Source organism: Phyllobacterium trifolii, from assembly GCF_014192095.1.
Classification (GTDB): Bacteria; Pseudomonadota; Alphaproteobacteria; order Rhizobiales; family Rhizobiaceae; genus Phyllobacterium; species Phyllobacterium trifolii.
This window is the reverse complement of record NZ_JACHXN010000009.1, coordinates 1-57671: the sequence shown is the minus strand read 5'-3', so window position 1 is coordinate 57671 and position 57671 is coordinate 1. Positions and strand designations below refer to the sequence as shown.

Annotated in this window: 48 protein-coding genes and 3 pseudogenes; 39 read left to right on the top strand and 12 right to left on the bottom strand. The window is 57.3% G+C overall.

What is annotated here, in order from left to right:
- Nucleotides 1-305: 305 nt before the first annotated feature.
- Nucleotides 306-635 carry a c-type cytochrome gene (locus FHS21_RS14930; RefSeq protein WP_246411047.1) on the top strand — a complete coding sequence of 110 codons (330 nt, stop codon included), beginning with the start codon at nucleotides 306-308 and terminating at the stop codon, nucleotides 633-635.
- A gap of 372 nt (nucleotides 636-1007) precedes the next feature.
- The gene (locus tag FHS21_RS14925) at nucleotides 1008-1199 is read left to right on the top strand and encodes a hypothetical protein (RefSeq protein ID WP_183662479.1); all 192 of its coding nucleotides are present in this window, start codon (nucleotides 1008-1010) and stop codon (nucleotides 1197-1199) included.
- Between the two features lie 597 nt (nucleotides 1200-1796).
- Here FHS21_RS14925 and FHS21_RS14920 read toward each other — a convergent pair.
- Both FHS21_RS14920 and FHS21_RS14915 read right to left on the bottom strand, forming a co-directional pair.
- Complete coding sequence (locus tag FHS21_RS14920) at nucleotides 1797-1970, bottom strand: hypothetical protein (RefSeq protein WP_183662477.1); 174 nt, start codon at nucleotides 1968-1970, stop codon at nucleotides 1797-1799.
- Nucleotides 1971-2328: 358 nt separating this feature from the next.
- The gene (locus FHS21_RS14915) at nucleotides 2329-2859 is read right to left on the bottom strand and encodes an Hsp20/alpha crystallin family protein (RefSeq protein ID WP_183662475.1); all 531 of its coding nucleotides are present in this window, start codon (nucleotides 2857-2859) and stop codon (nucleotides 2329-2331) included.
- Between the two features lie 352 nt (nucleotides 2860-3211).
- Here FHS21_RS14915 and FHS21_RS14910 point away from each other — a divergent pair, with 352 nt between their 5' ends.
- The 5 genes and pseudogenes from FHS21_RS14910 to FHS21_RS14890 all read left to right on the top strand — a co-directional run bounded on the left by FHS21_RS14910 (nucleotide 3212) and on the right by FHS21_RS14890 (nucleotide 6736).
- Nucleotides 3212-3643 (top strand): BON domain-containing protein, encoded by a 432-nt coding sequence (locus tag FHS21_RS14910; protein WP_312879879.1) that lies wholly within the window; start codon nucleotides 3212-3214, stop codon nucleotides 3641-3643.
- Between the two features lie 161 nt (nucleotides 3644-3804).
- Nucleotides 3805-3924, top strand: a pseudogene (locus FHS21_RS14905) (polyphosphate kinase 2); the annotation flags it as partial.
- A gap of 44 nt (nucleotides 3925-3968) precedes the next feature.
- Nucleotides 3969-4442 (top strand): histidine kinase, encoded by a 474-nt coding sequence (locus FHS21_RS14900; RefSeq protein WP_183662473.1) that lies wholly within the window; start codon nucleotides 3969-3971, stop codon nucleotides 4440-4442.
- Between the two features lie 98 nt (nucleotides 4443-4540).
- The gene (locus FHS21_RS14895) at nucleotides 4541-4942 is read left to right on the top strand and encodes a hypothetical protein (protein ID WP_246411046.1); all 402 of its coding nucleotides are present in this window, start codon (nucleotides 4541-4543) and stop codon (nucleotides 4940-4942) included.
- Nucleotides 4943-5059: 117 nt separating this feature from the next.
- Nucleotides 5060-6736: a SulP family inorganic anion transporter gene (locus tag FHS21_RS14890; protein ID WP_183662472.1), complete on the top strand. Its 1677-nt coding sequence runs from the start codon at nucleotides 5060-5062 to the stop codon at nucleotides 6734-6736.
- An 89-nt stretch (nucleotides 6737-6825) separates the two neighbouring features.
- Here the strand turns inward: FHS21_RS14890 and cax are convergent, their stop codons facing one another.
- Nucleotides 6826-7917, bottom strand: coding sequence for a calcium/proton exchanger (gene cax, locus FHS21_RS14885; protein ID WP_183662470.1), 1092 nt, complete (start codon nucleotides 7915-7917; stop codon nucleotides 6826-6828).
- Nucleotides 7918-7960: 43 nt separating this feature from the next.
- The gene (locus FHS21_RS31535; RefSeq protein WP_376772120.1) at nucleotides 7961-8092 is read right to left on the bottom strand and encodes a hypothetical protein; all 132 of its coding nucleotides are present in this window, start codon (nucleotides 8090-8092) and stop codon (nucleotides 7961-7963) included.
- A gap of 478 nt (nucleotides 8093-8570) precedes the next feature.
- On the opposite strand from FHS21_RS31535, the gene FHS21_RS30425 reads away from it, so the two are divergent.
- Nucleotides 8571-8798 (top strand): hypothetical protein, encoded by a 228-nt coding sequence (locus FHS21_RS30425; RefSeq protein ID WP_210283537.1) that lies wholly within the window; start codon nucleotides 8571-8573, stop codon nucleotides 8796-8798.
- A gap of 73 nt (nucleotides 8799-8871) precedes the next feature.
- Here FHS21_RS30425 and FHS21_RS14870 read toward each other — a convergent pair whose 3' ends face one another.
- On the bottom strand, nucleotides 8872-9399 hold the full coding sequence (locus FHS21_RS14870) for an invasion associated locus B family protein (RefSeq protein ID WP_183662469.1): 528 nt from the start codon (nucleotides 9397-9399) through the stop codon (nucleotides 8872-8874).
- 1066 nt (nucleotides 9400-10465) lie between these two features.
- Between FHS21_RS14870 and FHS21_RS14865 the strand changes: the two genes are divergently transcribed.
- The 7 genes from FHS21_RS14865 to FHS21_RS14835 all read left to right on the top strand — a co-directional run bounded on the left by FHS21_RS14865 (nucleotide 10466) and on the right by FHS21_RS14835 (nucleotide 18922).
- On the top strand, nucleotides 10466-12895 hold the full coding sequence (locus FHS21_RS14865) for an arylsulfatase (protein ID WP_183662468.1): 2430 nt from the start codon (nucleotides 10466-10468) through the stop codon (nucleotides 12893-12895).
- A gap of 86 nt (nucleotides 12896-12981) precedes the next feature.
- On the top strand, nucleotides 12982-13164 hold the full coding sequence (locus tag FHS21_RS14860) for a hypothetical protein (RefSeq protein WP_183662467.1): 183 nt from the start codon (nucleotides 12982-12984) through the stop codon (nucleotides 13162-13164).
- Complete coding sequence (locus FHS21_RS14855) at nucleotides 13161-13520, top strand: hypothetical protein (RefSeq protein ID WP_183662466.1); 360 nt, start codon at nucleotides 13161-13163, stop codon at nucleotides 13518-13520. Before FHS21_RS14860 ends, FHS21_RS14855 begins: the two co-directional genes overlap by 4 nt.
- 471 nt (nucleotides 13521-13991) lie before the next feature.
- Entirely contained in the window at nucleotides 13992-16529 is a 2538-nt protein-coding gene (locus FHS21_RS14850) for an arylsulfatase (RefSeq protein WP_183662730.1), read from the top strand.
- A gap of 228 nt (nucleotides 16530-16757) precedes the next feature.
- Nucleotides 16758-17687 carry a formylglycine-generating enzyme family protein gene (locus FHS21_RS14845; RefSeq protein ID WP_246411045.1) on the top strand — a complete coding sequence of 310 codons (930 nt, stop codon included), beginning with the start codon at nucleotides 16758-16760 and terminating at the stop codon, nucleotides 17685-17687.
- A gap of 62 nt (nucleotides 17688-17749) precedes the next feature.
- Nucleotides 17750-17986 carry a hypothetical protein gene (locus FHS21_RS14840; protein ID WP_183662796.1) on the top strand — a complete coding sequence of 79 codons (237 nt, stop codon included), beginning with the start codon at nucleotides 17750-17752 and terminating at the stop codon, nucleotides 17984-17986.
- Nucleotides 17987-18133: 147 nt separating this feature from the next.
- Entirely contained in the window at nucleotides 18134-18922 is a 789-nt protein-coding gene (locus FHS21_RS14835) for a DUF481 domain-containing protein (RefSeq protein WP_183662465.1), read from the top strand.
- A 192-nt stretch (nucleotides 18923-19114) separates the two neighbouring features.
- Here FHS21_RS14835 and FHS21_RS14830 read toward each other — a convergent pair whose 3' ends face one another.
- Nucleotides 19115-19396: a hypothetical protein gene (locus FHS21_RS14830; RefSeq protein WP_183662464.1), complete on the bottom strand. Its 282-nt coding sequence runs from the start codon at nucleotides 19394-19396 to the stop codon at nucleotides 19115-19117.
- Nucleotides 19397-19560: 164 nt separating this feature from the next.
- Between FHS21_RS14830 and FHS21_RS14825 the strand changes: the two genes are divergently transcribed.
- From FHS21_RS14825 to FHS21_RS14805, 6 genes are all read left to right on the top strand, one after another.
- Nucleotides 19561-21390, top strand: a complete 1830-nt coding sequence (locus FHS21_RS14825) for an adenylate cyclase (protein ID WP_183662462.1) — start codon at nucleotides 19561-19563, stop codon at nucleotides 21388-21390.
- A 304-nt stretch (nucleotides 21391-21694) separates the two neighbouring features.
- Complete coding sequence (locus tag FHS21_RS14820; protein ID WP_183662460.1) at nucleotides 21695-22504, top strand: DUF2092 domain-containing protein; 810 nt, start codon at nucleotides 21695-21697, stop codon at nucleotides 22502-22504.
- Nucleotides 22501-22704 (top strand): hypothetical protein, encoded by a 204-nt coding sequence (locus FHS21_RS14815; protein WP_183662458.1) that lies wholly within the window; start codon nucleotides 22501-22503, stop codon nucleotides 22702-22704. Before FHS21_RS14820 ends, FHS21_RS14815 begins: the two co-directional genes overlap by 4 nt.
- Before the next feature lie 165 nt (nucleotides 22705-22869).
- Nucleotides 22870-24462, top strand: coding sequence for an arylsulfatase (locus FHS21_RS14810; protein WP_376772119.1), 1593 nt, complete (start codon nucleotides 22870-22872; stop codon nucleotides 24460-24462).
- A 139-nt stretch (nucleotides 24463-24601) separates the two neighbouring features.
- Entirely contained in the window at nucleotides 24602-24727 is a 126-nt protein-coding gene (locus tag FHS21_RS31195; protein ID WP_281386100.1) for a hypothetical protein, read from the top strand.
- A 97-nt stretch (nucleotides 24728-24824) separates the two neighbouring features.
- Nucleotides 24825-25529, top strand: a complete 705-nt coding sequence (locus tag FHS21_RS14805; protein WP_183662454.1) for an IS6 family transposase — start codon at nucleotides 24825-24827, stop codon at nucleotides 25527-25529.
- 117 nt (nucleotides 25530-25646) lie between these two features.
- On the opposite strand, the gene FHS21_RS14800 is transcribed toward FHS21_RS14805, so the two are convergent.
- Nucleotides 25647-26798, bottom strand: coding sequence for a mandelate racemase/muconate lactonizing enzyme family protein (locus FHS21_RS14800; protein WP_183662452.1), 1152 nt, complete (start codon nucleotides 26796-26798; stop codon nucleotides 25647-25649).
- A gap of 62 nt (nucleotides 26799-26860) precedes the next feature.
- On the opposite strand from FHS21_RS14800, the gene FHS21_RS14795 reads away from it, so the two are divergent.
- From FHS21_RS14795 to FHS21_RS14775, 5 genes are all read left to right on the top strand, one after another.
- Nucleotides 26861-27559, top strand: a complete 699-nt coding sequence (locus tag FHS21_RS14795) for a GntR family transcriptional regulator (RefSeq protein ID WP_183662449.1) — start codon at nucleotides 26861-26863, stop codon at nucleotides 27557-27559.
- Between the two features lie 111 nt (nucleotides 27560-27670).
- The gene (locus FHS21_RS14790; protein WP_183662447.1) at nucleotides 27671-28909 is read left to right on the top strand and encodes an ABC transporter substrate-binding protein; all 1239 of its coding nucleotides are present in this window, start codon (nucleotides 27671-27673) and stop codon (nucleotides 28907-28909) included.
- A gap of 135 nt (nucleotides 28910-29044) precedes the next feature.
- Nucleotides 29045-29896 (top strand): carbohydrate ABC transporter permease, encoded by an 852-nt coding sequence (locus tag FHS21_RS14785; RefSeq protein ID WP_376772115.1) that lies wholly within the window; start codon nucleotides 29045-29047, stop codon nucleotides 29894-29896.
- Between the two features lie 3 nt (nucleotides 29897-29899).
- On the top strand, nucleotides 29900-30745 hold the full coding sequence (locus FHS21_RS14780) for a carbohydrate ABC transporter permease (RefSeq protein WP_183662444.1): 846 nt from the start codon (nucleotides 29900-29902) through the stop codon (nucleotides 30743-30745).
- 13 nt (nucleotides 30746-30758) lie between these two features.
- Nucleotides 30759-31838, top strand: coding sequence for an ABC transporter ATP-binding protein (locus FHS21_RS14775; RefSeq protein WP_183662442.1), 1080 nt, complete (start codon nucleotides 30759-30761; stop codon nucleotides 31836-31838).
- A 431-nt stretch (nucleotides 31839-32269) separates the two neighbouring features.
- On the opposite strand, the gene FHS21_RS14770 is transcribed toward FHS21_RS14775, so the two are convergent.
- Nucleotides 32270-32713 carry an AAA family ATPase gene (locus tag FHS21_RS14770; protein WP_183662440.1) on the bottom strand — a complete coding sequence of 148 codons (444 nt, stop codon included), beginning with the start codon at nucleotides 32711-32713 and terminating at the stop codon, nucleotides 32270-32272.
- A gap of 298 nt (nucleotides 32714-33011) precedes the next feature.
- Between FHS21_RS14770 and FHS21_RS14765 the strand changes: the two genes are divergently transcribed.
- Nucleotides 33012-33692, top strand: coding sequence for a DUF2161 domain-containing phosphodiesterase (locus FHS21_RS14765; RefSeq protein WP_183662438.1), 681 nt, complete (start codon nucleotides 33012-33014; stop codon nucleotides 33690-33692).
- A 146-nt stretch (nucleotides 33693-33838) separates the two neighbouring features.
- On the opposite strand, the gene FHS21_RS14760 is transcribed toward FHS21_RS14765, so the two are convergent.
- Nucleotides 33839-34930, bottom strand: a complete 1092-nt coding sequence (locus tag FHS21_RS14760; protein WP_183662436.1) for an NAD/NADP-dependent octopine/nopaline dehydrogenase family protein — start codon at nucleotides 34928-34930, stop codon at nucleotides 33839-33841.
- 229 nt (nucleotides 34931-35159) lie between these two features.
- On the opposite strand from FHS21_RS14760, the gene FHS21_RS14755 reads away from it, so the two are divergent.
- From FHS21_RS14755 to FHS21_RS14720, 8 genes are all read left to right on the top strand, one after another.
- A complete protein-coding gene (locus tag FHS21_RS14755; RefSeq protein WP_183662434.1) occupies nucleotides 35160-36164 on the top strand; it encodes a LysR family transcriptional regulator in 1005 nt (334 codons plus the stop codon).
- A 52-nt stretch (nucleotides 36165-36216) separates the two neighbouring features.
- On the top strand, nucleotides 36217-37317 hold the full coding sequence (locus FHS21_RS14750) for an extracellular solute-binding protein (protein WP_183662432.1): 1101 nt from the start codon (nucleotides 36217-36219) through the stop codon (nucleotides 37315-37317).
- 72 nt (nucleotides 37318-37389) lie between these two features.
- Nucleotides 37390-38370, top strand: coding sequence for an ABC transporter permease (locus FHS21_RS14745; protein ID WP_183662430.1), 981 nt, complete (start codon nucleotides 37390-37392; stop codon nucleotides 38368-38370).
- Nucleotides 38371-38380: 10 nt separating this feature from the next.
- A complete protein-coding gene (locus FHS21_RS14740; RefSeq protein ID WP_183662428.1) occupies nucleotides 38381-39172 on the top strand; it encodes an ABC transporter permease in 792 nt (263 codons plus the stop codon).
- 5 nt (nucleotides 39173-39177) lie between these two features.
- Complete coding sequence (locus tag FHS21_RS14735) at nucleotides 39178-40248, top strand: ABC transporter ATP-binding protein (protein ID WP_183662426.1); 1071 nt, start codon at nucleotides 39178-39180, stop codon at nucleotides 40246-40248.
- 14 nt (nucleotides 40249-40262) lie between these two features.
- On the top strand, nucleotides 40263-41729 hold the full coding sequence (locus tag FHS21_RS14730; protein ID WP_183662424.1) for an NAD(P)-binding domain-containing protein: 1467 nt from the start codon (nucleotides 40263-40265) through the stop codon (nucleotides 41727-41729).
- Between the two features lie 38 nt (nucleotides 41730-41767).
- Nucleotides 41768-42274: a CMD domain-containing protein gene (locus tag FHS21_RS14725; RefSeq protein WP_183662422.1), complete on the top strand. Its 507-nt coding sequence runs from the start codon at nucleotides 41768-41770 to the stop codon at nucleotides 42272-42274.
- Between the two features lies 1 nt (nucleotide 42275).
- Nucleotides 42276-42854, top strand: a complete 579-nt coding sequence (locus FHS21_RS14720; RefSeq protein WP_183662420.1) for a peroxidase-related enzyme — start codon at nucleotides 42276-42278, stop codon at nucleotides 42852-42854.
- Between the two features lie 433 nt (nucleotides 42855-43287).
- Here FHS21_RS14720 and FHS21_RS14715 read toward each other — a convergent pair whose 3' ends face one another.
- Nucleotides 43288-43437, bottom strand: coding sequence for a hypothetical protein (locus FHS21_RS14715; RefSeq protein WP_183662418.1), 150 nt, complete (start codon nucleotides 43435-43437; stop codon nucleotides 43288-43290).
- A 139-nt stretch (nucleotides 43438-43576) separates the two neighbouring features.
- Between FHS21_RS14715 and FHS21_RS14710 the strand changes: the two are divergent.
- Nucleotides 43577-44841, top strand: a pseudogene (locus FHS21_RS14710) (hemolysin family protein).
- Between the two features lie 332 nt (nucleotides 44842-45173).
- On the opposite strand, the gene FHS21_RS14705 reads toward FHS21_RS14710, so the two are convergent.
- Entirely contained in the window at nucleotides 45174-45818 is a 645-nt protein-coding gene (locus FHS21_RS14705) for a class I SAM-dependent methyltransferase (protein ID WP_183662416.1), read from the bottom strand.
- Between the two features lie 460 nt (nucleotides 45819-46278).
- Between FHS21_RS14705 and FHS21_RS30690 the strand changes: the two genes are divergently transcribed.
- Together FHS21_RS30690 and FHS21_RS14695 are read left to right on the top strand one after the other, a co-directional pair.
- Nucleotides 46279-46755, top strand: coding sequence for a hypothetical protein (locus FHS21_RS30690; RefSeq protein ID WP_246411043.1), 477 nt, complete (start codon nucleotides 46279-46281; stop codon nucleotides 46753-46755).
- Nucleotides 46756-46887: 132 nt separating this feature from the next.
- Complete coding sequence (locus tag FHS21_RS14695) at nucleotides 46888-47268, top strand: hypothetical protein (RefSeq protein ID WP_183662412.1); 381 nt, start codon at nucleotides 46888-46890, stop codon at nucleotides 47266-47268.
- Nucleotides 47269-47426: 158 nt separating this feature from the next.
- Here FHS21_RS14695 and FHS21_RS14690 read toward each other — a convergent pair.
- Nucleotides 47427-47695, bottom strand: a pseudogene (locus FHS21_RS14690) (hypothetical protein).
- Between the two features lie 991 nt (nucleotides 47696-48686).
- Here FHS21_RS14690 and FHS21_RS14685 point away from each other — a divergent pair.
- On the top strand, nucleotides 48687-57671 hold an 8985-nt coding region (locus FHS21_RS14685), incomplete at its 3' end, for a peroxidase family protein (protein WP_281386099.1).

Genomic DNA, 57671 nt, shown 5'->3' with positions numbered 1-57671 from the left:
CAGAGATCGATACCGAATGTTAGCCTTCTGAATCGGAAAGCGTCATTCCAGGGATCAGTGATTTTAGGGCAGAAATGGTGCAATCCATGCAAGGCCATGGCGCTGGCTACGAAAAGGTTAACTGCGGACCTGGAGTCGGCATTCCGGTGCCTGAAGATCAAGCCGGATTTCTGCCCTGCACTTTCGCTAGCAATTAAGTTTATAGTGCGTTTCTCGCTGTTTCTGAGCGAAGCCCTGTGTAAATATAGATCTAACACGGAGTGCGCTGAGTAAGCAACCAGCGCAAGTGAGGAGCAGAGGGCGCGATGCGAATGGGATATGGACGCGTGGTGTGCTTGAGCGCCGCTATGGTGCTTGTCATGCAATTCGCCTGCGGCAGCGTTGAGGCCGACAGCGCCAACGGCCGGCGAATTGCCGAGCGTTGGTGCGCGGAATGTCACGTCGTTGCGCCCGGGCAGCGGCATGCCTCTGACGCCGTTCCCACTTTCGCTCAAATCAGTGGGTCGGGTCGTTTCGACGAGGCAACGCTTTCCGCCTTCCTGGCGAACCCCCATCATTCGCGCATGCCGAACCTTTCGCTCACACGTTCCGAGATTGCCGATCTCGTTGCTTACATTCGGCGCCAAACGCACTAATTCCATGCGGAACAACCATTCTTTTCTAAGCTGGCGACTGCGAAGAAGGTACCGCCGCCCTTTGTCGTGATCGGCTCGCGCAAAGGTCCGTAGCCAACGTGTTCAGCGAACTTTCTGCTGCTCGCGCCGGTTGCGAAAAGCGCGTTGACCGCGATCACCGCGAACGATGGGTGCGATCCCCGTTCTACGTTCGATCTCGCCTACGGCGCCCTTAGCGGCAAGTGCTGAAAACGGAGACGCCTAAGGGAGCAAACATAGAAGCCGAAAAACCTTCCTCACCCGGGAAAATGTTGGCGGCAGGGTAATTTTGTCACACATGCGAATGAACCCTGCACGCCGACGTCTGAATTATTCAAAAGAGGGAGAGGCAAGATGGAATACGTTAAAATCCCACGAAGCACATGGCTGGTCGTCTGTGATGGCGCGAAGGCCCTTGTTCCGCGCAACGATGGCGATGCCGAACTGCTCAATCTCATTCCGGTCAACGTCACGTTCGAAGTGCATCCTCCCACTCGAGAACAGGGCAGCGACCTCCGGGCGCGTTTATCAATCGCAAGCGCGTAGCGAGATGGAGGAAACAGACCTGCATTCTGAAGCGGAGCGAAGCTTTATTGCCTAGATTGCAGAGTGGCTCAATTCGCATGTTCAGGACAACATGGTAAAGCGGCTAAGGTTGAATACGACAGTGGGGAAACACAAAAGCGGCGGTCTGTAATTGTCTGTCACAGTTGACTTGCTGTCCGCCAGGATTAACATCAACTCCAGTCGGAGAAGAGGATGCATCCCAACCGAAGCAGCCTTCGATAGGTATAAATATTGTCTACTAGCCTTCCTCAGATGCTGGTTCCCGCCTCCAATCATGAAAGCGAGGCAACCCCTATGAGTAGCGTTTTTATAGCGACAGAAAACATTAACAACTTTACTGGTTTGCTCCTGAGAGAGAAAGACGATTTCAAAAGGCACGTTCTCCTGGAGTTGCTGGCTCTTGAAAAGGGAAAGCTGGATGCGGCGATTGTGGCACAAGGGAAGCTGATCCCTGCCGAGGATAGCGTGTCCGTCCGACTTGACGTAGGGCGGCAATAGCCGCGTTCGAAATAGGCGAAGTCAATTCACAAAGATCGGTGAATGAGAACCGCGATGCGCCAGAGCGCGCACCAGCCCTCAATCGGCCAGTGCGCTTGATCTGTAGCGAAGGCTTGTTTCGATCGATCCGCCCCAGGGATGCAGGTTCGAAACCGCGATCAGCAGGAAATCATAAGCATCGGAAAATTCCGGGCCTAATTGATTGCCAGACGACGTGGAAAACAGAAGCCAATTGACCATTGCAGCAGTCATTTCTCATCCTAATCGTCCCGGCGCAGACTTTCTGCAAAGATGCCCAAGCTGGTGCCGCGGCCGATGCCGACGAGGCGACTGCCGGGTGTGTGTGAGACCTTGCCTTAAGTCGCGAGCGGCACCGTCTGTCCCCGTATCGATCGGCCTGTACCACGGTAAATGTGAGCTCGACCTGATGGCCTGCGATCATAGTATTGATCATTGGAACGGCGATGACGGCGACGTTCTTTCAAGCGCTGTCTGAGGCTAAGGCTTCAGACAGCGTTCCGCACGACAACGGCGCATTTCTACATTCGAAGGTTTTGTTCATACCCTTCCCTTATTGACGTCAGGGCACCGCTTGGTGCGCAAGCGCAGTTCATGCTGCCTTGATGGCAATCCTCTTGTTGGTTTTCTGCGCCTGAGCGGTTTTGGGCAGCTTCAGCTTGAGTACGCCTTTGGAAAAACTCGCCTCTATCTTGTCCGCATCCACCCCTTCAGGCAGTTGGAAGACGCGGTGAAAGGATCCATAGCGTCGTTCAGAAAGATAATAGTCCTTTTCGTGCTCTTCCTTCTCCTCGCTTTTTTCGCCCTTGATGGACAAGCTAAGGTTTGAAAGTTTGATCTCGAGATCCTTTTCATCCATTCTTGGAAGTTCTGCCGAAATCTCGTATTCCTTGTCCTTCTCGACCATATCGGTCGCCGGCGCTATCTGCCATGCTGCGGGAAGAGGAACGTCAAGCCCGAAGACCGACCGTCCGAACGGAAACCGCCACGAGGAAGGACTGAAGTCATCGAAAATCCGATCGATTTCATGCCGCAAGTTCTCGAATGTTGATCGCGGCGAACTTGAAGTGACACTCGTTTTCTTGTCGAACTTGATTGGTAGTTTGGTCATTTTATCGGCCATATTCTTTCTCCTTTATCTGAGGTTGCAGAGACCTCGTTGCCGCTCACGCCTGGGCACACTCCAGAAACGCACAACGCAACTTGCCCAATGTCCAGACGTCGCATCACTAATCAGATCTGCTTTCCGGTTTCCTGCCAGAAGGCTTGGCGCGACCGCAGACAATGAATTATCAAACCATGATCTCGATCCGGCAGCATTGATTCGGATCAATATGCCGCGCTATTGCGATTGAACGGTCTAGAGACTTCGTTGCTGGGATAAATTTACCCACCCTGCATTGCGCTGGATCAATGACTGGCTCCAACATTGGTGGGATATAAAGGCCAAATATTTTGCTGCTAAGGAGGGTTTCATGTCAGACCGTTCTTTAAGTATCATCGACGAACTTGACTACGAACCGAGCATCGATGCCGCCAATCTGGGTGTCGCCGTCAAAGACGGAATCGTCACTTTAAGCGGTAACGTTATGTCCTTTGCTCAGCGAATGTCCGTGCGCGATGCGGCATTGCACGTGAAGGGTGTAAAAGCCGTCGTTCAGGAAATCGAAGTGGCACCCGCAAACGTGCATGCCACAACGGATGAAGAGATTGCCCGGCGAACCGTCGACATGCTGAACTGGAACATCGTGATTCCGGAAAACAAGGTACAAGTGGAAGTAAGACAAGGATGGGTGCATCTGACCAGGCTCGAATGCCAGTATCAGAAAGACGCTGCCGAAAGTGCCATCTGGCGTTTACCTAGCGTTTCCAACAAGCAAGGTCGTTCGGGTGGCAACCATAGTTGATATCAAGAAGCGGATTGAGCTCGCTTTCAAGCGAGATGCGATGCTGGATGCAAACACCATAACGGTGAATGTGACAGACGGTGGGTGAAGCTCGAAGGTCGTGTGAAAGCGTGGACCGAACGAAAGGCAGCGGCGCGAGCAGCCTGGTTTGCGCCGGGCGTAAGTCGATCCCTTACGAACGGGTAAAATTTGACGCACCGGATCTTGGCAAGCGGAAAAAGCGGCCCGACGACTATATCGCGCCAGAGGCTACCGCCGCCGTAGTCCCCGACGTGGCTTGAAGGCGATCTCCGTTAAACAAATTAGTCCAAAAAGGATCAAGCAGATGCCAGAGAAGAAAGAACCCCTAGATTTGAACGCGATGCCCCCCAGCGCAGAGGAGATTCGCAAGGAAGTCATTCGGCGGGCAAGGGAGGAAGACGAAAAACAGGCCAAAGCAAAGGCAATACAGGAGAAGAAGGCTACCGACTTCGCCGAAGATTTCCTCAAGAACCACGTCAGCGAAGAAGACGTCCTCGCGGTTCGCCGGCTTGTGGCAAATGCAGTCCAGGCGGGTAAATTCGAGGCTATGGTCTATAGCTTTTCATCGGATCTTTGTTCGGACAGCGGTCGTGCAATAAACAGCGGCGACAAGGACTGGCCGGAAACACTGCAAGGCAAGGCAAAGGAATTTTATGACCGCTATCAGAGACTTGCCAAGCCGCAGGGTTTCAAGCTCAAGGCGATGGTCATCAGTTTCCCCGGCGGAATGCCCGGCGATGTCGGCTTCTTCCTGAACTGGGGTTCAGATCGCGTTTGAGACGGCTTTGTTGATGGTCGGCCGCTTCGCGCCGCCAATCCATGCGATTGCCGCTGCAGGCGGTAAACGACGTTTGCCCAGAAGTCTGGAGGTGGAAAATGCCGTCTGTTGTCCGCGATGCCGAGAAGGCCGGTAAGAAAGAAAGCGCGCGTATAAGGGTCCGTCGAACCATTGGAACGACTATTGCCCTGACCCTCGTGCTTGGCGCGAGCTTCGGTAACCCTGCGCTCGCAGACGAGCCGACCTTCGCCAAACTTCAGGCAATGTGCAGAGACAGGCGAGACGAGCTGAAACACGGTTTTTGCATCGGGTTCCTTGAAGCTGTCGCCCTGCGTGTCGCAAAGGAAAACAAGCATTGCGCACTGCTTCAGAGATATATCGACAGTCCCAACGCAAATCTTGCGTTCTCCGATTTGATAGCCGATCTGGATCCGCAGGAATATTCAGGCAGCGCTCTCAGATCGGTGGAACGATTCTTTCTCAACAGAGGCTGCAACTGACTGAGGGAGATTTGCGAATACTTGGGGACCTAGCAATGTTGCGATCCAGCGCCTGTGATGCGCGTACCGAAGCGACTGGTTCGACAGCTGCACCACGGACAATAGGAGCGTTGCGCAATGGCACCCCACGGCTCGGACAATCCATCTCACAAGCCTGACCACGGGCTGCGTCCCGACCTGGTCGCTGGGCTCACGGCGGCGGCGGTTGTCCTGCCGAAAGCCATGGCCTATGCGACGGTGGCTGGCCTGCCAGTCAGCGTAGGGCTTTACACCGCCTTTGTTCCGATGATCGTTTATGCCCTTCTGGGCACGTCACGGGTCCTGAGCACCAGCTCAACTACCACTCTGGCGATACTCGCCGCCGCAGAGCTGGGTATGGCGGTGCCTGACGGAGACCCCGCAAAGCTGATCACAGCGACTGCGACCCTCACCGCCCTGACCGGAGCCCTGCTTGTTGTCGCTTCTGTCCTTCGTCTCGGGTTCGTGGCAAACCTGATTTCAACGCCGGTACTGACCGGCTTCAAGGCCGGCATCGGCCTCGTGATCGTGCTTGATCAGGTGCCGAAGCTCTTCGGCATCCACATAGCGAAAGAGGGCTTCTTCCGCGACGTGCTTAGTCTCGTCCAGCACCTTCCCGAGAGCTCCTTTGCGACGCTGGTACTTGGGGTCACGGCCCTAGTCGTGCTCCTGATTACGGAACGCATCTGGCCGCACTCGCCCGCGCCGCTGGCGGTGGTCGCCGCCGGAATCGCCGTTTCCTGGTTCGGTGGTCTGAGCGGTGCCGGTGTGGCAACGGTCGGTCTCATTCCCCAATCGTTGCCTTCCATAACCCTGCCAACCCCGGACCTCGTGATTACGCTGCTCCCCGGGGCCATCGGTATAGCGCTAATGAGCTTTACGGAGACGATTGCCGCCGGCAGGGCCTTTGCTGTCCGTTCGGATCCGCCGATCAGGGCGAACCGGGAACTTCTCGCCGTTGGCGCGGCCAACCTGTCTGGCGCTTTCTTCGGAGCCATGCCCGCCGGCGGCGGGACATCGCAGACGGCGGTGGTGCGCGCCGTCGGAGGGCAGACGCAGAAGGCATCTCTCGTCACGGCTGCTGCTTCTGCGGCAACCATGCTGGCTCTTGCCCCGCTCTTGGGGCTTCTGCCGCAGGCTGTGCTCGCGGCGATCGTGATCGTCTATTCAATTGGTCTGATCCAGCCGCTCGAATTCGCATCGATCCGCAAGGTGCGAACGATGGAGTTCCGATGGGCGCTCGCGGCCTTCCTCGGCGTGCTCGCATTCGGTACGCTTCAGGGCATCGTCGTTGCGATCGTGCTGTCGCTGATTGGCCTGTCCAGTCAGGCGGCACGTCCGCGCATCCACGTGATCGGCCGCAAACGGGGGGAGGACCTGCTGCGCCCAGCATCGCCAGAGCATCCGGATGACGAAACCTTCGAGGGTCTTCTGATCGTGCGTCCGGAAGGAAGACTGTTCTTCGCAAACGCCCAGCAGGTCGGCGACCGTATCCGGGAACTCGTTGCCAAAGACAAGCCAGGCGTCCTGATGCTCGACTTCAGCCGGGTCTTCGATATCGAATATTCTGCGCTGCAAATGATGATCGATGGCGAACGCCGCTTTGCGGAAGAGGGAGTTGCGATATGGTTGGCTGGCCTGAATCCGGATGTGCTTGACTACGTCCGGAGGTCCGGCTTCGCCAACCATGTTGGTAAGGATCGCATGTTTCCCACTGCCGAAGCCGGCCTTCTGCGATATCTCACTTCCTCGCGGCCCGCCGCCGACGGTGGTTGATACTCGGACTGCTCGCATGCAACCGCCAATAGTGGCCAACCTTCCGCAATCCGCCAAGAAGGTCATTCAAGAACTGTGGGAGACGTCCGCTACTGCCCGCCAGGCGGCAGCAAATACAGCGTCATTGCAAGAATGAGGTAAACCATTAACATCAACACACCCACGAACCATGTGGAGTGCCCGCCATTGGTGACGATGGTGGCCGTCATCGTAGCGATGAGCACCATGACGACCGCGCCCGGCCAGAATTGCAGGTCCATCGGCGCTGGCCCGATGACGTAACTCAGCAACACGAGGACTGGCGCAACGAATAGGGCGATTTGTGCAGCACTTCCAAGCGCAATGCCAACGCTCAGATCGAGCCTGTTCTTGCGAGCGCCCGAAAAGGCTGATGCCATTTCCGCCGCACCGCCTACTAACGCCACGACGATAAAGCCCACGAATGCGGGCGTCATTCCGAATGTCACCGCCGCTTCCTGAACCGATTCGACAAAGACCTCGCTGACGAGCGCCACCAACACCGTCACACCGGCCAGTGTAGCAAGGGCCACATTGAGCGGCCAAGGCTGCTCCTCCGAAGCCTCTTCTGTGCTGCCGAAGAGTTCGCTGTGGCTCTTGAGTGAGAATACGAGACCCAGTCCATAGACGATGATCAGGACGACTGAGAGGCCGACGCTCAGTTTTTGCATGAACTCCGACGGCACTTCATAATCGGCAGAGGCAACTGCTGAGGGGATAATCAGGGCCACGGTGGCCAGAAACAGCAGGCTTGTTTGCAGACGCGCATTGACGCGATTGTAATCCTGAATGTGGTACTTCAGTCCCCCAAGCAGGAAAGATGCTCCTAACATAAACAGGGTGTTGGCAACAATTGCTCCAGCCACGGAAGCCTTGACCAGGGTGAACTGGCCAAGGCGCAGTGCGGCCAGCGCAATGATGAGTTCGGTGAGATTGCCGAGCGTTGCATTGAGGAGGCCACCGACCGCATCGCCGGTTTTGACCGCAATGGACTCGGTCGCGTGACTGAGCAGAGTCGCCAGCGGAATGATGGCCAATACCGCGAGCAGAAAAAGCAGCGTGTGCGCTTCCGGGCTGGCCATCTTCGCCGCAAAAACAAAGGGCACGAGGGCGAGCAGCCAAAGGATCGGGTTGTGCTGGATTTCTTGCCACAGATGGTTCATGACCCCTCCATTCCGGCAAAAGACACAAAAAGCGCAGGCACGGTTATGGACTGCTCTCAACGACCGTCGAACGTAATGCCTCCACGCTGACCGCCACGACCAGCCCAGTCAGGATGATGCCGCAAAAGCCGATCACAATAGCTAAAACGCGCGATGAAAAATGTTGCGGCGTCAGATCGCCATAGACAATGGTGAGACCTGTAACGAAGGTAGAGAGTGTCGGTCACGCGCCAGCCTTCGATCCACCCGGCCAGAAGCCCGCACACCACCATCACTGCGATGATCCCGGACAAGATCGGCCAAACCACCCGAACTTGCTGATACAGCGCTTTGAAAAAATTGCGTCTAGTCTGCCTGTATCCCATCGCACCTCGCGTCTTAGATGGACTAAGATGATCATAGGCATTCGGGTAGGTAGCAGAAGTACGTTACGGTAAAACGTTGCGTAATTGATCAAATGGCAGCTAGGTGGCAGGACCGCGCTGGGGCTCGGAAATGCCATGTCCCACGGCGTTGGTACATGAATGGTTTTTAACGGTTCGGCGATAGGCAGATTGGATCGTTTTCACGTCGATTGTTGTCCACAAACACAAATGCTGCTCGCCGTCGTCACGTCCGGAAGATGAAATTCCAGGTAACGTATTGGCCTGAATATGAAGCGGGGCTACATCGCCGTGGGATACAATCTGAGCCTGCGCAATCTTGAGGAGATGATGGCCGAGCGTGGGATTGCGGTCGATCATACGGCCATATTGATCTTCGCGACGCCGTCCAGAGGCAACGGGCCTGGTTTTGGAACACATGCAGGTCCCGCCGTAATGCCTCGTTGTGTGAAGAAATTTCGCTATGATTTCACGGGATACGGACAACTGGCGGCATAGCAACCCATTCTGCGCAGTTAAGGCCAAAACGAGAAGAACCCGACCGCAAGTGCATTCGCTTACCAGCGCGCGGTCAATGCTTGAGGCACTTTTTTCCCGCTGCCATTGCCTTGTAAGTCCCCTTCAGATCGACGACGAACGTTCCCTTGGTTTCCGGAAACACGATCATTGTGTATTTCTTCGCCACGTCGCGCTTGAACTTCGGGTCTTCTGTCAGGATGTAGCCGCCAGAAAGTCCGCCCTTGAGTTCTCCGCTCGTGGTGGTGGCCACACCCTTGTAGAGATTGCCGTCTATGGAGACGAAGATGTCTGAGGTGTTCCCGTTTTTCAGGCCGATATCCTGCTTCGTGAACACGCCGAGATACCCGACCGCCTGATCTGCGGTAACGCCCATTTGCACCGAACTTGGGCCATCCGAGCGCACGATCAAGCAGTCTCCGCGGGTTTTATTTGTATAGACGGTCCAGCCCTCGATATCGTCCCCATAACGGACAAGCACATCACTGGCCTTGGGAAGAGGATTTGCGTCTTGTGCGTAGGCTGCCGTCGCAGACAAAACTGCTGCTGACGTTGCTGCAATGAGTGTCATGAAATTTCGCATAAATATTCCCCTCGTTTGCGGGCTGAATTGTTCTGTGGACATGGCAACATATTGCATCGCTCCAAAAACGTGTTGCTCCTCCAATGTCTTCACTGACACACCAGCGGATCAAAGTCGCGTAACCTACTGTATGCTACGTGGATTGGCGACGCTTAGATGGTGTCACTTCGAGCAGGCTTGGTCGGGATGTCTGCTTCGGTCGTCATCATCAAAACACGAACTATCCACGACGGGCAGCAGGAAGATGCGCCAGACGAGCCAGCAATGACATCATCAGGTCACCTGCGTTAGGACACTCAATCGGAGTGGAGTGCCCCTCCATGAGAGGGCGAGTGCCGCCTCGCAACCGCACTAATGGCGGATGTTGTCGGTTATGTTCGGCGCGGACCAGAGGTTTGACCGTTTTGAAAATCTGCAGACATTGAACGAAGTTCAAGGTCCAAACGTATCGGAGACATTCGAAGAGACGCAAAGGCCGCTCCCAATCTGCCCTTGAAGCGGCCCTTGCTAACTTGAGTCAGAAGACGCACGTCGCATCTAGGTCTTCCGCCGCTGAAAGTTGGTATTAGCGCGCGGGAGGCGTCGGTTGAACGTGTCGGTGCTAGTTCGTCTGACGTTCCCGACTCTCTGGAAGGTGGAACGCTTAGTAAGAGAACGCTGACTAAGCGTAGAGTAGCAACGAAAGCGCACAGCCACGGAATATCCAAAAGGATGCCGACCATATGCGGCCGGACAAACATATTTGACCCCAATTGAATGCTGCTATTTCAATATCCAAGAACAAACTTGGAACTTTGTCGCCGATCAATATCTCTACAGGTGGTCTGCCATTCAGGTATGTTACAGTAACATACGTCCCGCTCGCCCTATGGTGGTCTATCCTGCAAGCCAGAGAACGCACCGTTCCTCTCTCCGGTGACTTGATCGTCTGATCCTGTGCCTCATTTCCTTGCTGGATTTACCCGACTCATATCACCCAGGAGAGTCGCTTTGATGTCGCGTTCCATTTTGGCCGAAAGGGCCGGCGGTCTTGGCCGCACACCGATTAGAGGGGGAGGATGTGACGATGTTGAGGATTGGCACGCTGTTTCTTGCCACTGTGAGTTTGACGGCCGTTTCCCTCGAGCGGGCTAACGCCCAGCAGGTCACAGGTGCCCCAGGTTCACCCGGTGCGACAACCACGACCGACGGAAAACAACTCCCGCCGCCCGCTCCGAAATTCGGCGGGGTGATCAAGCAGAAGGCCTCGGAGTCACAGCCCTGGTGGGCCCCGCGCATCGTGCCGCCGAAGGGTGCACCCAACGTGCTCCTTATCATGACTGATGACCAAGGTTTCGGTGCGCCAAGCACCTTCGGTGGCGTCATACCCACTCCCGCCATGGATCGCATTGCAAAGCAGGGTCTCCGCTTCACCAATTTCCACTCGACGTCACTCTGCTCGCCCACAAGGGCGGCGTTGATCACCGGGCGCAACCATCACTCGGTTGGTTCCGGCGTGGTTGGCGAAATATCGACGGGGTTCCCGGGTTACGACTCGATCATCCCGGTCGATAAAGGAACGATCGGCACGATCCTCAAAGAGAACGGGTACGCCACGTCCTGGTTCGGCAAGGATCACAACACGCCGTCATTTCAGTCGAGCCAAGCTGGGCCGTTCAACCAATGGCCGACGGGAATGGGCTTCGAATATTTTTACGGCTTCGTCGGCGGCGACGCCAGCCAGTGGGAGCCCAACCTGTACCGCAATACGACGGCCATCTACCCGTTCGAGGGCAAGCCCGGCTGGAACCTGACCACGGCCATGGCGGATGACGCGATCCAGTACATGAAGCAGTTGAAGGAGATCGCGCCCGACAAGCCATTCTTCGTCTATTACGTGCCGGGCGGTACACATGCCCCGCACCATCCGACTCCGGAATGGGTCAAAAAGATCGGCGACATGCATCTCTTCGACGAGGGCTGGAACAAGGTGCGCGAGACAATCTTCGCCAACCAGCAAAGGCTGGGCATCATGCCCGGGAACGCCAAGCTGACGCCTTGGCCGAAAGAGCTGCCGGAGTGGGGCTCCTTGAGCGTGGAGCAGAAGAAGCTCTACATCAAGCAAGCGGACATCTACGGGGCCTACCTCGCTTACACCGATCATGAGATCGGACGAGTCATCCAATCCGTCGAAGACCTCGGCGAACTCGATAATACCTTGATCATCTATATCGGTGGCGACAACGGTGCGAGCTCCGAAGGCATGCTCGACGGAACGCCTAACGAGTTCACCACCTTCAATGGCGTCCCCGTACCTGTGAAAGACCAGTTCCTGTGGTATCCGTTCTGGGGATCGGAACGGACGTTCCCGCACTTCGCTGCAGGCTGGGCCTGGGCGATGGACACGCCGTTCAAATGGGTTAAGCAGGTGCCTTCGCACTTCGGCGGAACGGCGCAGGGCGTAGCAATGTCGTGGCCCGGCCACATTACCGATCTGGGTGGTATCCGCCGGCAGTTCCACCACATGATCGACATCGTACCCACCGTCCTGGAGGCGACCGGCATCCCGGAACCCGAGATGATCAATGGCATCAAGCAGCAGCCCGTCGAAGGCACGAGCATGATGTACGCTTGGGACAAGGCCAACGCCGACGCGCCGACGCGACACACGACGCAATATTTTGAGATGCTCGGCAACCGGGCCATCTATCACGATGGGTGGGTGGCGGCCACGACCCCGGCCACTACTCCCTGGAAACTGAGCACCGCAGCACCTCCGGATGTCATCACAGGGTACAACTGGGAACTCTACAACGTCGCGAAGGATCCAACCCAGTTCGACGACCTTGCGGCACAGATGCCGGAGAAGGTCAAGGAACTGCAGGCCCTCTTTTATTCCGAGGCCGCGAAGTACAACGTGCTGCCGCTCGACAACTCGACGCTCTCACGGTGGAACGCGGCGCGTCCGAACCTCACGGCGGGACGAACGGAGTTTACCTATTCGGGTGAACTGAGCGGCGTGCCCAAAAGCGCTGCCCCGAGCATCCTGAACAGGTCCTATACGATCACCGCTGAGGTCGAGATTCCCGAAGGTGGCGCGGAGGGCATGATCGTCACCGAGGGCGGGCGCTTCGGCGGCTATGGCCTGTTCCTGAGCAAGGGCGATTTCGGCATCGGCCGGAGCAGGATCGTGTTCATCTATAACCTGCTCGACCTCAAGCGTACGATGTGGGAAGGGCCCGAACTGCAACCGGGCAAACACACGATCGTCTTCGCCTTCAAGTCCGACGGTCCGGGTCTGGGCAAGGGTGGCACAGGCGCGTTGTCCGTGGACGGTAAGGAAGTGGCAACGAATACGCTGGAGCACACCACGCCGATTACCTTTCCCGAAGACGAAAGCTTCGACGTCGGTCTGGACACCCGAACCGGGGTCGCGATGGTGGAGTATCGCTATGACTCTCCATTCAGATTCACCGGCAAGATCGACAAGCTGACCTTGAAGCTCGAACCGGAGTAAGCATCAAGGCGTTAGCACCTTTCGGCCACTGCCGGGAAGTTTAGCGGACTTGGTTCAGTTGAAAAAGCTTCAATGAGGAGGCTGCCATGGCCCAGAATGACAAGACTGGTTTGTTTTGCATCCGTCCGCGAGATCTGGTGTGGGGACCTCTGGCGCTGGGAGCTGGCCGCTCTTCGTTCCCATTGTTCGGTGAACCTGCGAGGAAATACGGCGAGCCGGAGCGCCGGGAGAGCAGCGTCGCAGGTCACCTTGAGGTAAAGACGCGATGAGATGGGTCACAACTGCCGCTGCCATCGAAACCGCCGCCACGGGCCTGATCCTGCTCTTCAGTCCGGTGCTGTTTGGACGGCTGATTTTTGGAGGTGAACTGTCCGAATCCGGCCAGTCGCTCGGGCGACTCTCGGGCATAGTCCTGCTGGGCTTTGCCTTGACCTCTTGGCCGGACCCCGCCGCGCGGCCAATCTCTCGGGCGATGATCATCTATAATCTGCTCGCAACCGTTTATCTCTGTTATCTGGGTGTCATGGGAATAACAGTGGGTTTGTTGCTATGGCCCGCCGTCGCCCTACACCTGTGCCTCACCGTTCTGCTCGCTGCCGAGCGCATGGCCGCCAGACAAGTGTGAGATTTCAAGGGACCAAGGGCAGACCTGCTCCGGATTGTTCCGTCGACGATTGGGCAGTTGTTGTGCGGCGAGTTGGCGACGAATGTTCACCCTGTTGGATCAATATGCCAAGGACAACGACGCAGTGTTCACTGGTGATAGGCGGTTTGCCACGAAGTGCCATGACCCCAGCAACCACCCTCGCTGAATGACGCAGCACTTATCCAGTGGATACTCGCTCGCACCTTTGGGCGAACTCAGAAGGCCCAACTCGCCGACGATTCCTAAGGGGTAGCCTACAGTAACATACCTCCCGCCTCGAGCAGCGGTGGTCTACCCTGCAATTCAGAGAACGCACCGTTCCTCTCGCCAGTGACGCGATGCCTGATTGGCCCGACGCATATCACCCAGGAGAGTCGCTCGATGTCGCGTTTCCATTTTGGCCGAATGGGCCGGCGGTCTTGGCCGCACGTCAACCGGGAGGATGTGACGATGTTGAGGATTGGCACACTGTTTCTTGCCACATTGAGTTTGACTGCCGTTTCTTTCAACAGGGCAAACGCCCAGGAGATCACCGGCGAGCCGGGCTCACCGGGAGCCACGAGCACAATCGACGGCAAGCAGTTGCCGACCCCCGATCCGAAATTCGGTGGTGTGGTCAAGGATGACGCGTTGAAGTCAAAAGCGTGGTGGGCCCCGCGCGTCGTGCCGCCGAAGGAGGCACCGAACGTGCTGCTCATCATCACGGATGACGCCGGGTTTGGCGTGCCGAGCACCTTCGGCGGCGTCATCCCGACGCCAACGATGGACCGCGTTGCGAATGAAGGCCTGCGCTATAATAATATTCACTCTACTGCGTTATGCTCGCCGACGAGGGCCGCGCTCATCACCGGGCGCAACCATCACTCGGCCGGCTTCGGAGTGATCTCCGAGCAGTCCACGGGTTTCCCCGGCTATAACAGCATCATCGCCAAGGACAAAGCCACTATCGGGAGGATACTGCTAGACAACGGTTACGCCACCTCCTGGTTCGGCAAGGATCACAACACCCCAGCCTTTGAAGCCAGCCAGGCCGGGCCATTCGACCAATGGCCCAACGGCATGGGCTTCGAATATTTCTACGGGTTCGTGGGTGGCGATGCGAACCAATGGCAACCGAACCTGTTCCGCAACACCACACAGATCTATCCCTTCGAGGGCAAGCCGGGTTGGAACCTGGTGACGGGAATGGCCGATGACGCCATTGATTACCTGAATCGCCTCAACCAGACGATGCCGGACAAGCCCTTCTTCATGAAATACGCGCCCGGAGCCACACACGCACCACATCATCCGACCAAGGAATGGGTGGAGAAGATCGGCCAAATGCATCTCTTCGACGAGGGCTGGAACAAGCTTCGCGAGCAGATCTTCGCGAACCAGAAAAAGCTCGGCGTGATCCCTCAGTATACCCAGCTGGAGCCTTGGCCCGCGACTGTCCTCAAGAACTGGGATGATTTGAAACCAGAGGAAAAGAAGCTCTTTATCAAGCAGGCGGAAATCTTCGCCGCCTACGCCGCCTACAGCGACCACGAGATCGGCCGCGTTATCCAAACCATCGAGGACATGGGCAAGCTCGACAACACGATCATCATCTATATCAACGGTGACAATGGCACGAGCGCCGAGGGCGGGCCTCTTGGTACGCCTAATGAGGTGGCGTTCTTCAACGGTATTAACGAGATGCCGGTCGAGGAGCAGATGAAGTGGTATGATGTGTGGGGCACCGAGCAGACCTACAATCACATGTCGGCGGGCTGGTCCTGGGCTTTCGATACCCCGTTCACATGGTTCAAGCAAAATGCCTCCAAACTTGGCGGCATCGGGCAGAACATGGCGATCTCGTGGCCGGCGCGCATCAAGGACAAGGGCGGCCTGCGTCAACAGTTCACGCACGTCATAGATGTGGTGCCGACTATTCTCGAAGTGAGCGGCATTCCCGCGCCCGAAACCGTGGACGGTATCAAGCAGGCGGCCATCGAGGGCACGAGTTTTGCCTACACGTTCGACAAGGCCAACGCCAAGGCAGCCTCACGGCACAAGACCCAATATTTCGAGATGATGGGCCAATGGGCACTCTACGAGGAAGGCTGGCTGCTCAGTACCAAAGTCAATCGCGCGCCGTGGGAGGCCTTCGGTGCCGCCAATCCAGACCCGCTCAACAACCAGGTGCTCGAGCTCTATGACCTGAGTGCGGATTTCAGCCAGTCCCAGAATATCGCCGCCCAAAATCCCAACAAGGTCAAGCAGATGAAGAAGCTGTTCATTGCGGAGGCCAAGAGATATGGGGTCTTCCCCATGGACGCCTCGGTGGCAGGTCGTATCGTAGCGCCACGCCCGAACATCACCGCCGGTCGCTCGGAGTTTATCTACACCCTCCCGATGGTCGGTTTGCCGCAGGGCGACTCGCCTTCCGTCCTCAACAGCTCCTACACGATCACCGCGGACATTGACGTTCCCGAAGGTGACGCGGAGGGCATGATCCTCACCTCTGGCGGTCGTTTCGCTGGTTACGGCTTCTATCTGCTCAAGGGCAAGCCGATTTTCCTCTGGAATCTGGTCGATCTCAAACGTATCAAGTGGGAAGGCGCGGATGCGCTCACACCCGGCAAGCACGTCGTTGAATTCGACTTCAAGTACAACGGCCTCGGCATCGGAACGCTTGCGTACAACAACATGAGTGGTCTTGGCCAATCCGGTACCGGCACGCTCAAGGTAGACGGCAAAGTCGTGGACACCAAGGAAATGCCGCACACACTGCCGATGATCCTGCAGTGGGATGAGAGCTTCGACATCGGTTCTGACACGTTGACCGGCGTGAACGACGCCGACTATCAGCCGCCCTTCGCACTGACCGCCAAGCTTAACAAGCTGACGCTCAAGGTGGACCGGCCGACGCTTTCCGAGGAGGACACCAAGAAACTCGAGAATGCGGAAGCTATGGCAGTGGACGGCAAGCCGATTCATCACGTCCAGCCCGGGCCGCAGTAGGTGTTGCGCAGCAAAATGGATCGCACAGCCGCCCTAGAAAGTAGTGGGGCAGCCCTACGGTGGATGTTGACATACTTGAAGGGCCGTGGCGACGGCATACTCGTGATCACCGATGGCCGCGTCTCGCGGATGGAGGCACATTGAAAGATGGACAGACCCGTCATCGCCATCACCAACGCTAAAGGTCTGGATCGATCGTTTGGGGATCGAGAAGCCGGAGAATCTACTATGGAGCCTGCATTCAAGAACATGAGGCAGATTCCTGACGGAACATTTCTCATGGGGTCGGATTATCACTATCCGGAAGAAGCTCCAGCCCACCGGGTGGCGATAAATCGTTTCTGGATGGACGCGTGCGCCGTCACCAACCGTGAGTTTGCAGTCTTCGTCGAGGCGACCGGGTATGTCACGTTGGCCGAGCGCCCGGCAAATCCGGACGATTATCCGGGAGCCAAGCCGGAGATGCTTGCGCCATCATCTGTGGTGTTCATCAAGCCCAAGACCCGTGTTGATCTCGGCAATCGCTATAATTGGTGGGCCTACGTGCCCGGTGCAGATTGGCGGCATCCACGCGGGCCTGCGAGCTCGATCAAAGGTCTGTCGGATCATCCTGTTGTCCATGTCGCGTATGAGGACGCCGAAGCCTATGCGCAATGGGCAGGCAAGGAGCTACCGACCGAAGCCGAGTGGGAATTTGCCGCACGCGGCGGACTGGAGGGCGCGGAGTTCGTCTGGGGCGATGAACTGACGCCTGGCGGCATATATATGGCGAACACCTTCCAGGGGGAGTTTCCCTGGCAGAACAAGGTTGAAGACGGCTACGAGTGGACAGCGCCTGTCGCTGCTTTCCCCCCAAACAACTATGGCCTTTATGACATGGCCGGGAATGTCTGGCAGTGGACCACCGACTGGTATCAAGAGCATAATAAGATCAACAGCCCCTGTTGCACGCTTCACAACCCCAGAGGCGGGAAAAAGGAAGAAAGCATTGATCCTGGCCAGCCCGAGATCACGATCCCGCGCAAGGTAATGAAGGGCGGCTCGTTTCTGTGTGCTCCAAATTATTGCCGGCGCTATCGCCCCGCCGCGCGAATGGCCCAGCCTGTCGACACATCCACTTGCCATGTGGGATTTCGCTGCATCACGCGGCAAACCTGAAATTCCGCTTGTCAGGACTGTCAAGCGTTTGAAGTCAGCGCGCCCGATGGCGGCAACAAGGAGTGCGTAGAACCGGATGGACAGCGCTAAGCGGTGTTTCGGCACAGGAATCCAGCGAGGACCTCGCCAAGAAACTCTCGAATCCAATTGCTTCGCTTATCAGTGGTGCCATTCCAAGGGCAACCACGATGGCGGCTACCATCAATTTCACGGTGGCGAAGCTGGTAAAGGTCAACACCAATCCAGTTGGGCCTGACGGCTTCGGTGCACGCGCAGCAACATTTTTGTTTCCGAGATGACGGACACCAACTTGCTGTCGCGGCAGCCTGTATGAAAAGGGCAGAGGCAGGGCACGGGCAACGCGGTGAAGGAGATTAGGACATAGATCGGACGAGACGGGGGAGTGTGGCGGAGAACGACGCGAGGTTCAAAAAGGGGGACAAGCAATGAAATATTCTATTACTTTTGCATGCGTGTTGACGGCCGGGCTTCTGGCGATAAGCCCGGTTCGGGCCGCTGACATTTACTCGGCGATGGCACCTGAACTCAAGCAGACCGAAAAAGAAGGCTGGACCTTCGCTTTCGCCCCGTATTTCTGGGCTGCCGGCCTATCGGGCGACATAGCACAGTTCGGTTTGCCGGAGGTGCATGTCGATGCCGACTTCGGCGACATCCTCGACAATCTCGATTTCGCCGCCATGGCGATCGGCGAGGCGCGCTATGACCGCTACAGTATTTTCGCCGACATCATCTATACAAAGTTATCGAGCGATTCCGGAACGCCGAGGGGCATTCTCGCCGGCAGCGTCGACGTGACATCCCAAACATTTGCCGGACTCATCGGAGCCGGATACTCAGTATTGGAGGATCAGAGAGGCAATCTTGATCTCGTCGCCGGCGCAAGGGTCTGGTACGTCAATACGGACATTTCATTCAGCGGCGGCATCCTCGACGGTGTCGAGCGGAGTGACAGCGCGACCTGGGTCGACGGACTTGTCGGTGTTCGCGGCAAGTATTCGATCACGGACAACTTTTACCTGACGGGTTGGGGACTGGTCGGCGGCGGCGGCGCGAATGTTGACTGGGATGTCATGGGCGGCATCGGCTACAAGTTCAACGACACGTTCTCGGCCGTCGGCGGATACCGGGCGCTGGGTGTCGACTACAGCGATGACGGTTTCGTCTTCGACGTCGTCCAACAGGGGCCGATCGTCGGCGTGGTCATGCATTTCTGAACTGTGCTGCGGTCAGCGTCTTTGACCGCATGAACGAGGTGGTTGCGCGGGCGAGACCGGCTTCGGTAAGCGCAACCTGGTGCGGCCCGGATCATCCATGCGGCAGAGCACCTGATCCGGTTCGACGCAGCATTGTCCGTTACGTTGACGCTGACGAACCTGGTCGACTTTATTTTCTGAGTGAATAGCATTCTACAAGCGGGGTTTTGGCCCCTGTTTGGGAAACGGGATGATCGCCGCGGCATCGAGCGCCGCTTCGATCTCTCGCGCCAAGTCATTCACGAGTTCCAGGTATTCGGCGCACCGCTCCTCGCGTTTTGGACCTGTCGCGTTTTTCCATCGGTGCAGCTCCGCCTCTGCATCCGCGAAATCAATGCACAGATCGCGAAACTCTTCGTCACGGGCAGCGAGCTCTTCAATCGCCTGCTTTCGGGTGGGAAAGCGGCGCTCGGCGGCAGATGCTCCTTGATCCATGTCAATGAACTCCTTCCGGTTGCAGGCTAAGCGTTGTCTGCACGCCATAAGCGACTGAAATGGCCTAGTCATTATGATGGATGGAGCCGCGATCGGGGAGTAGGTTACAGTAGGATACCCTAAAGTGCGGCCGTTAAGCCCATCAGGGCAGGGGGGAGCAAGCGATGCAGGGCCCAATAGATATCGGGGACGGTCAGCTTGCCTGCGCTCGACGATCACCTCCAACGTCTGAAGATATTCGCGCTCAACTGGAGCGCATCGTTGCCAGCCCGGAATTTCCGAACTCCGGGCACGGGCACGCCTTCCTGCGTTATGTGGTCGAGGAAACCCTTTCCGGACGTGCCGGGCGTATCAAGGGCTACTCCATCGCGATCGAGGTATTCAATCGTGAGGAAGGTTTCAGCCAGGACGATCCCGTCGTGCGGATCGAGGCCGGACGATTGCGACGCACGCTCGAGCGCTACTATTTGGTCGCGGGTCAGAATGACCCCGTCGTGATCGACATCCCAAAAGGCAAGTATGTCCCGTTCTTCACCTGGAATGGCTCTATGGTGGAGCCGGGTGGCGTCAAAAGCGAGCAACTGCCGGAGCCATCAACCGCTGCCGATGTGATCCCTCGGCAGCGAAACCTGGTGATCGTTTTATCGGCCCTTTCCGTTCTTGCTTGCATCGCGCTGCTTGCCTATTGGGTAGTTGGACCGCCGACATCGGAAGTGTCGGCCAGGAGCGGGATTGCGAGTCCGGATGGGCCGACGCTTGTGATCGCACCCTTTGCCAATCTTGGCGAGGGACCGGACGCCAAGCTCTACGCACTCGGACTTACCGAGGAATTGTTGACCGTGCTGCCACGCTTCAAGGAGCTAAAGGTGTTCGGACGCGAGACGTCTGAAGCTTTGCCGCCGGAAACCGATGCATCGCACATCCGCGGTAAATTAGGGGCTCGCTATTTGCTTGCAGGCGGGGTGCGCGTCTCCGATAGCCGGGTGCGCGTAACGGCCCGCCTTCTGGATACGGCCACCAACGCCATCTTGTGGTCCCAGACCTATGAGGACGATCTGCAGTCCCGCAGCCTGTTCGCCATTCAGTCCGATGTCGCCGACAAGGTCGCAATCGCTGTGGCGCAGCCCTATGGCATCATAGCGCAAGCTGTTGCAGCAAACCCTCCGCCCGAGGACCTTGATGCTTATGGCTGCACGCTTCGCTTCTACGCCTATCGCGCCGAGCTGAGTGTGGAAAAGCATGCGGAGGTTCGCGAGTGCCTGGAAAGCGCCGTCGCCCGTTATCCGTCCTATGCAACCGCTTGGGCAATGCTGTCGATTGGTTACCTCGATGAAGATCGGTTCAAGTACAATCTGCGGTCTGGATCCCCCGCACCCCTCGAGCGGTCGCTCAATGCCGCTCGCCGGGCCGTTGAGTTAGATCCGGGCAATACCCGCGCACTTCAGGCTTTGATGACAGCATTGTTCTTCAACCAGCAGTTGCCAGAGTCGCTGCGTGTGGGAGAACAGGCGCATGCCACCAATCCCAATGACACCGAACTCATGGGCGAATATGGGACCCGATTGGCATTGGGCGGACAATGGGAGCGGGGCGCGGCGGTGTTGCAACAGGCGCTTTTACGCAACCCTGGCGGTGGCGGTTATTATCATGGGACCCGGGCACTCGCGGCCTATATGCTTCGGGATAACGACACAGCTCTGGCTGAGATCAGGCAAGCCAACCTGCAGAAGTTCCCGCTCTTTCACCTTATCGCCGCCGTCATCTACGCGGAGCGTGGCATGATGGAGGATGCCAAACGCGAGGGTGCGACGTTCGTCGAGATGCGCCCGGCATTTCTAGCCAACCTCCCGGCCGAGCTCAAAATCCGCAACATTCCACCTGAGGATCAGGATCGCATGCTTGCAGGCATTCGCAAAGCGGGTCTGCCGATACCGGCAGATACCGCAGCAAGCATTTCATCGCCATCCGCCGGTTCCGATCTTCAGCCGCAGTAGCAGATGTGGCTATCGACACACCGCTGCACAGCCGAGGCGTGCATCTTCTCAGAAATTTCCACGATGATTGGTCTAGTTGAGCGCCACCAAAACAACGCTCGCACCAATGCTGTTTCGGGGCGACCCTCAACCGCGCCCGTAACATACGAGAGGTTACGGGCGTTTCGGCATTTTGGGGCCTACAGTTTGTCCCTACTCGGCAGGGTCGCCCTAGACGGGTGCATTAAATGCAATCAAGGACGGCGAATCCGAACCGACAACACGACTTGTGAACATGCAATCATTCCAGGGAAGGAAGACGTTGATGAAGACGATAATTCGGAAAGCGGTGACGTTCGCTGCGGCCACGCTTCCATCGGTGGCGCTGGCCATGGCAATCGCCTCGGGGACGCTTTCAGATGCGAGGGCTGGGGAGGCGGAGGCCAAGGATCTACTCAAAGCGATGTCCGATTATCTGACGGCGCAAAAGGCAATTTCATTTAATTACGACACCAACCTTGAAGTCGTCACCAAGGACCATCAGAAACTGCTGCTGGCAAGTTCCGGCAAGATAGAGATGGGCCGGCCCGACAAGATTCGCGCAACCCGACACGGCGGGTTTGCCAATGTCGAGATGGTTTTCGACGGCAAGACCCTGACGCTGCTTGGCAAGGACGCCAATCTCTATACTCAGGTCGAAGCGCCCGGCACGGTGGCGCAACTGGTCGACGCGCTCAGGGACAAGCTGCATCGGCCACTTCCAGCCGCCGACCTGGTCCTGCCGAATGTCTACGATGAATTGATACGTGACGTGGTCGATATCAAGGACCTTGGCAGCGGGGTGATCGGCGGCACGGAATGCGATCATCTGGCGTTCCGGGCCAAGGAGGTCGACTGGCAGATCTGGATTGCCCAGGGCGAGCATCCCTATCCCTGCAGATATGTGATCACGGCAAGTCAGGTAAACCAGGGGCCGCAATACAGCATCCAGATCAGCGACTGGAAGACCGGCACCGACGTGGTTGCCGACGACTACGGCTTCAAGAACGCTACCAACGCCAAACAGGTCGACCTCAAGAAACTCGTCGATATCGATGAACTTCCCGATCACTTCGCCCCAGGAGGCACCAAATGACCCTGTCAAGGAAACTTAAGATCGCAATTTTGGCCGGGGTCATCGGGCTGTTCGCGGCATTGGAGCTTTCCGTCCCAGGCCTTTACAGCTTTGTCGGCAGCGCCGAGGCCCGGATCGGCCGCCCGCTCACACCTGTCAGCGTTGCAGGTGTTGCGCGCCGCACTGTGAGGCGGTGTGCCGTCGGGGTCTACTACTGTTAGCCTGCAAGGGCGGCAAGCGGCTGTGCAAGCTGCCCCGACCTAGATCAGACTGATTTTACAACAGGCCACCTTCGTTGTGGTCATCAAAGCGGGGATCCAATAATGGCAGACACTTTAAAACCGAGCAGGCGGGACATCCTATTGACTGGTGGATCACTTCTCGCCATGTCGACGATAGGCACCATCGCAACAGCAGCGGTTAGCACTCCGGCTGTGGCACAGGGATCCAAAAAGCAGCCGAACATCATCGTCATCATGGGTGACGATATCGGCATCTGGAATATTGGTGCCTATAACCGCGGCATGATGGCCGGACGTACACCCAATCTCGACAAGCTCGCCGCTGAAGGGATGCTCTTCACCGACTATTATGCCGAGGCGAGCTGCACGGCGGGACGGGCAAACTTCATCACCGGCGAACTGCCGGTCCGTACCGGCATGACCACGGTCGGCCAGGCTGGCTCGCCCATCGGTATACCAGCCGAGGCTCCGACCATTGCGACGGTGCTGAAGTCCATGGGCTACGCTACAGGGCAATTCGGCAAGAACCATCTCGGCGATCTCAATAAGTTCTTGCCTACCGTGCACGGCTTCGACGAGTTCTTCGGCTACCTCTATCATCTTGACGCAATGGAGGATCCGGCTCACCCCGGATATCCGCAGGAACTGCTGAACGTCGTCGGCCCTCGCAACATGGTCCACTCCTGGGCTACGGATGTGGACGACCCGACGGAAATGCCGCGCTGGGGCAAAGTCGGAAAACAGAAGATCGAGGATGCCGGGACACTGTATCCAGAGCGGATGAAGACCATTGACGACGAAATTCGGGACCTTTCGTTCAAGTTCATCGACAAGGCCAAGTCTGACGGCAACCCGTTCTTCCTCTGGCTCAACCCGACGCGCATGCATATCGTCACCCATCTTTCGGAAAAATACGAGAGTATGCGCAATTCCGAAAATGGCTGGACCATTCACGAGGCTGGGATGGCTCAGCTCGACGACATCGTCGGTGCCACCATGCAAAAGATCAAGGATATGGGCGACGATGACAACACCATCGTCATCTTCACCACCGACAATGGTACCGAAAACTTCACCTGGCCGGACGGCGGACAGACCCCATTTTACGGTGGCAAGGGTACGACCTTTGAAGGCGGCTTTCGCGCACCGGCGATGATTCGCTGGCCTGGACATGTTCCGGCCGGGTCGGTCGCAAACGGCTTGTTCTCCGGCCTCGATTGGTTTCCGACACTCGTCTCGGCTGCCGGCGATCCAAACATCGTCGTCGAGTTGAAGGCTGGCAAGGAACTCAATGGCCAGAACTACAAGGTTCATCTCGACGGCTATGACCAGACCAGCATGATTACCGGGTCGGGCAAGTCCAACCGCCACGAAATCTGGTATTTCGCCGAAAGCACACTCGGGGCAGCCCGCATTGATGACTATAAATACACGTTCAAGGAACAGCCGGGAGGCTGGCTAGGTGACACTGTGACCTTGGGTGCACCGACCGTCGTCAACCTGCGCCTGGATCCGTTCGAGCGCACGGCATTCTTCAAGGGCGGGAATAACGGCTCGCTCGAATACTTTGAATGGTACAAGTTCGAGTTCTGGCGGTTCGTTCTCGTTCAGCAAAAGGTGGAGGAACTGGCGAAGACCGCCATCGACTTCCCGCCGATGCAGACTGGTGCCAGCTTCGGGCTCAGTGCCGTCAAGGCGCAGATCGCCGAAGCGATGAAGAAACAGGCCGGTCAGTAGGCTATCACGACAGCGACGATATTGGAGGGGCCCGTCCCTCCAATATCCACCAAGCGCTGAGGCAAAATGGGTGACCAAAGGACTTCGTTCATTTGCGGGATGACGGTTCTTCCGAGAAAAATTTGCAAGGAGTGTCATTATGCGGGTCGCGCATTTACTCACGACGACGGCTGTAGTCGAGGCGGCTACAGGCATCTGCCTGATCGTCGTTCCCAACTCGGTGGCCGAGCTGCTTTTTGCTGAGCTCGTGCCGGAATCGAAATGACAAGGCAAGGGGGCGTTCCGATCAACGGCACGCGGTGGGCCTTGATACGGTGATGTCAGTTAACGCATGATCAGTATCGGCCTGATATCCGGGAAGCATGACCCGATCACAAGTCAGCTATAAACGTCACCGCTTTCCACCGGCACTCATCGCCCATACGGTTTGGTTGTATTTCCGGTTTCCGCTCAGCCTGCGTCTGGTCGAGGAAATGCTGCTGGAGCGAGGGATCGTTGTTTCTTACGAGACCATCCGATGCTGGGCAAAGAAGTTCGGCCCGGTCTATGCTCGTCGTCTGCGCAGGAAGCAGCCAAGCTCAAGCGACATTTGGCACCTGGACGAGGTCGTCATCACCATCGCCGGCAAGAAACACTGGCTCTGGCGTGCCGTCGATCAGGATGGCTACGTGCTCGGCGAAATCGTTCAGAACCGCCGCAATACCAAGGCTGCCAAACGCTTGCTTGTTCGTCTGCTGAAAAAGCAGGGCGTAGCGCCAAAGCGGATCATCACCGACAAGCTGCGATCTTACACCGCCGCAAAACGCCAGATCATGCCAACCCTCGAGCACCGTTCCCACAAGGGATTAAACAATCGAGCGGAGAATTCGCATCTGCCGCTGCGAAAACGGGAGCGGGTGATGCAAACATTTCGATCATCGGGAAGCCTTCAACGGTTCCTCTCAGCTTTCTCCGCGGTCCGCAATCTCTTCGTGCCGCCTCGGACAAGACGCACCGCCCTTGCAATCCACCTCCATCGAATAAGCGCACTTGCACACTGGGAATCCGTCACCGGTGTTGCCGCCTGAAGTCCGGCATCCACCAAGCTTTGTCATCAAAGACTTAACCTGACATCACCAATTCACCTGTTCAGTCAAAATTCGCTTTGCGGACGGGCCTGCGTTTGTACGCGGATTCTTCGGTGATTAAAGCAGGTCCTGCTTGATCAGAAGACGGTTGTTCTTCGGAGCTTGACCGAGCTGCGATCGATCCAGCCGTATAGGTCTGGCCCATTCTTGTCTCGCTTCCTCTGAAAGTACGAGGCCATGTCCCGGTCTATCGGGGGCGTAGGCGTAACCTTCACGAATTTCGACTGGCGTTTCCACCAGATGATCGAAATTCTGGAAGGAGTATTCCAGCCACTCGACCTCTGGCAGGGCTGTCGCCATATGTACGCCAACTTCCAGGAATGTGTTGCCGAGGCTGACTGGAATGCCCATTTCCGCCGCCAGCCAGCCGATACGCATGACATCGGTCACCTGCCCGTGGACGTTGAGGAGATCCATGCCGTGGTTTTCCAGAAGCATGCGCTTGCCGGGCAGGTCGAGATATTCGCCGCTGTTGATCTGGGTCCAGTTGACGGCATGACGCAGCGTGCGCAATCCCTCGAAGTCGTGGCGCAGAATTGGATCCTCGACCCAGAGGAGATCGTGTCCGGCGTCACGGATCGCGGTCAGCTTGACGAGCGCCTCTTTGGAGTTCCAGGCCTCATTGGGATCGATCATGATCAGCGATCCCTTTGGTACCGATTCCTGAAGCAGGTCGAGCCGTTTCAAATCGCGCTTGAAGTCGGGGTGGCCGACTTTGATTTTGAAGGCCGTGTACCCGATGCTTGATGCATAGGAAAACAAAGCACAGAATGCCTCATCACTCAGATGGAAATCGAGGCCGCTGGCGTAGGCACGAACACGATCCCGTCTGCTTCCCAGCAATTGATGCAATGGCATGCCAGCCTGCTTTGCGGCGAGGTCCCAAAGGGCAACCTGCAGTGCTTCATGAAAGGGTAGCGAAAACGACCTCTGGTTCCCCCCGCGTGGTCGGTTGACACGATGCACGAGACCTATCGCCTTGTTGCCCTTGATCATTGGCCAGACTTCGCTTTCGAAGACGGCTTCTATCTCGGCTTGATCGGGTAGAGGATGGAAGAGCGTCTGGATGAATCCCAGTCCGATCTCGCCGGTTTCAGAGATAAGTTCGAGGGCGGCAACGTTGGCGTCATCAGCGCGAACTTGACTGTCGCCAATTACGCGGTCGCGAGCGAACTGAAATCGGGTTATACGGAACTGAGAAATTGACATGCGGGCTCTCTGATCGCTTAAATATTTCAACTGATCTATCAGAAAGGGGAAATTCTGTCATCATGAAAAAGTTGTCGGACCGGCAAAATGTAAACTCAAGCCCCAATGAAGCCGGGGCGCCGCGTCTCAGCGACATCGCTTATGAGCGTATTCTCGAAAGCCTGTTCGAGCGAAAAGTCCCCGTCGGGGCTTTTATTTCACAAAACGAGCTCTCAGCAATCGTCGATGTACCCGTCGCCCCATTGCGGGATGCGTTGCGGGTACTGGAAGCGGAGGGCATCCTGACCATTCATCCGCGGTCCGGAATTCAGTTTATTCGGCCCGGCCTGGAACTCACACGTTCTACCTATCAGTTTCGCTCGATTGTCGAGCGCGCGGCGGTGCGGGTGTTCGCAGAAGAGGCAGATGAGAACATCACCAATGCTCTGGAAGTCAGGCATTCCCGCCTTTTGCGGCGTATTGAACGCGATGGCATCGGGCCGGAACAGCTTCTTGAAATGGATGCGCTTGAGCTTGATTTGCACGGCCATATCATCCAGGCTCTGCGGAACCCTCTGATAGATAGCGCCTACCGGCGCATGCACAATTACCTGCGGCTACTTCGACTGGAGCGAAAGGTGACCGCCCCAATCCTCATGCGGACGTTAAAGGAGCATCTCGATATCCTTGAAGCCTGCGCCACGAGAAATGCGGATGCGGCTGAAAAAGCATTGCAGGCGCATTTTCAGGCAGCAATCCAGCGCAACCTCGGGCTTGTCTAAATCAGCGTCACTGTTCAAAGAGACTTCATCGACGTTGTTGCAGACATAAAAAAATGGTGCTAGCTTTAACTGATCGATCAGATTGGGAGTCTGATCACTTGGGAGGTTGTAATGCATCTGAGCAAACGCGAATTTCTGGCAGCAAGTGCAGTATTGGCCCTGGCGGCGGGCCTGCGCAGCGCCAACGCAGCGACGGCGATCAATTATTGGCACCATTTCGCTAGCCAGTCGGAGATGGCGGGTCTGGCCAAAATCATCCAGCTGTTTGCAGCAGCAAACCCGGATATTTCGGTGACGCAGGAAAGCATTCCGAATTCGGAATATATGGCAAAGGTCTCTTCCGCTGTTGTCGCGGGCGGCCGTCCCGACACTGGTATGGTGATTGCCGAGCGCTTTGCCGACCTGACCGCAATGGGCGCACTTGTCGACATCAGCGAGCATGTCAACACGTGGCAAGGCAAAGCCAACCTTCCGGACAACCGCTGGACGGGAATGTCGAACGAGGGCGCGATCTATGCTGTACCCGCCTATGCCTTCGTTGACTGGATGTATTACAGGAAGGATTATTTCGACGAAGCTGGAATTTCCGCGCCTCCCAAAACATTCGACGAGTTCCTCTCAGTCTGCCGCAAGCTGACTGATCCATCCAAGAACCGTTATGCGTTCGGCATGCGTGGGGGCGCGGGCGGATTCAAATACGTGATCGACGTCATGGAGGCTTTCGGCTCGCCTCTCGTCAAGGACGGGCAAGCGGCCATCGACAAGCCCGCGGCTATCGAGGCAATCACCTTCTACGCGGATCTCTTCCGCAAGGAGAAGGTTGCTCCGCCAAGTACACCTAACGACAGTTATCGCCAGATCATGGAAGGGTTCAGAACAGGCCAGACGGCGATGATCTGGCACCACACCGGCTCGCTGATCGAAATCTCGGCGGCACTTAAGCCGGGCGAACAATTCGCAACGGCTCCCATGCCTGCCGGCCCTAAAGCACATATCGCTCGCGTCGCCTATGCTGGTAACGGGATCTTCAAGGAAGACAATGTCGAGGCTGCATGGAAGTGGATCAGCTTTTGGGGTGAGACTGATGCGGCCATCGCGCTTCTAGAGGCAACCGGCTATTTCCCGGCATCGACCGCCGCGCTGAAAGATCAGCGGATCACAGGAAATCCAATTTATGCCGCGGCAACGCAGACGCTCGAATTCGGACGTCTGCCGAACAGCTTCGTTGGTGCGGCCGGATGGTCGGAAAATGTCGTCAATCCGACCTTCCAGGCCGTTCTAACAGGACAGCTGACACCCGAGCAAGCCGTCGATCGCATGATCGAGGGACTTGAAGCTGCCCTTCGCTAAGCACGATCGGGCGCGGTACGCCTCATCGTATCGCGCCCCAAGCAGGGACGGCGTATGCGCCGCGTTTCAATGACTTCAAACTCACGACGCCATCCTTTCAGCAGTTTGGGAGAAATCTCGGAAACGCGTTATTGGGTGTATCTTCTTCTCCTGCCCAGTCTTCTGCTGCTTTTTTTGGTCGTTGCGTACCCGACCATCTATGGTTTCGTTATCAGCGTACGCGAAATGCGCCTCACACGCCCCGGCCTCAATGGCTGGGTGGGGATGAAGCATTATATCTCAATGATGTCGGATCGTGTCTTCTGGATATCGCTGAAGAATACGGCGATCTGGGTTGCTGCGGCAGTGATGATAGAAATGACACTCGGCTTCATCGCTGCAGTTGCGCTCAACCGCAACCTGCCGGGTACCAGGCTTTTCGGCGTTCTCATCCTGCTTCCGTACTTCCTGCCCAATGTCGTCGCCGGACATATGTGGGCGCTTCTTCTCGACCCGCGCCTCGGCGTCATCAATGACATTCTCGTTCGGCTTGGCTTCTTGAGTTCCTACAAGGCTTGGTTTGCCGATCCCAACACGGCCCTTGCCGCAACCATTCTTGTCGAGGCCTGGCACGGCTTTCCGTTCTTCGCGCTTCTGTTTCTGGCCGGACTAAAGGGCATACCGGAGGACCTTTATAAGGCTGCAGCCGTCGATGGCGCCGGCTCTTTCACCAAGTTCAAGTTGATCACCGTGCCGATGCTGAAGACGGTGATCACGGCCGCGGTCATCTTGCGCGTCATCAGTCTCGTCAACTCGCCCGACCTTTTGCTGGTGCTCACCGGCGGTGGCCCCGGCAATTCCACACAGGTCCTCTCGCTCTACGCGTTCCAGACAGCCTATCGCGACTTCAATTTCGGTTACGCAGGCGCTCTTTCGGTCGTGATGTTCTTCATCCTGATGGTCTTCGCAACGATCTACATCCGCTTGTCACGCATAACGAAAGAATGAGCCATGTTTAAAAGCAATCGCAGCAGGCGACTGGCCGCCGATATACTGACCTATGTCGTTCTGTGCACTCTGGCGGCCTTCTGCCTTGGTCCCATGGTCTGGATGTTTCTGACATCGTTGAAGCCCGAGGCCGATATCGTGACGTCGCAGATGCAGTATATCCCGACGCACATCACGTTCGAAAACTATGTCGCGATCTGGACCCAGTCGAACTTTCCGGTGCTGATTACCAACAGTCTCATCGTCACCACCGTTACGGTCGCGATCTGCGTCGTCACCGGCACGCTTGCCGCTTACGCCTTTTCGCGCCTGGTGTTTCGTGGCCGCAACAACATCATGCTGGGATATCTGCTGATACGCATGTTCCCCGCCGTGATGATGATCATCCCGCTTTACGTCATGATGAGAACAGTGGGCCTGGTCGATAGCAGGTTTGGTCTGGCTCTCGCCTATACCAGTTTCCTGCTGCCGCTTTTCGTCTGGATGCTCAAGGGCTTTTTCGATGCCGCGCCGAAGGAACTTGAAAGTGCGGCGCGCATCGACGGATCGACCCGTCTCGGCGCCATGGTGCGCATCGTCCTTCCTTTGGCAAGAAATGGCCTCGTCGCAAGCTCCGTCTTCATCGCTATTGCAGCCTGGAACGAGTTCATCTTCGCTCTCATGCTGACCACAGGTCAGGGCTCACGCACATGGCCCGTCGGGCTTCAGTTGATGGTTGGGGAGTTTCAGCTTCCATGGGGTGTTCTGGCCGCAGGCGGAATTCTCAGCATTCTTCCCGTCATGCTTCTGTTTGCGGTCGTTCAGCGGGCAATGGTCCAGGGGCTCACCGCCGGAGCTATAAAGGGCTAAAGGAAAACACAACATGGCTACCCTTTCACTCAAAGACGTCCGCAAGTCCTACGGTTCAGTTCAAGTTCTGCACGGTATCGACATCGAGCTTGAAGACGGCGGGTTTCTCGTCCTCCTCGGTCCTTCGGGTTGCGGCAAGTCCACCTTGCTCAACATCATCGCCGGTCTCGATGAGACCTCGAGTGGTGATATCGTCATTGGCGGACGCTCAGTTTCCAACCTGCCGCCGAAGGATCGTAATATCGCAATGGTGTTTCAGTCCTATGCGCTCTACCCGACAATGTCGGTGGAGCGAAACATCGGTTTCGGTCTCGAAATGCGCGGGACATCCGTGGATCGGCGGCGCGAAGCCGTAGCCCGTGCGGCAGATATGCTGCAGGTTACCCATCTGCTTGATCGCAAACCGGCAAATCTTTCAGGCGGCCAGCGCCAGCGCGTCGCGATGGGCCGCGCCATCGTTCGTGATCCGGATTTGTTTTTGTTCGATGAACCCCTTTCCAATCTGGACGCCAAACTCAGGGTAGAGATGCGGACCGAGATCAAGCGTCTCCATGAACGGTTGGGCACGAGCATCGTTTACGTCACCCACGACCAGATCGAAGCCATGACGCTTGCCACCAAAGTGGCCGTTATGAAAGGCGGATATATTCAGCAATTGGCCGATCCTCGCACCATCTATGAACGCCCTGCCAATATGTTCGTGGCCGGTTTTATCGGTTCACCGGCAATGAATTTTCTGAGAGGCCGCTTGGGACGAGGCAAGTCTGGCTGGCAATTCATGGCAAAGGACATTTGCCTGAATCTGGGACGGAGCAAGGAAAAACTGGAAGAGCAGGAGGTGATCCTCGGCGTTCGCCCAGAAGAGTTCAAAGTTGTCCATCACGACATAGCGGCTGCTTTCCATGGCAAAATTGATGTTGTCGAGCCCACCGGCCCCGACACCATGCTCACCAGCCTCATCGGAGGCCAAAGCGTAATCGCCCGAGTTGGACCGCGTTTTGCGGGAAGATATGGAGACGATGTCAGCTTCACCGTCGATCCGACCAGCGTCAACCTTTTTGACCCACAGACGAAGTTGAGGATAACCTGGTGAAGGTGGTGGTAAATCGGATATGCCCTGCATCCCTTGTTTTAAATGTTGAAGCGACAGCGGCGATTTAACGACACTTACAGTAAAAAATGGGCGCCCATCGACATCTAAGTCAAGGCCTTCAAATGTACCATCGGGCGGCTACAGGTGAGGTGGAGCTCCACACGCTTGGCGTCAAATTAGGGTCGGCAGCTTTAGCATTGGCCGGAACCTCCTGAACGCGAATCTGATGATGACGAGTATGAAAATGGGCCCAAGGCGATTCTAGTGAGTTTCAGGGGGCCGTGGAACGATCGGGACGGCATCTAGTCTATTAACGTGTCGAATTCTTCCACCCCCGAGTGGCTGCGCGCGACCGTCCCCGTCACCAGGTCCTGAGGATATTCTCCACCACGGCCTCGACACTCATCGCGGAGGTATCCAACCACAGCCCTTCACGGGGTGTCGTTCTGAAGAGCCTCAGCAAGGACGTTAGGGGGGAAGTGTTCTCCATAACCCGTCTTGTGCCGCTCGGCATCCCGTCGGGCGAGCGTCTCCACATCGGGGTTAAGCACAACTATACGCGGGTTGAGATCGGCAAGCGCCCGCTTGATGCGGACAAAATCCGCACCGATCAGGATGTCCTGGTATACCGTGGTGAATCCGGCGCCGACGAACCGTCGGACCGCATACATTGCGATGTCTTGCCGAAGGTGGAGCTGCTCGATCGCCTCCCTGCCGAGCACTGGCCCCATCACCGCTCCGCCCTTGGTGATCATGCGCAGAAACCCGTCACCGCCGACATGTGCCGACTTTTCGAAGCGCTGAACCAGGGCCTTGGCTATGGTGGACTTGCCAGCGGCCATCGCGCCGGTGATGACACAGAGTGATGCGGTCATGGCAATCCTTTCACGTCGCAAGGCGACTTCGGTCGTCAAGGAAGCCTTGCTGGCTCGCTGAGAGACATTGTCGACTTTGAGGAGCCAATCAAAAACGGTCGCAAATCCGCTATTATCGGCATTTTCAAAGGAAGGGTTTCTGGCAAGGTCTGCAATTGAACAGGCCGAATCTTGCGTTGGGATCGATTTCAGTGGGGTCGTGGGTTAGATACTTCTCAATGCGCGGCAAATGCGGTGTCCCTAGCGGTCATATCGGTGTAGTTTTTTGTGAAACGATTCTCCGATTTGATCTGTATACATGGAAACTTCGCTCTATCTGCCGGTAAAAAGCTTTCTTGAAAAGGCAGGTTACGTCGTCAAGGGCGAGGTTGGCGGCTGCGATCTTGTCGGCCTCAGTAGTGACGATCCGCCTGTTGTCGTGGTCGCCGAGCTAAAATTGAGTTTCAATCTGGAGCTCATATTGCAGGCGGTCGACCGGTCGACCGTTTCAAACGAGGTCTGGATCGCTGCCCGGATATCGTCCAGCGGCAAAGGTCGTGAAGCCGACAAACGCTACCGCAACCTCTGCCGCAGGCTTGGCGTTGGCATGCTGGGCATTTCCGATGCCGGCGAGGTCAGTGTCATCGTCGGCTCCGTATCACCAATGCCGCGGACCGATCCAAAGCGGCGTTCGAGGCTTATGCGCGAACACCAGAAACGACGCGGAGATCCGGTGCTTGGTGGTAGTACCCGCACACCAATTATGACGGCATATCGGCAGCAGGCGCTTGCCTGTGCGGCAACGCTGACGGCAGGTCCGCTGCGAGTGCACGATATTGGAACCAACGTACCGGACGCGGGCAAGATATTGCTTTCGAATGTTTATGGCTGGTTTGAGCGCCTCGATAGGGGCGTCTATACGTTGACAGAAGCTGGCCGCATCGCGCTGCAGCGATGGCCGCAGCCGGATGTGCAGGGAGCCAGTAGCCACGGCACCTGAGTGTTGGTTATTCATTCCGAATGTGCGTTAGACAAGATCGCGTCCTATGCACCGTTTGTGCCGGGTCTGCCGCCGTTCCGTGCTTCGAAAATCGCATAATGCCTCGACTGGAACTGCCCCCTCACGATGCGCCATTCCAGTAGATGTCAGCGGTGCTTTTCCGCGGTGGGCCACTCTTCGCAGATTGTCGTGAGGGCGGTCGCCGAAAGCTTGTCAAGCGCCAGATCCGGCAACAGGTCGTTGTCTAAGACGAGGTTGCGGCCCACCGCCGCCGAAAACAAGCTGGTGCCTGCTTCATGCAGCACAGCTGGCCGGCCGACAATGCGGCCAAGGAGGCTGGTCGGTACGAGTCCGAAGGGCACGTCCTCGTAGATATATCGGCTGTCGGCGGTTGCTGGGCCGAAGCCGCCGCGGCCCTCGCGGTGCATCTGCTGGTTCATCTCCGAAACAGGGCCCATCGGCACGTGAAACGAGAGCGAGAAATGTTCCTGCACGGTGCGGACGGAAAGCCCGAAACTCTCGGCGATCTGGAGTCGTTCAAGGTCAAGCGCCTCGATCAATTGCCCAACGGCGGGGGTGACGTGTTCGCCCTGTCCCCATGTCTCACCTTTCTCCATACGGGTTAAGTTGAGAAGCGCGATACCAAGATGGTTCTGTGGGTTGAGGTTCGACAATGCAATAGCGAGAAGCCCGTCGCGCTCGACGAAACGGTCGCCGAAGAGTTCGATGCAAAGCGCCTTCCCCTCTGCCGCCGCGGATTTCGGCAGCGCTGCGACGTCAATTTTCTGACGTACGGTATTGACCGAAACGCTCACGCCATCCGATTGCTGACGGCCAGTAATAAGGGTCGTTCCCCAGACGATGATGGGCAACCGTACACCGCGCTCCGCCAGCCGCTTTGCGAAGTAAAGTGCTCCGAAGGAACTGTGCGAACTGATGATCACGGGTTGGCCGGATCTGAGATGCGGCAGGGCAGCATCGAATGCCAGGCGATGGCCGTTAGCCGGCAAGGCAACGATAATAATATCGGCTCCCGAGATTGCTTCGGCGCAATCGCGGGCTACCGCAACGGGACCGGAAAACTCGATTACACCCGTAGCGGTCAGCGAAGCGCCCTCGGCGAGCCCGCGAACGCGAACGCCGGACGGCGACCAAAGAACCGGCTGGTGACCGGCTTTGGCAAGGAAAGCCGCCATACCGAAGGCGATTGCGCCTGCGCCGAGAATACTTATACGCATCAACCCATTTCCCTTTTCTAGTACTAATTTCCCGCGTTCGACAACTCGAAGCACTTTATACCTGGGCAGCGGCCACCCCTCTGATTCAAAGTTTCCCGCTGATGAGCTCCCGAACGAATACTTTTCTACTTAAACGCCAAACAAAGAAAACGTGTGTTTTGTCACTAGCGTTTAGAATGCGTTTTATGCACTATGCTACTGTCATAATGCAAGGAATGCATGGTATCGAATGGAAATCCGCGACCTGGAAACGTTTTTGGCAGTCATGTCGACCGGTAGTATAACCGGCGCCGCCCGTCTGCTTGATCGTTCCCAGTCGCAGGTGACGCGCCTGATACAGGATCTGGAAACCTCGCTCGGCTTTCCGCTGTTCGAGCGCAACGGCCCCAAGATTGCCCCAACCGACCAGGGTATCGCATTTCATGATGATGCCGAACGTTTCGTCTGTGGCATAGGCCATTTGGGCGATCGGGCAAAAGCGATTGCCGCGAGGGAGCCCGAGCCGATCGAACTTGCTGCAACTCCAGCTTTTGCAAGCGGAATCATTCCACTCGCGCTGGCCGAATTGCCCGAAGAGCGTCTGCCCCACGCCATTCATCTTCGCAGCATGCCAGCAGAGGCGGCCGTGCAGTCGGTTCTAGCGAGGACTGCGGATTTCTGCGTAACATCGCTGCCGGCCGATCAACCAGGCCTTAAGGTCCAGGGCTTTTTTGAGGGGCGCTGTGTCGCCGCAGTTGCGCTGCACGATCCGCTTGCGGCCCAAGCGGTCATTTCAATCGCCGATATCGCTGATCGCACGCTGGTGACAATGGCCAATCCGTTCCGCCTGCGCCGTCATGTCGACCAGGCACTGGAGGCCGCAAAAGTGCGGCCCAGACGCATCATAGCTACCAATGCCGCCATAAATGCGGTGCAGATCGCGTCGACCGGCCTTGGAGTGGCGATCATCGAGCCTGCAACGGCCTTTGGCCTACAATCGGCGCCGGTCGCGATCCGCCCCCTGGATGTTGATATTCCCTTCCTCTGGGCGATCTTTTCTGCCGGCGCCCGTCCGCTATCGGCCTGCGCGCATGAGCTGATCGAGCGTATCGTGCGCATTGCATCCGAGCGGATGCCGGATTTCGTCAGTCATGATCCCCGTCAGATGGCCCGCATCGCCGACAGGAATTTCGCCGGGAAACGCGCTCGAAGCGCCAGGCAGCCCGATATTCAGCAAAGCAGGGGTCGCCTGTAGAAAGCGCCCGGGAACGAAATATGAGCCTGCAAAAATCAAAGAGGAGAGTGACATGAAAGACTTTACCGTAAATCGCCGCTCGACGTTAAAGCTACTGGCGGCCGGCACCGGCGTCCTTGCTGCGCCGGCGATCATCCGCCCAGCCTTCGCTCAAAGCAAGGTGGTAAATATCACCACCTACGACAAGTTCGTGCCGCAGTCATTCATTGACCAGTTTCAGAAGGATAGCGGCATCGAGATCCGCATCAGGCTAACCGACGATCAGGGCAAGCAGTATAATCTGCTCACCGCCGAAGGCGCCGCGCCATCCACCGACATCGTGACCGTTACCGGTCACCGCCTGTCGCAGTTTATGGGGTCGAATCTGCTCGCCCCGCTCGACACTGCCCGTCTAAAGAACTGGGACAAGCTCGGGCCCGCATATAAAGGCGCGCCGCAGCTCACCGTTGACGGCAAAACCTATGGGCTGCCGCTGCTCGCCGGCTTTGAGGGACTTGCCCGCAATACGGAATATACCAAGGCCTCCGACAGCTGGGAGATCATGTTTGATGACGAGTACAAGAACCTGACGTCCTATATCGTCTCCGACTTCCTCTCCATCGTCATGCGTTATCAGGGTAGTGATGGCGACTATGTGACCTACGAAAATAAGGCGGACGTTGCTCAGGCAGCCACCGACAAAGCCCGCGATTTTATGATCAAGCACAAGGACAAGGTGCGCAAATATTACGACGCCGCGTCGGAAGTGCAGCAGATGTTCGTCAACGAGGATATCTACCTCGCACAGACCTGGTCTGGTCCCGCTGCCAAGCTTATCATGGACGGCCATCCCATCGAGATCTCCGTGCCGAAGGAGGGTACTTACGGTTTCCTCTACTCGTTCAACGTCGTCAACAATGCGCCGAATGCCGATGCGGCATATGCTTTCCTGGACGCCATCCTTTCCTCGCCGGAGATCGGCGCGGCGATGACGCGCCAATCAGGCTTCGCTTCGGCATTCGATGGCGTCGACAAGGTACTCGACGACAAGGAGCGTGCCGCCATGGCACTGCCACCAGAGCAGGTTGAGCGCGTGCAATTCTTCAGCTCGGTCAACCGCGCCATGAAGAACGAGATGATCGACAAGGCAACTGCCGAAATCAAGTCGGCCTGAAAACCGGACATAAAGCGGCCGGCCATTCGGCCGGTCGCTCACCAGGAATGATTGACCAGAACTGGGAACTGAATGGTGGACACAACGACGCAATCCCGAGCCGTCGCTTCGCTGGCGTCGCCTCGCTACGCCGGATGGATTGGCAGGGCGGTTAGTTCAAGCCTCTACCGCAATACGATCGGGCGCCTCGCGGACAACCGCTGGATCAGGCTCGCCGTGCTTGCGGGTGTGCCGCTTATCTGGCTTGTCATGTTGCATATCGGGCCGATCGTCCAGATGACCAACATCAGCTTCATTGCCAATTATCCGCCGCAGCCGGGAAAAAGCAGCGACTATACCCTTGCCAACTATGCGCTGTTCTTCTCTGACAGGCTTTATTTCATGCCCTTCATCCGCACCCTCATCTTTGCGGCGGTAGTCACGGTTTCGACGCTGGTGATCGTATATCCTGTCGCCTATTACGTCGCCAAGGTTATCCAGCCGAAGAACCGCATGCGCGCGTTGCTGCTGCTGCTCATACCGTTCTGGGCGGGGGAACTCATCCGCACCTTCTCGATCATCATGCTGCTCGCCAATCGCGGTGCGGTGAATGTGCTGCTCAGGGAGTTGGGCTTTATCGACCGACCGATACCCATGCTTTACACTTTTTTCTCCCTGAGTTTCGGCGTCGTTTATCTCCTGGCGCTCTACATGTTGCTGCCGCTCTATTCGGCCATCGAGAAGATCCCAACGCCGCTGATTCATGCCGCCGCCGATCTCGGCGCCGGGCCCTTCCAACGCTTCCGACGGGTTATCCTGCCGCTTTCCAGGGACGGCATCGTCTCGGGTTGCAGCCTTGTCTATCTGACCGCTGTCGGTGTCTTTGCTGCACCCTTGCTGCTCGGCGGCCCGAATGCGGTCATCTTCCCGGAAGTCATCGCCATGCTGTTCCACGGCTCGAACGACAAATGGCCGGAGGGTGCAGCGTTCTCAATGATTATGCTGGTCATATCGCTCACGACCGTTGGCCTGTTCATGCGCGTCGTCGGCGGTCGTTCCATTCGGTTGATGTGAGGAGGATTCGATGCGGACCTATTTTAGCGACCTGCCCAAAACCGCGCTCGGTGCTTCCTACTGGCTCTTTGCCGTCTATCTCGTGCTGCCGCTGGCACTCATGATGGCGATGAGCTTCAAGGACGCCAATTTCATCGCTTTCCCGATCGGCAACTGGACGCTCGACTGGTACGGCAAGGTGCTGCATGACAAGCAGTTCCTCGCGGCATCACTCTATTCCATCGGCATTGCCCTTGCGACCACCATCTGCGCCACGATCATCGGGGTCTGGATCGCGCTCCTCGTCTCGGCGGAAAACATCTGGGGCAAGTCGGCCATCTTCGCGCTCGCTTGCCTGCCCGCCGTCGTGCCGGGGCTGATCAACGCTATCTCAATGCGCATCTTCATCCGCGCGGTAGATATACCAACCGGCACCTTCGCGATCATCTTGTCGCACACGGTCCATGCGGTGCCCTTTGTGGTTATCATGGTGCTGACACGTCTGCGCTCTATGCCTGCCAATCTGGTGGACGCGGCTCGCGATCTCGGTGCCGATCCGTTTGTTGCTTTCCTGCGCGTTACAATCCCCTATCTGATGCCGGCTCTTCTGGGCGGAATGATTTTCTGCGTCTTGACCAGTATCGATGACTTCGTGCGCACTTTCTTTCTCGGCGGCTACCAGCCGACGCTGCCCATGCTGATCTTTGCCAAGGTGCAGGGCGGCATGTCGCCGGAAATCAACGCCATGGCGACCATCGTGCTCGTCGTTACCACCGCAGTCGGCCTCTACGCCGAATATCTTACCCGTCGTTCCAGGAGCTGACGCGAATGCAACCTGTTGTCCATTTCAAGAATGTAAACAAGTTATACGGGGAATTACCAGCCGTGGAGAACCTCGACCTCGCTATCGAGCCCGGCCAGTTCGTCACTTTGCTCGGACCTTCCGGCTGCGGAAAGTCGACAACACTACGTATGCTTGGCGGCTTCGAGGACCTCACTTCCGGGGAGATCTACCTCGATGGCAAGCCGATCTCGCATTTGCCGCCGCACAAGCGCAACGTCAACATCGTCTTTCAGGATTATGCTCTTTTTCCGCACCTGACGGTCCGACGCAACATCGCCTTCGGGCTGGAGTTGAAGGGCATGGCGTCGGGGGCGATCCACAAGCGGGTCACCGAGCTGCTCTCTCTTGTCGCGCTTCAGGACTATGCCGAGCGGATGCCCGCGCAGCTTTCAGGTGGCCAGCGCCAGCGCGTTGCTCTGATGCGGGCGCTGGCACCGGATCCGAACGTGCTGTTGCTCGACGAGCCGCTCTCGGCGCTCGACGCGAAACTGCGCCAGCAGATGCAGATCGAGCTCAAAACCATTCAGCAGAGAACCGGTAAGACCTTCATCTTTGTAACCCACGACCAGGAGGAGGCCCTGACAATGTCCGACGTCATCGTGGTGATGAACAAGGGCAGGATCGAGCAGATAGGCAAGCCCTCCGAGCTCTATGCCCGACCGCATAGCCGCTTCGTTGCCGATTTCATCGGTCAGAGCAATTTGCTCGAATGCACCATCGTTTCCGTCGCGGGCACAGTCGGAACCTTCGACTGGCGGGGTAACGTCGTTCATGCCGACGTGATTGGTTCGACGGCGATGCCGGGCGCACACGCCACGCTGGCGCTCCGGCCCGAGACGCTCTACTGCCTGACGGCAAAGCCCGAGGGCCGGCTGGCACTTAAGGGGCGCATCGTCCATCGCGTCTTCAAGGGCGCCCATACTTCGATCACCGTAGCCCTCGAAAATGGCACGAGCCTCGTCGTCCAACTCGACCCGGTAGCGCTTTCGCATATTGAGGGTGACGCGGTCTGGGTGGGCTGGCGTGAGCGGGACGCCGTACTGCTGGCGAGCTGAACTGGAGACGGATCATGATCAACAACCAACAGCACCGGCTTGCCGACCTGAATGCTCGGGTGAAGGAGGATCTGAGTTGTCTGAACTTCCCGCCGACCAACTGGTCAATGCTTGTGACCACGGAAGAAGGTCATCCCGTCAGCGACGTTGTCGTCATCGGCGGCGGGATGTGCGGTCTCGTGGCATGGCACGCGTTGGCACGCGCCGGCATTGTAAATATGCGTATCGTCGACCGCGCGGCAAAAGGGTTCGAGGGACCATGGCTGACCTATGCGCGTATGGAAACCCTGCGCTCCCCGAAAACGCTGCTCGGCCCGGCCCTGGGCGTGGCATCACTCAGCTTTCGCGCCTGGTATACGGCGCTCTATGGCGAGGCCAAATGGGAGGAACTGTTTCGCATACCACGTCCGATGTGGATGGAATACCTGAAATGGTATCGCGAAATCATGGCGATACCCGTCGAGAACGACACCGATGTAACCCGGATTCTACCGCGCCCGGACGGTCTGCTGGAGCTCACAATTGGAAACGGCACGGAGCCGCCGATTTTCACCCGCAAACTGGTACTGGCCACTGGTCGCGACGGGCTTGGCGAGCCAACCATCCCGAATTTCGTCAAGGGCATGAAGCGACTTGAATCCTGGGCGCATTCGGCTGACGACATCGATTTCGAACGACTGAAGGGCAAGCGCATCATCGTCATCGGCGTCGGCGCTTCGGCGGTCGACAATGCGGCGGAAGCCTTGGAGCAAGGCGCGGGCGAGGTCCGTCTTCTTGCCCGACGCAAGGAAATGCCGACGATCAACAAGCTGATGGGCATCGGCTCCTATGGCGTAACCGCCGGCTTCGCGCAAATTTCGCCGGAATGGCGTTGGCGACTGATGGATTATGCTGCCAAGCAGCAGACGCCCGCGCCGCACAATTCGACGCTCCGCGTCAGCCAGCATCCGAACGGCTATTTCCATTTCGACTGCGGCATCCGTTCAATGAAGGAGGAGGGCGGTGAAGTCGTCATCACCACAATCAATGGCCGTATCTTCCGCACCGATTTCGTCATCCTCGGCACAGGCTTTTCCATTGATCCCATGAGTCGCAACGAACTTGCCCCCTATCAGGACAGAATTGCCTGCTGGGAAGACCGCTATACGCCGCCGCCTGGCGAAGGAAATGCCGAACTCGGGCGCTTCCCATGGCTTAACGACGATTTTTCCTTCACCGAACAGGAAGTCGGCACGGCACCATGGCTAAGAGACATCCATTGCTTCAACTACGCCGCATCGGTCAGCGTCGGCAAGGTCAGCGGTGACATTCCAGCTATCAGCGAGGGCGCACTGTGGCTGGCGCGCGGCGTCGCCGCTTCGCTATTCGTCCGCGACATCGACTACCATTGGGAAGCGCTGCTCGCCTATGAGAAGCCCGAACTCGACGGAACCGAATGGAGCGATGCCGACGCGCCGGCACCGGTACAGAAAACCGCCTGAACGCTGGCCAAACACGTCCACAAAACAGAGGATAAGCCATGACCACTCCATCGAACGTCGATGTGATCGACACTGTTCTCGGTCTTGACCGCTTCGCCGACCTCAAGAGCCTGCGGGAGCAGCGAGAGAAGCTGAAGCAACTGACCGAGACGAGTTATCAGGCTGCCCTTCGCCCCGCCGAGCCGCGCAACTTCTCCTATTCACTAAGAGCCGCATTGGCGGCCCGCATGGCAGCACTGTGGAAATCGCAGGAGCTTGTCGCCCACTACCACGCACTTCTAGAACGTGAAGAGCGCGGATCGGCACTCCGCGCAATTACCGCTCCCGGGTCCGCCGTGGCAGCGGGTGATCAACGCCTTGCAGCGATCCTCGCCCATATTGATCTGGTGACGCTTTCTCCGAAAGACGCTACGCGTGCCCACATCGAAAAGCTTACCGCCGCTGGCCTCGACGATCGGGACATCGTCACGCTCGCAGGCCTGATCGCCTACGTCAACTATCAGGTGCTGGTCGTTGCCGGCCTCAAGATGCTGAGGGATAACTGACATGTCGCAAGCGGTACACGAATTCACTGTCGACACCCTCGGCTGGAAACCCTATGTGAAGCCGGTCGACATGGAGAGGGCGACACCCGAGCAGCTTGACGCGCTGAAAATGACTCCGTCGAACAGGAAGGTTTCTGACTACGTATTGGTGCTTGCCAACGAGCCCGAAACTCTAAGGGAACGCACGCCACTATTCAACGATATCATGTATAGCGAGGGCGGGCTTTCGCGGGGTGGTCGCGAGATCGGCGCGCTCGCAGCCTCTTTCGTCAACCGCTGTATATACTGCGCCTCGGTGCATGCGGCCCGCTACATCCAACTCGAAAAGCGTCCGGAGGTAGTGGAAGAGATCTACAAGAACGGGCTCGACGCTGACCTGCCGGAGTTCGAGCAGGCACTATTTAACTTCGGCGTCGATCTGACGGCGCATCCCGATAAGGTCGGCACCTACCAATTCTACCATCTACGTGAGATCGGTATGAACGACCTCCAGATCATCGATCTTATCCACGCCGTCGCAATTTTTGGTTGGGCTAACCGGTTGATGCACACGCTCGGCGAGCCGCACAGGCTGGACTGAGCCAAAGCGAAGTACACTCACAGTGCGGGCTGTTTCATCCCGTTGAACTGCCTGTGTCTTGCGCTCCTCAGGGTCAATGAACTGTGTCCGCTTATTCAGGAATGTGCCCCTTCCTGTTCACATGCTCGGTAGAGGGCATCGACAGCCATCTGGATGTCCACCAGATTCCTGAGCGGTCCAGGATTTGCACCGTTGTGTGCGATCGGCAGAATTTCCTGGCGACGCGAGGAAATCAGTTTCTTTATCGCCGCGTCGATTTCTTTGATTTGCAGTCTCGCCGGCAACTGCACGTACGGAGCAGTTACCTTCGAGCGTCTGCCGGTCAAACCATCTCGACTCAGTGTCGGTTATCCAAGACCATAGTCAGAGCATCCAATTATCGTTTCCCGCAAAGCATCAGCCGTCGCCGTCCTAAACGTGCCTCCTGTTGACCTCACTGGAAATACTGAAAGCGCAAGATTAAAACGGGGCTTGCAATGACTATCGCCGTCACCAGAAACATTCCTATGAGGGCTACCGTCGCCATTTGTCCCGAGAAACGATGGCCGAGAAGATAAAGTTCGCGATTTTTTGGCCGAATCATATCCACCTCCGTTAGCCGGTTGCCACTTGACTGGCTTCCATGCTTGGCTGAAACGATGCAACTACCTACTTAGTTGCAGCAGCGGGGCATTTGACGAATCCGGCTGCAAAAGTCTCGTCTTGGGGTAATCCAAAATCTTATGTTTGAATTGCTGGTCGTCGGTTTTCTTATTCTCCTGAACGGAGTGTTCGCACTATCTGAACTTGCGGTGGTATCGGCGCGTAAAGCCCGACTGGAGATGTTGCTCGATCGCGGTGTCGCGGGAGCAAGCGCGGCCATTGCGCTTTCGGAGAATCCGGGGAAGTTTCTATCAACAGTTCAAATCGGCATCACACTCGTCGGTATCATCGCGGGTGCGTTTTCCTTGGGTCGCGTATGAGCGTATTCCTGGCTGGTGTCGGCGTGCGCGCCGATATCGCCGATGTCGCAGGGTACATTCTCGTGATCGGTATCATCACCTATCTTTCGGTAATCATCGGCGAACTTGTTCCCAAACATCTGGCATTGAAGAACCCGGAGCGCATTGCCTGCTTCATCGCCCGCCCCATGAACGTCCTATCGCTCGTCGCTGCGCCGGCCGTATGGGCCCTGGTTGCGTCGACGCGCGGTGTGTTCAGGCTCCTTGGCATATCGACTGCTTCCGAAAGCGCCATAACCGATGAGGAAATCCTGACGATTGTTGCAGAGGCGGGCAGCACAGGCGTGATCGAGGAAGCAGAACGCTCCATGATATCCGGTGTCATCAGGCTCGGCGACCGCAGCGTGCGCGCTGTGATGACGCCGCGGACCGAAGTCGAGATGGTCGATGTGGGCGAAGATGCGGTCTCATTGAAACGTAAACTCATCACAGCCAACCACTCCTGTCTCCCGGCGTTTGACGGTGATCGCGACAACGTCGTCGGCGTCATAATGCTCCGGGATATGATTGAGCCGATGCTTGCATCCTCGGCGGTGGCCATCCGCGACCACGTGCGCCATGCTCCGATCATTCCCGACACGATGGATGCCTTGGCGGCGCTCAAGGTCTTGCGAAACGCCGATGTGCCAATGGCGCTCGTGCATGACGAATATGGTCACTTTGACGGACTTTTGACCCCCGGCGATATTCTTGACGCGATTGCAGGTGCGTTCCGCTCGGATGAGGATCAGTCGGAGAATGAGGCGGTGCGGCGGGAGGACGGATCTTGGCTTCTTGCGGGTTGGATGCCGGCCGATGAAATGGCGGATTTGCTTGGTATCGACCTGCCGGAACACCGCCATTACGAGACGGTAGCGGGCTTTGTGATCGATCACTTTGAAAGGATTCCCGTAACGGGAGAGGCGATAGAAATCGAGAACTGGCGATTCGAGGTCGTCGACCTTGATCACCGCCGCGTCGACAAAGTCTTGGCGTCCCGCTTGTAGCCAGGTCGGGTCTAAAGTTAGGAGATCAGCGCCGCGAACAAAAGCAGCATTGATACGCGCAGATAGTACGAACTCGGACGAGCCTTCGCTGACAAAAACTGGGACGACAGCTATCGCAGGCACTTGGTTTCTCCAAATCCGTGAAGTGCCTAGTTCGAGAATTGACTTGAGGACATTTGGGTGGAATCCGCCCCAGATATTCTCGATATGTGGCGAGAGTGTTAGATCTCTGTCAGAGAAATCTCGCACCACAATGGACGGAGTTCATGGGCGAACTGATGATGGCTGTCACCGCGGCCATCCCATGACAAGCGACGATCTTCTTCCGCTTCTTAGCCGCCGCCCACATCGGCGGCCTGATCGATGATCGGGCGCTGTTCATTTAAGATTTCGCTGAGCGGCAACGATTTCGCGACCTCTTCCGGCCGTGCGACATGCAATTCGGCGAGATACCAACCGGTCTCCTCTGCCCCGGTGGCATTGATGCCCAACCGGCTAAGGTTATCGAGCACGTGCTGCCGTTCTTCGGTGGAAGCGAATCGGCGCTGCGGAAACAGGCCTTCCAGCTTTTCCGTGACATATCCATGCCGGCTGAGCATTTCTTCGGCGGCACCGAAATCGAACATGCGCAGCACGAAATGCGCCATCCAGGGGCGGCTGTCGAGGCTCGCCTCCAGGAGCCGTTCCAGTGAAATCTCGGTAACATAGCCGACGCATCCCGTCGAAACGATAAGGTCGGCGTTTTCGATCGCCGCGACATCTCGTGCCGTCGGTTCGCTGTTCTCGAGGTTGGTTGCAACGCCCGCATCGAGCAGGCCCGCGTCGACCGCATAGGACACTGCGCGATCGGCCGGATCGACGCCAACCATTTCGAGTGCTGCATCCACCGGATTGGCGTAACGGTCACGGTCTTGCTGAAGAAGATTAACAGGATCGTCGGCCTCCGCTGATTCATAGATCTGGTAGAGTTCATCCATTGACAGTCCGTGCTTGAGAAGTGCGCCATTGACCCCATAAGAGCAACCAAGGTCGACCACTTTGGATGGTTCGGTTTCGGTGGCGCTGCGCCGTGCTTCAATCAACCGTTGAAATCGAGGTTTCGCGTCTTGAGGAATTCGATAGCCGAGGCGAGATAAAGTTGAAAAGTACGTCGTCGGCTCAGGATTATTGTAAATATTGTTCAAGTTTATCTTGCCTGCTGCGTCGTAGCTAAGATCTTCCAACGTATCACCTCATCTTTTCTGAGCAAAAAATATGCATCGATCGCACAGGGAGTGCGAGTCGGTTACTTTTCGTTTGGGATATATTCTAGTATCACATGCACTCCGGGCATTGAACCCATGACGCGGAGTTTTTTGTTCTCAGCTTCGTGCAAATGATCATTGGCGAAGTTGATGGCCGATTACCCACGCGCCGCAATGATGCTATCGTTGAGTCATGTATGTTTTAAAGTCCGGGATCAAGAAAAACCCCGAAAAACGATGGGTGCTTCCAGACCGCATCTTCTTCGGTTACGGCGCGTGTCACATCCTTGCGGGTGCCTTCCTTGAGCGCCCCCCTTTCGAAGGATTTTATGGGGAGCGGATTGTTCCAGACGAAGGTTTCTGGGGGAACCACATCTACGTGACGGATGGCGTCATCGCCTTCGACTATCATGGTTACTCTGCTCGTGAACGTCTTTTGGGACATCACAGGAAAGGATGGTCGTCGCAGAGTTCGGGTTGGGACTGCACAATCGAGAAAGTTGATTTCGATTTGCTCGATACAGCCGAGTTGAACCAGCGCAAGATGTTGGGTCCGGATCAATATTTGCACGATCCCATCTCTCGCGCTCGCCGGTTCATCAAGCGCATAGACCACGCGGAGGCTGCGAAGAGGGCCCTCAGAACTACCTTGAGCTTGGCGGTTGGCTAAGAACAAATCCAGCTACAGCAGTTTCATCGAATTGAGCCCTTCGACAGCACGTCGTCACAAGCGGATCGAGCGGTCCTTGGAAAAGACGACAATCATGGGGTAGTATGGGCGACTATCGTTAGGATCACGAACATGGCAGCTGAATGGATTTCACGACTGAAGTGGCATGCCGACCTGATTGAGAAACTTGTCCAGGAAGTTCCCAAGGCACTAGCACGTCCAAGCCTCACCCTGGAGCAAGCAGAGCGACTGCACGCTGTCATCGAAAAAGGTGCTCACAACTTCGACGAGCTTCTGCACATCATGGATCAAACGGATGTCGATGAGCAATATCGCGAAACTGCGGAGAACCTGGCCCGCACTTGGCAACGTCTGAGTAATGAGGCTGAAGATAAAGTGCGGTCGATGATCGCGTCCGACCAGACTCCTGAGTATGAGGAAGAGACGTCGCCTGAACTCAACGAAAATGATGACGGAGACTGGGCGGATATCGTCCATCGGGACAAAACATAGATCATGAAACGGTGATCAACGTTAGCTTCTACATACGTCTGGCAATGTTCTCGATCTGTGCTTTCAAAATCGCATAATGGTCGAATTGGGACTACGAGAAGCGATAACTCGTGAATTCCCAGTTGATATCCTTTCAAGACGTTCCAAGTCTCTCGGTATCAAATATTCGATTTAACTTCGAAACTTGGAAACACGTCTTCGCCATAGTGATGAAGACGAGTGTGATGTCGCCGGCATAGCCAACGGACTTGAAGTGGTTCCTCGTATCGATCGTGATGAGCGTCGACTGCTTCAATACCGCAGACTTCGCAGGCGTGTCTCTCCAATGTCCAGCTTTCAGCGCTCTTTGCACCGCCAAATGGGCATCATATTTTTTCGGGTTCGCACGACGGTCGACGGGGCGACAAGCCTCATGAACTTGAGGCATATCGGACAGGAGTTCTCAAGCTTTATCAACTCGACGTTTATGATCGCATCGTCAAGCCGATGAGCAATGCGGCTTCGGTTTCCTTGCGCGCCAAAATTTGGCGGCACCTATTACGGAGAAACATTTTCGGCAAAAATCGCCCACACCAGAGTCTGGGTCTGCCGACAGGGAGTTTGGACAGTGACTTCGACGCATTATTCCCTGATAACGATTTAATCGGCAATCACTCACGGCATCTCTCATGGATTTTGCATGTGTTTTTTTGGAGGCTCGTGCGCTTGGGGTGCCAAATCGCACTTCTACTGTTTCAGGTCGGTATCAGCCCGATCTTCTTCATCATTGTCATTTAGTTGATGCAATCGGCCCTCGCCAACATGTTCGGCAGGTTGATCCGGCAGAACGTAGACCATCGACAGCTCCCTGTGGTTAACCTTCAAGAAATGGTATCCAGGCATGGCAAACGCCAATCACGAACTCGGCAACAATTCCACCGCGGCCCGATTGCCACACACTTCCTCATACTCTCCAAGTGGGCGTTGCGCTCGCAACATTACGGAAGTGTTTAAGATTCCGGAGGAAGTATGGCTCGCCGTAAACCGGGAAGGTGGAGGCTGCCTGTGAATAAAATTCTGGCCCGGGATGGAGATTGAGAAGACCAGATTGCGAATTGGTTCCTTCGCCCAATTTGTTTGGCGAAAGTGCCATGCGCATCTTGAGCGCGTTCACGCTAGGGCCTTAGGTCCTAATCCCACCCGTGACCTAAGTGCTCTCACATGACGTGACCTTCCGAACTATCAAGTTCGCTTCCCCCCTTACATTATCCGACCATCGAAACTCGTGCCGAAGTTATTTTGAACCAGTTTGTCCCTTTGTTCTGGGAGCGGTCAAGAGAAGCCAAGTTGAGGGTCAAAGTAAATGCGTCGGCATGAGCAGACGTAAGGCGGAAACATCGTCCGACGCGACGATTTCTTGTGTCTAATGGGAGAGTAACATGGTCAGCTATATTCGTTCGGATCTGGATTTCATCCTGGCGCAAATCAAAATTGCCGAGGCACATGCCGCTGGCCAACCGCTATATGGACCAGGTGGTTTGATTCCTACCTATAATCTGGCCTGGGGCCTTCGCACCGTGAACGGAGAATACAACAACCTGCTCCACCCGGAATGGGGTTCGGCTGACAATCCTTTCCCAGAGCCCCTCGGGACCGATTATCGCCCAGCGGAGGGAACGCCTCTCGACATGGACGGCCCTGGTCCGGCACCCGCGATACCGACCGCGCCGAACTACAACCCGTCGAACAACCCCGGCTCGATTGTTGTCGACGGCAGCCTGCGCACGATCTCAAACCTGCTGGTTGATCAGACGCTGGACAACCCTGCAGCCATCATGGTCGCTCTACAGCGCGCAGGGGTTACCCCGCCAGTCGGTACGACTCTGCTTCAGGTCGCTGCGACCATCAAGGCAGCTTACCAGCCGGTAAAGCCGTTCGTCGAAATCGCGGAAGCGGCTCATCTCGCAGATGTCAGTGCGCAGCGTACCCTGGTTGCTGCGCAGGAAGCCTTACCACCAGTACAGGCAGATATAGACGCTGCCCAAGCCGCTGCTGATGCGACCGCGGCCGCCTCCGCGCTGGCAGACGCCAACCTCGCGGCCGCTCGCGGTCCGCTCGATGCTCTGCTTGAGGCGAACGGCATTGCCATGGATGGCGACAACATCTCGCTGCCCAATGTTGCGCCCGATGAAGGTCTTTCGGCGTCCTTCAATTCGTGGTTCACACTGTTCGGCCAGTTCTTCGACCACGGGCTCGATCTCGTCGGCAAGGGCGGCAGCGGTACGGTGTTCATTCCGCTCCAGCCCGATGATCCGCTTTACGATCCCACGAGCCCGACCAACTTCATGGTGCTAACCCGCGCTACCGTCGGCGCAGGGCCAGACAATACTATGGGCACCGCGGACGACATCCGCCCGATCAACACCACGACGCCCTTCGTCGACCAGAACCAGACCTATACGTCGCACGCATCGCATCAGGTGTTCTTGCGCGAATACGCTATGGTTGACGGCAGACCACAGGCGACCGGCGGCTTGCTCGACGGGACCAATGGCGGCCTGCCAACCTGGGGTGAGATCAAGGCTCAGGCCCGGGCTATGCTGGGCATCGACCTGACCGACTATCACGTCGGCAATCTGCCGCTGCTCGCCACCGACGAATATGGCAACTTCATCCCAAATCCTACTACCGGCTTCCCGCAAGTCGTCATGGCTCCGGACGCCACTCACCCAGCTCCGTGGCTTGCATCGGGCACGCCTGGTGCGCCGCTGAGCATGGTAACCGTAACGGATCCTGACAATAATCCCGCTACGCCTCCGGTAGTTACTCACCTTGCAGTCCGTACCGGACACGCGTTCCTCGATGACATCGCGCACACTGCGGTGCCGGTCGGTAAGATCGCCGACGGCGATATCGAGGTGGGTCTCGCCAACCCTGCGAACGGCACCACGGAATACGACAACGAACTCCTTGACGCGCATTTCGTCACCGGGGACGGCCGCGGCAACGAGAACATCGGCTTGACCACGGTCCATCATGTGTTCCATTCGGAGCACAACCGGTTGCTTGAGCATACCAAGACGACGACACTCGAGACCCGCGACGTCGCTTTCGTCAACGAATGGCTCGATGTGCCATTAACTGCTGCGCAGGTGACGACGCTTACCACCGGTGATCCCGCGGCGCTCGCAACGCTGGGCACTCAACTCAATTGGGACGGCGAGCGCCTGTTCCAAGCCGCCAAGTTCGGCACGGAAATGCAGTATCAGCACCTCGTCTTCGAGGAGTTTGCCCGCAAGATCCAGCCGAACATCAACGTTTTCCTGGTACCGGACGGTTACGATGTAACCATCGATCCGACCATCGTTGCGGAGTTCGCGCACGTCGTCTATCGCTTCGGCCACTCAATGCTGACCGAGTCGATCGATCGCTTCGACCCGACCTTCACGGCTGACCACATCGGGCTCATCGAGGGCTTCCTCAATCCGCTCGAGTTCGCCTCCCTTCCGGCGGAGGAGATGGCCGGCTCGATCATTCGCGGCATGACCCGCCAGGTGGGCAACCACATCGACGAATTCGTCACCAGCGCTCTGCGTAACAACCTGCTCGGATTACCGCTCGATCTTGCGACCATCAACCTGGCGCGCGGCCGTGACACGGGCGTTCCGTCACTCAATGAGGCGCGGGCTCAATTCTATGAGGCGACCGACCAGAATTCGCTGCTCAAGCCCTATGAAAGCTGGGTAGATTTCGCTGGCCACCTGAAAAACGAGGCTTCGATCATCAATTTCATCGCCGCTTACGGCACCCATGAATCGATCGTAAACGCCACAACGATCGAAGCGAAGCGTGACGCGGCATTTGCGCTGATCGGCCTCAGCGCGCCTACAGACACCGACCCGGCGGTGATCGGCAATGCAGGTTTCGAGAGCGATTCTCTCGTATCCGGCCAGTCTGGCGTTTTCGACGATCCGCGTGGAAACTATACAATGACAGCCCCGACCGGCTGGACGATGACTGGGACCGGCGGTCTCTTCGCGCCGGTTGCCACTATTGTTAACCCGGCCGGCCTGCAAGGAACGAACGTTGCCTGGTTGGGCCAGGACGGTTTGCTTTCGCAGGTGACCGGAGAGACGCTTGAAGCCGGAGTAAGCTACCGCCTCAGCCTTGATATCGGTGATCGAACCGACGGAGCGTTTCCGGGTGGCGTAGTGCGCCTTATCTCAAGCGATGGAACGATACTGGCGACGCAGGTGCTTGCGGCGCCTGCCGATGGCCAATGGTCAGCGGTGACGATCGAAACAGGTCCGATCGCGGCTGGCCTTCTGGTCGGGCAAGGCCTGAGGATTGAGATCCAGCAGACCGGCGGCACCGCTGACCAGATGCTTGTTGATGATATTCATCTCGACGTAGTGCGGCCCACGGCTGCTCTGGACGAAGAGGACCGGTTGGCCTTCCTGAACGGTACCGGAGCCTATGCTACAGATCTCGGCGGCCTGAACAATGTCGATCTTTGGATCGGGGGACTCGCTGAAGAAACCATGCCGTTTGGCGGAATGCTCGGTTCGACTTTCAACTTCGTTTTCGAGACTCAGATGGAGCGCTTGCAAAATGGCGATCGTTTCTACTACCTCCAGCGGCTCGACGGGCTTCATCTCTTCGGCGAAATGGAGGCCAATTCTTTCGCTGCCATGATCATGCGCAATACCGATGCGACACATCTGCCGTCAGATGTGTTCTCTACACCTGGCCTGATCCTCGAAATTGACCGCACCAAGCAGTATAATCCAGACCTCGGCGCGGCAGGCGCAGATGGCATCCTGGTCGACGATCCAACCACCACAACAGTGAACGAAGCTGCCGACAATCGAACTGGCGTCGATGGCATCGCAGGGACCGCTGACGACCATCTCGGCAATGATCCGCTTGGTGGCGGTATCCTCACACCACTTGTCATCCGCAACAATCCCGCGACCACCGGCGCCGACACCAACTATCTGCGCTACACTGGTGACGAGCACGTCGTGCTCGGCGGCACTGATGTCGGTAACGCATTCAACCCAAGCGGCAACGACATCCTGATTGCCAGTATCGGCGACGATACGCTGTTCGGCGATAGCGGTAACGACCGGCTGGAAGGCGGTTTCGGCAACGACATCATCAATGGCGGCGACGGCGACGATATCATCCGCGACACCGGCGGCGATGACAACATCAAGGGCGGGGCTGGTCATGACGTGATTCATGCCGGACCGGGTCTTGACCTGGTTCTCGGCGGCGACGGTCAGGACTTCGTGATCCTCGGTACCGATATGGGCTCAGAAGTCTTCGGTGGTACTGGTAACGACTTCATCCTCGGTAACAAGAACGCCGAACGCATCCTTGGCAATGAAGGTGACGATTGGCTCGAGACCGGCACATTCGACGGTGCCCCTGGCGACAACTTCGATGAAATCTTCGCCCATGATGGCATCGACGGGAACGACGTGTTCCTCGGGGATGGCGGCTTTGACGAGTTCATCGGCGAAGGCGGTGACGATATCTTTGTCGGCAGCCCGGGCCGCGGCAAGATGGCCGGCATGTCCGGCTTCGACTGGGCGACCTATAAGGACAACGTGAGCGGCGTAAACGCCGATCTTTCGATCCCGATTATCTTTGACGAAGCCCCGACTCTCCCTGAGAATGCTGCACTCGATGAATTCGAGTCGGTCCAAGGTCTCTCCGGTACCCGCTTCAACGACGTGCTCCATGGCTCCAACGAGGACGCGACCACCATGCTGCCGCTCGCGCAGGGCGGTTCAACCGGCTATCTCGGTAGTGCCCTCGACGCACAGGGCATCGCGCTTATTGCCGGGTTGGACGCTGTAGTTGGCGCTGGCGTTACCTCCTTCGCCGCCGGTGACATCATCCTAGGTGGCGACGGCAGCGACATGATCCAGGGCAATGCCGGCGACGATATCATCGATGGTGACAAATGGCTCAATGTGCGTATTAGTGTCCGCACCAGTGTCGGCCCCAACGGCGGCACCGGACCCGAGCTCTACACCGCCAGCGGCATGAACGGCCCTGTCACGGTCGGCGGTATAACCAAACCGCTGAGCGCGTGGATGCTCGAAGGCACGTTCAATCCTGGCCAGTTAGTGATTGTCCGTGAAATCCTCTCCGACACGACGGCCGGAGATATCGATACGGCGGCCTTCCAGGGAGCACGGGGCGAATACGCCTTCTCCGCCACCGCGGACGGGCAGGTCATCGTCACGCATGCGATCGAGGACGCTCTCGACGGCAGCGACCGTCTGCGCAATATTGAACGTGTCCAGTTTGCCACTGGGAATGCGCTCAATATTATCGTCGGCACGCCCGGCAACGATGTGCCGCTCAACGGAACAGCGCAGGACGATCTCATCCTTGGTCTCGCCGGAGCGGATACGCTTAATGGCTTGGCCGGCGATGACATCCTCGTCGGCGGCGCCGACGGTTCGACCTCAACGTCGACGGCGGGCTCTTATGCGGACAACTTCAATACCAACAGCTTCGGTAATTCCACCGGCATCACCAATTGGGGACCGGACTGGGCCGAGACCGGCGACAATAACAATCCAAGCAACGGTCAGATCCAGATCGACGACGACGTCGCCAATGTCCTCGCCTTCGTCACGGGCGACGGCGCGCAAATCCAGCGGACCGTCAACCTCGCCAATGCCGCGACCGCCAGCCTGAGTTATTCAATCAATGAATTGGGACTGGATGCGAGTGACGATTCTATCACGGTGTTCTTCTCTCGTGATGGGGTGAACTTCGTTCAGGTCGACGAAATAATCAGCACAACGAACACTGTAGCCCTTCGTAATATCGATCTAACGCTGGTCGGCACCGGTCCATTCACGGCAAACGCCGCGATACGCTTTGTTGCCTCGAGCTTCGAAGCCGGTGATAGTGTCAACATCGACAATCTCGTTGTCAACTTCACAACTGTCACCATCAACACGGCCGGGGACACGTTGAATGGCGGCCTTGGAAACGACACCTACTCGTTTACCCTTGGCGACGGCAGCGACATCATCAACGAGGCCGTCAATGCCACCAGCGGCGGCACTGCGGATCGCATCTCGATCCTGGCGCCGAGCACAGGGATTGATCCAGAGACCGGCCTGCCGATCTTGACGATCAACAGTCTCTCGATGGCCGACAGCAGCACTACTAACGACGCAGGCAGTTTGGTGATCACGTACGGCCTGCCGAGTGGCGCTACCACGGTTGCGCAGCAGATCACCGTGAACGATCACTTCGCGGGCGCCAATGCCCAAACCGGCGTCGAGCTCATCAACTTCAACGGAGCCGTCTATCAGGGCTATGCTCTCGGCGCCGCTGACTACCTAATCAGCCGCGAAGAGGGCAACGCCAACCTGTCGGCATCGACGGCGAACAACGTGATTGTTGGCGAAAGTAGCGCCGACGATATTACCGGCGGCCTCGGCAACGACCTAATCTTCGGCGCCGCCGGCGACAACGATCTTGTCGGCGGTGACGGTGACGATCTGCTGGTCGGCGGTACCGGCGCAGGTGACGACGACGAGCTCGACTCTCGACTCAACGCCGCTGGCGACGATTTCGCGGGGGCGCTCGGAGCCGACACGATGATCGGTGGCGCCGGCGACGACACTTACGGCATCGACGATCTGCTTGACGTCGTGGTGGAGGCCGCCGGCGAAGGTACCGATGAAGTCCAGACCTTCCTGGCTACACTGTCCATCGAGACCATGGCCAATGTCGAGAACCTCACTTACATGGGCGTTGACGCTGACCAGTTCGTCGGTACCGGTAATGCGGGAAACAACGTCATTTCCGGCGGCCAGCTGGCTGACACGCTGAGTGGCCTTGCCGGCAACGACACGCTGGATGGCGATCTCGGTGCTGACACCATGATCGGCGGCGACGGAAACGACGTCTACGTCGTTGATGAAGCCGGCGACGTGGTGACAGAAACCAACGCCGACCTCGTGACAGGCGGTACCGACCGCGTCGAGTCCGATATCGATTACACACTCGCTGCCAACCTCGAGAACCTCGATCTCAACGGAACTGCGGTGGTGGGTCGCGGAAACGCGCTCAACAACGTCATCAATGGTAACGGTCAGGCCAACCAGCTCTTCGGCGGCACGGGTAACGACACTCTTGCCGGCGACGACGGAAACGACCTGCTCGATGGCGGCTCCGGCAACGACACGCTCAATGGTGGCGACGACAACGACACGATCATCGGTGGGGCTGGCGACGATACCATCGACGTTGGTGGCGGTGTGAACACCATCATCTACAACTCCGTGGGCTTTGGCGCCGATGTCATCAACAGCTTCGACGCCGCAGGCGGAACGCCTGCCAGCCAGGACCGAATCGATCTCAGTGGGCTAGGTGTCACGGCGGCGAACTTCAGCCAACGCGTCTTCGAGTCTCAGGTCGGTGGCAACAGCATCATTACTATTCGGGAAAATGGTGCAGCTTCTGCGATCCAGGGCACAATCCAGATCAACGGCGTCACCAATGCGAACATCGACGCCACTGATTTCACCCTCGCGGCGGCGGCGCCGACGGTACCGGTTGCCGGCGCAACCAACGGCAATAACACCATCAACGGAACTGCCGCAGACAATTTAATAAATGGTCTTGGCGGGAACGATACGCTCAATGGTCTTGGCGGTAACGATGTCATCAACGGCGGCGAGGGCGCAGACACCCTAAACGGCGGCGACGGCAACGACACCCTCTCCGGCGGGATCGGCAGCGACGCTGGCTCCGCAGTCGACAACTTCGGCACGGCGGTTTACACCAATAGCAACGGGACTATCCCGTTTGCCGGTGGCTGGACTGAATCCGGAGCAGGTGAGGCGACCAGCCCGACGGCTGGCGACATCCAGATCGCGGGCGGCCGTCTGCGGTTCGGCGAAGGCATCGATGGCGACGAGATCATCCAGCGTTCGATCAACCTTGCTGGTGCAACCGCTGCATCGCTGTCCTTCACCTACGAAGGTGATGACCTCGACGCCGGTGAAAGCGTCGCTGTCGAGGCCTTCAACGGGACCATCTGGCAGCTTCTGGGTACGCTGGGTGGAGACACCAACGGCAACGCCAACTTCACTGCGCCGCTGACCGCCGCTCACACCGCCATCCGGCTGCGTGCGATCGGCACCTACGAGGGCGGCGAGAACTTCTATGTCGACAACCTAACGGTGAACGCGACGATCCCAGGCCTCAATGCCGGTGTCGACACCATCAACGGCGGTGCCGGGGACGACACCATAATCTGGAACGCCAATCCTTCTGGCGCCACAGACGGCCGTGACATCGTCGATGGCGGAACTGAGGGTGCAGCTGGGGACACGTTCGTCGTCAATGGCAATGCCTCTGTCGAGACGTTCCGGATCTACGCAATGACGGGAGGCCAGAACTCGGCACTGGCCACCTTGCTCGGGACGACCTTCGCAGCCGGCACCGAGATCGTCATCACGCGGACTGTCGGAACGACGACGACCGTCGTGGCCGAACTCTCCGAGATCGAGGAAATCCGCGTCAATGGTGCTGATCCATCTGCGAACGGAACTTCGGGCGGTGACAGTTTTCAGGTTATCGGTGACTTCTCGGCGACCAGCCTGCGTCTCAACACCATCACCATCGATGGCGATGCAGGCGACGATACGATCGATATCTCCTCACTGAACTCGGCGCACCGCATCGTTTTCAAGTCCAATGGCGGTAATGACACCATCATAGGAACACTGCGTCCGCAGGATGTGGTCGAGTTGCCGGACGGGTCTACCGTTGCTGATTACGAAGTGACGATCGAAGATGGTGTCACGACGATGACTAACGGCACGCATACCATCAAATTTACTGCCCCAGACGGTATGCCGCAGATCGGCGGGGATCCAGTTGACGATGAGGATGATGAAGAAGAGACGGAACTGCCCGGCGGTGACGGCGGTACTGATGATGATGACGATGTTCCAACACCAGAAACAGGTTCGGACTCTCCAGGGGCTCCGGTTGTGGGTACAGCCAATGCCGACGTTCTGCTTGGCACTGCCAATGGCGAAACGATCATCGCGCTCGGCGGCAGTGACACGGTCATGGGTGGTGCGGGAGCGGATGTCATCCGCGGCGATGAAGGCGACGACTTCATCAGTGCACAGGACGGCGATGACATGGCTTTCGGCGGTGCTGGTAGCGATGATGTTCTCGGCGGGGCTGGCAACGACATGCTCTACGGCGATGCCGGATCAGACCGCATCTTCGGCGATGCTGGAAACGATCTGATCAACACCGGTTCCGGCGACGACACCGCGCATGGTGGAGATGGCAACGACATGTTCGTCGCTGAAGCCAGCGACGGGAATGACAACTACTACGGCGATGCCGGCAGCGATACG

Coding starts and splice junctions, on each gene's coding strand:
- FHS21_RS14870 (WP_183662469.1), bottom strand. CDS start 9,399: ATGCGAAATTTCATGACACTCATTGCAGCAACGTCAGCAGCAGTTTTG.
- FHS21_RS14815 (WP_183662458.1), top strand. CDS start 22,501: ATGACCCTGTCAAGGAAACTTAAGATCGCAATTTTGGCCGGGGTCATC.
- FHS21_RS14735 (WP_183662426.1), top strand. CDS start 39,178: ATGCAACCTGTTGTCCATTTCAAGAATGTAAACAAGTTATACGGGGAA.
- FHS21_RS30425 (WP_210283537.1), top strand. CDS start 8,571: ATGAAGCGGGGCTACATCGCCGTGGGATACAATCTGAGCCTGCGCAAT.
- FHS21_RS14730 (WP_183662424.1), top strand. CDS start 40,263: ATGATCAACAACCAACAGCACCGGCTTGCCGACCTGAATGCTCGGGTG.
- FHS21_RS14795 (WP_183662449.1), top strand. CDS start 26,861: ATGAAAAAGTTGTCGGACCGGCAAAATGTAAACTCAAGCCCCAATGAA.
- FHS21_RS14845 (WP_246411045.1), top strand. CDS start 16,758: ATGGAGCCTGCATTCAAGAACATGAGGCAGATTCCTGACGGAACATTT.
- FHS21_RS14855 (WP_183662466.1), top strand. CDS start 13,161: ATGAGATGGGTCACAACTGCCGCTGCCATCGAAACCGCCGCCACGGGC.
- FHS21_RS14835 (WP_183662465.1), top strand. CDS start 18,134: ATGAAATATTCTATTACTTTTGCATGCGTGTTGACGGCCGGGCTTCTG.
- FHS21_RS14860 (WP_183662467.1), top strand. CDS start 12,982: ATGGCCCAGAATGACAAGACTGGTTTGTTTTGCATCCGTCCGCGAGAT.
- FHS21_RS30690 (WP_246411043.1), top strand. CDS start 46,279: ATGTATGTTTTAAAGTCCGGGATCAAGAAAAACCCCGAAAAACGATGG.
- FHS21_RS14830 (WP_183662464.1), bottom strand. CDS start 19,396: ATGGATCAAGGAGCATCTGCCGCCGAGCGCCGCTTTCCCACCCGAAAG.
- FHS21_RS14720 (WP_183662420.1), top strand. CDS start 42,276: ATGTCGCAAGCGGTACACGAATTCACTGTCGACACCCTCGGCTGGAAA.
- FHS21_RS14745 (WP_183662430.1), top strand. CDS start 37,390: ATGGTGGACACAACGACGCAATCCCGAGCCGTCGCTTCGCTGGCGTCG.
- FHS21_RS14760 (WP_183662436.1), bottom strand. CDS start 34,930: ATGCGTATAAGTATTCTCGGCGCAGGCGCAATCGCCTTCGGTATGGCG.
- FHS21_RS14790 (WP_183662447.1), top strand. CDS start 27,671: ATGCATCTGAGCAAACGCGAATTTCTGGCAGCAAGTGCAGTATTGGCC.
- FHS21_RS14750 (WP_183662432.1), top strand. CDS start 36,217: ATGAAAGACTTTACCGTAAATCGCCGCTCGACGTTAAAGCTACTGGCG.
- FHS21_RS14805 (WP_183662454.1), top strand. CDS start 24,825: ATGACCCGATCACAAGTCAGCTATAAACGTCACCGCTTTCCACCGGCA.
- FHS21_RS14755 (WP_183662434.1), top strand. CDS start 35,160: ATGGAAATCCGCGACCTGGAAACGTTTTTGGCAGTCATGTCGACCGGT.
- FHS21_RS14740 (WP_183662428.1), top strand. CDS start 38,381: ATGCGGACCTATTTTAGCGACCTGCCCAAAACCGCGCTCGGTGCTTCC.
- FHS21_RS14765 (WP_183662438.1), top strand. CDS start 33,012: ATGGAAACTTCGCTCTATCTGCCGGTAAAAAGCTTTCTTGAAAAGGCA.
- FHS21_RS14850 (WP_183662730.1), top strand. CDS start 13,992: ATGTTGAGGATTGGCACACTGTTTCTTGCCACATTGAGTTTGACTGCC.
- FHS21_RS14775 (WP_183662442.1), top strand. CDS start 30,759: ATGGCTACCCTTTCACTCAAAGACGTCCGCAAGTCCTACGGTTCAGTT.
- FHS21_RS14915 (WP_183662475.1), bottom strand. CDS start 2,859: ATGGCCGATAAAATGACCAAACTACCAATCAAGTTCGACAAGAAAACG.
- FHS21_RS14900 (WP_183662473.1), top strand. CDS start 3,969: ATGCCAGAGAAGAAAGAACCCCTAGATTTGAACGCGATGCCCCCCAGC.
- FHS21_RS31195 (WP_281386100.1), top strand. CDS start 24,602: ATGCGGGTCGCGCATTTACTCACGACGACGGCTGTAGTCGAGGCGGCT.
- FHS21_RS14920 (WP_183662477.1), bottom strand. CDS start 1,970: ATGACTGCTGCAATGGTCAATTGGCTTCTGTTTTCCACGTCGTCTGGC.
- FHS21_RS14925 (WP_183662479.1), top strand. CDS start 1,008: ATGGAATACGTTAAAATCCCACGAAGCACATGGCTGGTCGTCTGTGAT.
- FHS21_RS14825 (WP_183662462.1), top strand. CDS start 19,561: ATGCAGGGCCCAATAGATATCGGGGACGGTCAGCTTGCCTGCGCTCGA.
- FHS21_RS14865 (WP_183662468.1), top strand. CDS start 10,466: ATGTTGAGGATTGGCACGCTGTTTCTTGCCACTGTGAGTTTGACGGCC.
- FHS21_RS14930 (WP_246411047.1), top strand. CDS start 306: ATGCGAATGGGATATGGACGCGTGGTGTGCTTGAGCGCCGCTATGGTG.
- FHS21_RS14890 (WP_183662472.1), top strand. CDS start 5,060: ATGGCACCCCACGGCTCGGACAATCCATCTCACAAGCCTGACCACGGG.
- FHS21_RS14820 (WP_183662460.1), top strand. CDS start 21,695: ATGAAGACGATAATTCGGAAAGCGGTGACGTTCGCTGCGGCCACGCTT.
- FHS21_RS14725 (WP_183662422.1), top strand. CDS start 41,768: ATGACCACTCCATCGAACGTCGATGTGATCGACACTGTTCTCGGTCTT.
- FHS21_RS14810 (WP_376772119.1), top strand. CDS start 22,870: ATGTCGACGATAGGCACCATCGCAACAGCAGCGGTTAGCACTCCGGCT.
- FHS21_RS14800 (WP_183662452.1), bottom strand. CDS start 26,798: ATGTCAATTTCTCAGTTCCGTATAACCCGATTTCAGTTCGCTCGCGAC.
- FHS21_RS14895 (WP_246411046.1), top strand. CDS start 4,541: ATGCCGTCTGTTGTCCGCGATGCCGAGAAGGCCGGTAAGAAAGAAAGC.
- FHS21_RS14695 (WP_183662412.1), top strand. CDS start 46,888: ATGGCAGCTGAATGGATTTCACGACTGAAGTGGCATGCCGACCTGATT.
- FHS21_RS14910 (WP_312879879.1), top strand. CDS start 3,212: ATGTCAGACCGTTCTTTAAGTATCATCGACGAACTTGACTACGAACCG.
- FHS21_RS14705 (WP_183662416.1), bottom strand. CDS start 45,818: ATGGATGAACTCTACCAGATCTATGAATCAGCGGAGGCCGACGATCCT.
- FHS21_RS14715 (WP_183662418.1), bottom strand. CDS start 43,437: ATGATTCGGCCAAAAAATCGCGAACTTTATCTTCTCGGCCATCGTTTC.
- cax (WP_183662470.1), bottom strand. CDS start 7,917: ATGAACCATCTGTGGCAAGAAATCCAGCACAACCCGATCCTTTGGCTG.
- FHS21_RS14770 (WP_183662440.1), bottom strand. CDS start 32,713: ATGACCGCATCACTCTGTGTCATCACCGGCGCGATGGCCGCTGGCAAG.
- FHS21_RS14780 (WP_183662444.1), top strand. CDS start 29,900: ATGTTTAAAAGCAATCGCAGCAGGCGACTGGCCGCCGATATACTGACC.